The organism is Arsenophonus endosymbiont of Apis mellifera, from assembly GCF_903968575.1.
In the GTDB taxonomy this organism is placed as follows: domain Bacteria; phylum Pseudomonadota; class Gammaproteobacteria; order Enterobacterales; family Enterobacteriaceae; genus Arsenophonus; species Arsenophonus apicola.
The window spans coordinates 1-57,671 of sequence record NZ_CAJCFU010000029.1; the positions used below are offsets into that span (position 1 = coordinate 1).

Here is a 57,671-nt window from a genome sequence, read left to right on the forward strand (position 1 = left end):
TCCGTTACTTTCCTTTAAATCAGCCCCAAAGTCGCGACACACTTCACCTGCATACTGATGAAATGCTTTGTAGTGCAAGCCACTGAGTACTTTCTTTCGGTACTTAGTCACAAAGACAAGGTGAACATGTAAAAGAAACGCTGCATGTCTTGAACGGTTGATTTTATATTTTTGCATTGAAATTAACCGGATATACGGTAAGATAGTGAGATAATTTACTACACACTGAGTAATAATGCTAATTCTAAAAGCCTACAAATTCAGACTCGAACCAACCGAAAAACAGTCGCAACGTTTGCGGCAGTTGTGCGGATGCGCTCGTTTTATCTGGAATTACGGGCTAGCAGAGACGCAACGCATTATTGAATCCGGCGGTAAACTACCGTCAGCGTTTGAACTAAATCGGATGCTCACAGAATGGAAAAAAAAGCCGGAACATTCCTTTTTGCAAGAAGCCTACACGGATAATCTTCAGCAGAAACTCAAAGATCTGCACGGGGCATGGAAACGCTGCTTTGATAAAAAACTGGCAGCAAAAGCTCCTGTATTTAAAAGGAAAAATGACGGGCGTGATTCAGTTCGTTTTGTTAATTTTGATAAATATTGTCAGCTCGATAATGGCAGAGTGAGATTACCGTCAGGTTTGGTATGGGTAAAGTTCCGGCAGTCGCAAAAGCTGTACGGTAAGATTAAAAACGCAACCGTTAGCCAACATGCGGGACACTGGTATATATCGTTTCAGGTCGAACTGGAAATGGACATTCAGCCTCATTCGTCAGCAACAATGATTGGTTTGGATGCAGGTGTAACCAGACTCGCCACGCTGTCAGACGGCACAGTGTTTGAACCTGTAAACAGTTTTAAAACCAACCAAAAAAAGCTGGCGAAATTCCAGCGTCAGTTAAGCTGTAAAGTTAAATTCAGCAATAACTGGAAAAAACAGAAGCGAAAAATCCAACGTCTCCACTCGCATATAACCAATATCCGCAAAGACTACCTTCACAAAGTCACCAGTGAAATCAGCAAAAACCACGCGATGATCGTCATTGAGGACTTAAAGGTCAGTAACATGTCGAAATCGGCAAAAGGTACACAAGAGCAGCACGGACGGAATGTCAGGGCAAAATCAGGACTTAACCGTTCGATACTGGATCAGGGTTGGTATGAAATGCGCCGTCAGCTTGAGTACAAGCAGCTATGGCGCGGTGGTCAGGTATTAGCTGTGCCTCCGGCATATACAAGTCAACGGTGTGCATGTTGTGGTCATACAGCGAAAGAAAATCGTCAATCACAAAGTAGATTCGAGTGCCTTGAGTGCGGGTATACAGAGAACGCAGATATCAACGGAGCTCGTAACATTTTAGCGGCAGGACATGCCGTGTTAGCCTGTGAAGTGAACGGTGCAGTAATGCCGTCAGCAGCAGGAACCAGGCTTCTGAGCGATCAGATAGTCTCCGACTAACGGGAATCCCCCTCCTGAGTCACGAAGTGTGAAGGTGGGGGAGGATGTCAATTGTCATCTTTAAGAATAAAAGTAAAAATAGTTTTGATTGCTTCGACAGAATCGTCTAAAAGGCCGGACTCAACAATACTCACTTCAACTGAATCAGGAGATTCAATACGATTAGTCCGTTGAGTAATAACAACATTACTAACATCAGGCTGGAAACTATTTCCCATCATTTTAATTGCTAGTGGAATGGGTTTATTTTCATTATCTGACATAGTTGTTTCTGTTTGCTTATCACAAGCAGCTAATAATAAACAGCAAGAAAGAGCAATCGTTAATTTTAATCTATTCATTTTTAACCTTTATTTATGTGAAATTCACTATCGATTATAAATTAAATAACAATATTTAACATAGTATATTAATCTGAAATTTTGCTTCTTATGTAGAGTTTTTTAAATTATTTTGTTATTGATAGCCATGCCTAAGGAATATTGTTATTAATGATGATATTAATCAATCATATTTGTTTTAATTTGTAATAATAGATACGAACTCATCAGAAAAAGAATGTTGAGATATCTATAATTACAGTTACCATTAGCTGACAATCTGTATCATTTTCAATTTACTAGGTTAATTGTAGCGTTCATTTATCATTCACAGGTATAAAAATAGATTATTATTGACTAAAAGTTGATAATTATAACTCAATAAGTAATAAAACATTTTAGAATAACTTTATAATATATTGGAATAATACCTAACTGACAGAGTAATATTTCTATAATATAAAAACTAATATAAATATTTTATTTAAAATTATTATTAATAAATATTGTTATGTTTAAATTATTTTAATAAATTATTTATATTAATAAATTATGTTATTGCCAAATCTTATTAATGTTATTCAACATATAATCTTGCGATCGCTAACAAATAATCGTAATTATTAAATATGAGATAATATACCTCTTCTTACTGAAGAGGTATGTCTATTTAGTTAGATAACTAAGGAACGTTTTTTTTGATTTCTATCGTGGCATCAATGATAGTTGTAATTATTTCTTCAACCGGTGGGTTTAAACCTATAATGGTAGATATCTCTGTGCCTTTTATATCGTCATTTAATATATCAGTTGCAGCATAGCCACAATTAATGCTAAAAATAGAGATGATAATAGCTAAAGTTTTCAATAACCCTGTAATAAATTTATCCTCCAATGATAAGTGAAAATGACGATTAATTGTGCGCTATCTTTTTCAACATTGCAATAATATTTGTGAAATACTGTAAATTTTATTTATATAAGAGTATTTATTGTATTTTATATTCTTTTTTACTGTTTTATTTTGTTGTCAAATAACTTGTTTGCTGGTTTAAATATTATAGTAAAATTTATTTAAAGAAAATTGATTATTAAGATGAGAAATTATCATATGAAAATATTTTCACCCTTTATTTTTTTATCTTTACTTATTTCTGGCTGTAGTATTGTTCAACATGAACCAGAATCTATTAAGTCTATTGAAAAAATTACGCCTGGAGTTAGACAAAATTGTGGAATAGGTTGTCCATTAGGAGGAAGTAATACCACGATACAACGTGTAGTTTATACACTAAATAATAATAGTAATACTAAATTTGCCAACTGGGTTGCTTACTTAATAACGAAAGATAGTATAGGCAGTGGTAAGGATAGAAATTGGAAAAAAGATCCTGATTTAAGTAATGATGAAACTTTGTCTCCAGCAGATTATATTGGTGCCAATAAAGCTTTAAAAGTGGATAGAGGACATCAGGCGCCATTAGCTTCTTTGGCAGGTTTGGTGGACTGGCCGGCACTTAATTATTTATCTAATATTACCCCACAGGTTGCAGAACTTAATCAAGGCGTATGGGCGCGTTTAGAAGATCAGGAAAGAGCTTTAGCCAGAGCGGGTAATAAAGTATTTTCAGTAACAGGTCCTTTATATGAAAAAAATATTGGTAAGCTACCTAATAGCGACAAAAACCATTTTATCCCTAGTGGATACTGGAAAGTAACATATATAAATGAGAGTCCTGAAAAATCTTCTTATGCTGCATTTATTATGGAACAAAATACACCACAGAGTGGAAATTTTTGTCAATATCAAGTCACAGTAAAAGAAATTGAACAGAGAACGGGGTTAATTATTTGGAGTGGATTACCAGAAAATATTCAACAAGCAATAAAATCAAAACCAGGAAAATTAGTTGAAAAAATGGGTTGTAGTATAATTCAACCTAGATATTAATTGTAACTAAATCATAATTACATTTTGCTAAAATTAGTATTAATTAGTTAATAAATTTTAAGTTGATTTTAAATATAAATCCAATATCATTTTGATTTTATCACTAATAGTAATAATATATTATTTCGATACTTTAATAAATTAGAAAATATTTTTTTATTGATAATAATTAAATAAGCCTCAATATTTTATCATTGAATAAATAATATAAAATAAATAGGAATTATTATATGAAGAAAATTTATTTATTATTTTTCTTATTTTTATGGAACAGCTTATCTAATGCAATTGTAGTCGGTGATATTGTAACAATTCAACATAAATGGCCTGACAATACAGCATTCAATAAAATATCTTTTTTCCTACAAGTTGATAATGATGGCGGGTCTAGATCAAATTACTATTGGGCTAATCAATTTAATTTTATAAATGGAGATACGGGTTATATTGGATTACAAAATAGACAAAATGGCATTCATGCATTTCATTATTCAATTAAACAAGCTAAAGGGTGGCGAAGTGGTAACTGTCGCTATTTTTATGATACTGGCACAAGTGTACAGTGTGATATTGTTATTCAATGGAAAGCAGGGCATTTATATCGATTGGATGTTAGCAAAGAAGGAAATTTAGTTACTGGTTTTGTTACAGATTTAATGGATGGAACATCAACAACCATTGGTATTATTGAAGTACCAAATAATTATGGCAAATTAAATAATTCAAGAGGATTTGTAGACGAATATTCTCATGGTAATAATCAATTAAAGTCTTGTTATGATATCGGTGCTCAAGCTTCTATGTTTCGCAATCCTTTAGGTGATAATCGCATTCTAGCTAAACAACTTACTTACACTAGTGGTAATTGTAATAATATATTTGTCGTTCATGCAGCATGTAATGATGGAGAATGTATTAACACCATTAGTAATCTTAATGGCTCTATTCCTCCTAACATTCATAAAGTTGCTATAAGAAATAGTCAAAATATTTTGCTAGAACAAATAGCCACAGCTTTAAATTATAATGCTTTAATTGCGATAAGAACTTATGATGGAAGTTGGGCGCCTAAAATTTATTTTCCGGATGCAAGAAAACATAAATTTAAATCAATATATATTAAATCTGACGCTAGTTATACTTCCTTCCTCTATTTTGATAATAAACAGCTTAGAATAAATAAATCTGAAAAATTAATGTTTGTTTCTGATGGTAATCAGTGGATTAGACAATAATTTTTCATTGAAAAGCGTTTTTATTAATAAGCCACTGGTTAACGCTGGTGGTTTTTTATTAAACCTATTTTATATTGGTTAAGTTTTTATATAATTTTTTGTCTTGGTTTTTTTCTTTTATTTAATCTTAAAATAGTTTGTAATTAAAATATATCATCACATCCTATATCAATTAATTTTTATTAAACAGATAATGTTTTAATAGATTGAATTTTATAAATAAAAATTATTTTTAGCTAATAGCTTACACTAAAATATACATTTATTTCGTTATTAATATTTTATATGTATTCTTGATTACCTCAATCAAATGAGTATAATTCTCATTTGCGTTTGCAGAAATTCCTATTTCAGAAATAGCTTTTCTATATTTGATAGGGAATAAATATTGGTTTAGGAAAAATGCTAAACGTAAAGAGTTCGCATAAATAACTATATGATAAAACAATATATTTTCTATTATATAGGGTTCTGTTTTTTTATCATGACCCAATAATGGCAAGTTATTTCCAATTAATCATGGTATGAAATGGGTATTAACTGCTTTTTCGCTCAGTTCAGTTTTGCTTGATTTATAGAAAATAACTTTCTAGTGGTCATTATTTACAACACCAGTCTTTTATTTGAATAAAATATGAAAAATATCAAATATATGAAGGTACCATTTTGTAGCTCGTTATTGATGCTGACAATGAGTACTACAGCGCAAACAGCAACTGCTGAAATCAGTAATAAAAAGAACCAACAAGATACGATTGTCGTGCATGCAAAGTCGCAAAATGACTTTCAACCTGGCGGAGATTCACTTGTGCCCGCCTATTTAGATGGCCATATTGCACATGGTGGCCGTCTTGGTATGTTGGGCGAGCAACATGCGATGGATGTTCCATTTAATGTCATTGGTTATACGGAGAAAATGGTCAGCGATCAACAGGCAAAAACTGTTGCTGAGGTCGTCAATAACGATGCTGGAGTTCAGAGTGTACAAGGATTTGGTAATTTTGCCGAAACTTATCGTATTAGAGGCTTTAAGTTAGATGGTGATGATATGACACTCGGTGGATTGCCTGGGATTCTACCTCGTCAGATGGTGGATACCGCAATGATCGAGCGGGTGGAAATTTTCAAGGGTGCTAACGCATTAGTTAATGGTGCAGCTTCTTCTGGCGTCGGCGGTATTATTAACCTTGAGCCCAAACGAGCAGAAAATATACCCATTACCCGCTTAGGTTTAGACTACACTTCACTATCGCAAGTAGGTGGAACATTAGATGTTGGGCGCCGTTTTGGTGAAAATAATCAGTTTGGTACGCGTTTCAATTTAGTTCACCGCGAGGGAGAAACTGCAGTAAAAAATGATAAGCGCCGAACCACGTTGGCCAGTCTTGCTTTGGATTATCATGGCGATCGGGTTAGAAGTTCATTGGATTTCGGTTATCAAAAGAAAACTTTTCACGGTGGTACCATGGGAGTAAATATTAGTGGCGTCGATTTTATTCCACTAGTACCCAATAACAGACATAATTATAGTCAAAAGTGGGGCTATAGTAATATAGAAAATCAATTTGGTCTGGCACGAGCTGAATATGATCTAGCTGATAACTGGATAATATATGCTGGAGCAGGTGGTCAACATAGCCAAGAAATAGGTATCTATAGTTCACCAAAAATACTAAATCGTAAAGGTGATGCTACAGTAAGCCGGCTTGATACCAAACTTTTTACTGATGCATTTAGTGCAATGGCGGGAGTAAGGGGACAACTTGTAACTGGTTTTATCACTCATCGCTTGAATATGGGATATTCTGCACAGAATAAACGTAATAGAATGGCATGGCGAATGTCTACTAATGATCCTATTACCAATATTTATCACACTGGTGACGTTGCTATGCCGGATAATGCTATTTTTGGTGGCAATTATTCTGATCCTTTAACAACAGGGCGCACCTTTACTCAGGGTTGGTTATTAAGTGATACATTAAGTGCGTTTGATGATAAATTACAATTATTAATCGCTGCACGTCATCAGAAAGTGGAGATTCGCAATTATAATAATGTAACGGGTGCTGAAGAGCGTGATGCACGGTATAACAAGAGCCACTGGATGCCTACCTATGGTGTAGTTTACAAACCATGGCAACAGGTTGCTTTATATGCCAATCATACTGAAGCCTTACAACCGGGCAGCATAGCACCAAAGGGTGCATCAAATTATGGTCAAAGTACAGGTATTGTCTACTCCCAACAGAATGAGATAGGGATGAAAATGGATTTTGGCCGGATCGGTGGTACATTAGCATTATTTGAAATTAAAAAACCGTCTGCGCTTTTGGATAGTGTCACAAAACGTTATAGCCTTACTGGTCAACAACGTAATCGAGGTATGGAATTAAACATATTTGGTGAACCGGTATTAGGTTTGCGATTGAATACTAGCGCAACCTGGTTAGCTCCAGTGTTAACAAAGTCACAATATAGAGCCAATGATGGTCATGATGTGATTGGAGTACCGCGTTTTAACATGGTTATAGGCGCTGAATATGATATTCAATCAATAGACGGTTTAACGGCAATAATGCGGATAAATCATTCTGGCTCCCAATATGTAAATGTAGAAAATAGCAGAAAACTTGATAGCTATACCACTTTTGATTTGGCTATGCGTTACAATATGCAAGTTAATCATAATCAAAATGAGATGGTTTGGCGGGTTGGTATTGATAACTTAACTAATGAAAAATATTGGTCTGGAGTTGAAGATTATGGCACCTATATTTTCCAGGGTACACCGCGTATTTTTAAGGTTTCTGTCAGTTATGATTTTTGATTTACCTACAATTTTATTACCGAATGATACTGTATTTGCTTAAAACTTGAATTTGTTTAGTGTTAAAAGTTATTTCGTTAATGATATATGATCTAAAGCGGCTACAATGGTAGCCGTTTCTTTTGTCGTCTACTAACTCGTAAATTTACATTCCTAATGATAATTAGCTTCATATCTCGTAATTTTCTCTATGAGATGATAACAAACTGATTGTTTTGCAAAAATAATTAAGAACAAATTTATTCAATTTTATTTGTCAGCATAATTTACCAAAACCGAAAAAAAAATTAAAATGCATTTAAAATGCAACTTATTGAGAAATGATTATGTGCAAGCTTATTTGTTACAAAAAATTTGCTATCTGGAATAAGAATACTATTCCTTAAGCATTAATGGAACGTCATAATACGCAAGAAGGTACATGGGCCCAATTGACAATATATCGAGGCGGTCTACTGTTTGTGATATTTGATGAAAATGGTAATGAGCAGCAGTATCATTTTGATGTAAAGTGTAAAACAATTCAAATTCAGCCTCAAATGTGGCATAAAATAGAATCTGTTAGTGATGATATTGAGTGTCAACTCTCTTTTTATTGCCGTGAAGAAGTGTTTTTTTATAAAAAAAATGGTCTTACACTTCCACATTCAGAAGTTTGTGCTCTTTCCCTAATTACCAAGCCATGTAAAGTATTAGATTTGGGATCAGGCCGGGGCCGAAACAGTTTTTTTTTTGCATTACAAAGTTATGCAGTGACAGCAATGGATATCAATCCTCAACATATTAATGCCATTGAAATGGTAAAAAAATCAGTTGATTTAAAGCAGATAAAAACAGCAATCTATGACATTAATGATCATGCTTTAACAGAAAATTACGATATAATTATTTCAACTGTAGTCTTGATGTTTTTGCAGAGAAATAAAATCGCTAAGATTATTGAGGACATGCAAAATTATACTAATGATGGTGGTTACAATTTAATTGTTTGTGCAGTTGAAACAGATAATATTCCTAATGAAATTTTACCTTTTGATAGTTTCTTAGCACCTGGTGAATTAATAAATTATTATAAAGAATGGGAGATCATAAAATACAATGAAGAATCTGGGCATTTACATAAAACTGATAAATTTGGCAATCGCATTAAATTGAATTTCGCCACATTAATTGCTCGTAAACTGTGGTTAAAGAAAGTTTAATTGAACTAAGCAAAAAATATTTTTCTAATTATTTCTCTAATAGTTCTGATATAAACTATGTTCTGCAAAAAGCTTTTATATTAAACTTTATTTTTGTACTGAGGAGAATATGACAATGAAAAATTATTTTTTCGCACTAATTCTTTTTTTCTTACTGGCTGGTTGTGTCAGCTCAGATGATTATCAACAACAGTATTATAAAAAGAAGCGTGAAGAGTATCAAATGGGTGTCGGTGTAGTAAGAACCGACAGTCAACGAAGAGCTATCATGTCAGGTGAAAAGCCTGATTGGTCAGAATTACCAGAATCTCGAGTATCTAAAGAAAATTAAATAAATTATAAATAATTAATTTTAAATATTTCTCTTGTCTGTTGTGCATTGAAAATAATATTTTGATGCACAGTAAATAATATTTTACTGACTATATAAAATGTTTAATTATTATAACTTATTGTTGGTAATGTTTTATATTTAATTATAAAAATAATACACTCAACTAAATTTTTTATTAAGAGATAAAATTTTGCTGTTTTGCTATTATATTAAATTATTTTTTATATAAGTAATTTTTTTATTTAATATAATGTCATTAATTAAACAATATTAACCTCATTCATCAAAAAATTATTTTTTAATTTAAAAGTAAACACTTTTAATGATATTTAATTTTTTTTAAGTAAAATTTTTCAAATTAAAAATTACATGATTTTAGTTGGTTGTAAATTAATGCATTATATGAAAATAAAAAAGATCTCAATAAAAAAAATTATTTAATTTTACTTGATCAAATGTCGTTATTAATTTAATAATCTCAATGGTATTCTAATTACTTATATTTATTTTGTTAATGAAATATTTTTCTAACAGACGCTTTATTAAATTACATGATTAATTAAGAGATTTATAAGATGAAAAATAATTTCTTATTAATACTATTTATATTAATTGTTGTAACTGCATTTTCAAGTGTAAGTTCTAATCGTGAATCAATGCATGGATTTATATATACACCTAAAAGCCGTTCGGTTTTATGCTGGATAGAGCAGAATAATGATTGCGGTAGTGCTAGTAGCGACCCAATGTCGATTGAAGGTGCACGTGGTTTTCCGAAATGAGGCGCCAAAGATGGTAGAATAGCTAGCGGTGATAATTTTTGGTTTAGCCAATTAGATCAGCAAAATATCGATCGCTGGCAAAAAAATAATATTAAAGTAGGTAAGAATATATTTGAATGGTTTTTAACGCAGCCAAATCATACAGTTAGTTGGGAGTTTTATATTACCAAGCAAAACTGGGATCCAAATGCTCCATTAACACGCAATTCGTTTGAATCAAAACCATTTTGTTTACGATCTAATGATGGAAAAAGATTAACTGTTGATGAGGTGAAAATTGAATGCGATGTGCCAAAACGTAGTGGCTATCAAATTATTTTAGGTTTATGGACAATAGCTGATACGGATTCAGCGTTTTATCAAGTAATAGATGTGAATATATCAGATAAATAATAGTTAAATAGTTAGTAAAAAATTTTTTCAATTTGGATAAAAGATAAAAATTAGTGCTTATTCGTTAATATATTATCGGATGTAAAATATCTATTTTTTTCTTTACTGTTGGTATCATATGTGTTTTTTTAAAGAGGTTATATTAAATAAAAAGTGAATAAATATATTTTTGAGTAGTTATTGTATGTAACATACTTAGTATATAAATAATATTTTTTAAAAAAGCCTTAAATTTGGTAATTTATTGATTTTTTTGTCGTGTTATTATTCCTTTTTTAAAAAATAAATTTAAAGATACTCTTAATTAAATATTGATATTATTCAAAAATAAATATGGAGTAAATAAATTATGACCATTCAACGTGGTATACGTAATAATAATCCAGGGAATATAGACTATAACCCTATTAATAAATGGCAGGGTGCATTACCTCATGATCCATCAATTGAAAAACGATTTTGTCGGTTTGAATCTCCGGAATGTGGTATTCGCGCTATAATGGTATTACTAAGCACATATCAACAAAAGTATGGTTTAAAAACTATATCCGATTTAATTAATCGATGGGCGCCAAATAATGAAAATAATACAAACGCATATATTATAAGCGTATCCAATAGAATGAACTTATCACCTAAAACAGTTGTTAATGTAAAAGATAAAGCAACATTAAAAGCTATAATATTTTATGAAAATGGTCAACAGCCTTATAATGATGCTATATTTGATAAAGCGTATAAATTAATATAACTAAATGTTATTAATCCTATTGTATAACAAAATAAATTTTATTCTATAAATAAAAACTCGTTAACTTTAACATTATAGCTAGATATAATTTTTTGTTTTTTTCTAGTATGTTTTTTTAATAAAAATAATTACCGGTAACTAAAAGAAAATTATAGATTGAAAAAAGCTTTATAATTAACAAAAATACAGATAATACATTTTTTTGTTAATTATATTTAGTAAAATTCTTTAATCATCGAATAGGTTTCTTAGCTTTATTACTGCAAACTTTCAATTTTATTTTGAGCATTAACAAAATGTTAAGTTTGTGCTTACTATTTATTGCCAACACAAAAATATCCATCTTAATAACTTGCTAATTTTATACAGATAAAATTTCAACTATTGCTAACCAGGCTATAAACGTCAGGTTCGGCTTGGTGATTATAAAAAGCGACAGTGATATAACAAAATATAAAAATGAATAATATTGTAAGTTACGTAAAACTAATAGTGAGTTTGTTCTTTTTATAGATTAATTTTTAATAAGTTTGCGGTAACTATTATTTATCAAAGATAGTATGAATTGAAATGGTATAATTATAATAAAAGAGGATAAAATTTGCGCTAAATTTACTTTTAATAGATATAGTTGTAAAAATCATTTTTTAAGTGCTATCCCTTACTATGTGATTATGTAATTGACTTGAAATTTTAAACAATTTATAAAAACAGTTGTTATACTATTAATTAATAATTTTATTAACTTATGGTTAAAGTATAGATTAACTACAAGCCTATTGCGTTAATTGGATTACAATTGATTAAAAAAATTAACAATTACAATTAATTGTGAATTTATTATTAATTATATATAATTGTAATGTTGTACCTCTTTGTTATTAAGATTATTGCTATTATTTATGGTGATAATAAAAATAATAGTTTATGTAAATAAGCAGAGAGATTATAGTTTATTCTGCTAAATTATAAAAATGTAGCTATAAATAAGCTGCTAATGAAAACTAAGCGTATAGTCAAAAGTTTTGACCTAAATTATTTAGGTGTAAGAAGTCGAGTGTATGAGAAGTAATGCTGTTGTAAGGGTAGGTATCAAACACTTATATGGAGATGATATGCGAAAGTTGTTTATGATGTTATTGGTGCTAATGATAGTGGGTTGTTCGTCTAAAACCCCTATCGTTGATAGAGGTAATTATTATATCGATAAATCTTTTTCATCGATAAGCCAAGATGATCGAGTGAAATTTTTAATATTTCATTATACGGCAGTAAATGATGCTCGTTCATTACAGATTTTAACTCAAGCTAAAGTCAGTGCTCATTATCTTATTCCAGAAATACCGAAAACAAAAAGTGGAAAGCCAGTTATATTTAACCTTGTTCCAGAAGATAAAAGAGCATGGCATGCAGGTTTAAGTAATTGGAATGGTAGACTTAATCTTAATGATAGTTCTATTGGTATAGAAATAGTTAATAAAGGGTTTACTGAAGACATGCTTGGCAATAAGGTTTGGTATTCTTTTAATGAACAGCAAATTTCCGCTATCATTGTTTTAGCTCAAGATATCATAAAAAGATATAACATAACTCCAGATAATGTTTTAGCACATAGTGATATTGCACCATTGAGAAAGTATGATCCTGGTAAAAATTTTCCATGGAAACGTTTAGCTGAGCTTGGTATTGGAGCTTGGCCAGAAGAAATGACGGTTAAGAAATATTTGGCAGGTCGATCACCCTATGCACCAGCTAGTATATCGGTTATCCAAAAATATTTGCAGAAATATGGTTATGATAAAATTCCACAATCCGGTGAACTTGATGAGGAAACACGCAGAACAATTAGTGCATTTCAGCTACATTTCCGCCCAGCTAATATAAGTGGTAATGCGGATGCTGAAACAGAAGCTATTGCCCGCGCATTAGTTGAAAAATATAGAAATCAGAGTAGTTAGTGGTTAACAATGACTAACGGTTTGAGATAACATAATTGTATTTTATAAACTAAGCCCCTGACAATTGAATATTCATTGAAAGGGGTTTTTTATAGCCAATAGAGATATTAGCTGTTTTTATTCACTTAATATTATGTTGTTATTTAGTTGATTAGTGATTAAAAGTGTATTTATAATTGTTAATATTAATTTTGCCTTGAATTGTGTCAAAAATAGTTTCAATATTTTCTTATATTTACAAATTTTTTCAAAGTCTACATATTCCAAATATTAACTAACATAGATAATAAATTTTATGGATAAAATAATTATTCATAACAGTAATTTATTTTACATTTATTATAATGATAACGTATTTAAACTAACTTGAAGGTAGTAATAATGAAATTTGTAAAATATGCACTTTTATCAATGGCATTAATTTCATTTGGTAGTATGGCTGCTTCTACTCCAATGAATGCAAGTGGTCAAACTAATGCTGGACAGCAACAAGTCAAAACTAAACAAATATCTCATACTGGCAAAGTAAAAGCGAAAAAAGCTTCTCATATTAAATCTGGAGCTAAAAAGACAGCAGACAAAGCTATGACTAAAGCAAATTAATTTTGTCGTACTAGCTATAAATTAAAATAGCGGCCGCATATAATAGTGGTCGCTATTTTATATTTATTGGTATTAACAAATTAAAAGTTATTGATGATGATATTGACTAATGCTGTTATTTGGAAAAGTTATTGATGCATATAAGAAAATTTCTATCTCTGGAAATATAAAAGAATAATAAATTTATCTTACATGAAAATAATTATCATTTTGTTATTTAGAATCAAACAGCTATAAATAAAAAAACATTAGCTATTTTTTTATTATAATAGAATAAATATATATCTTAAATTATTATATAAAAATAATTTAATGAGAAAAATATAAACTATATTTTGATATGAAATTGATATCAGCTTTTATGCTAGATGTTGAATCAGCAAGTTTTTATAGGCCGGCTTCGTTTAATAAATCCAAATCAACGAGCAGTCAATAGCTCAGTGCGTTAGAAGATATTTTTTGGTTGTAAATTATTTGACAGACGTTCTAATAATTCGATATTAAAAATAAATGAGAATAGAAAAATTTTCCAGAGTGTAAATGTTATTATATTTTTATTATCGGTTAGAAAAGTTTGTATGATTTAGCAGAATATTATAAATGCTATCTTAGCAGGTTTAACAGAGTAGTTTGGTTATTGAGTGTAATATATTTTATAAGGATATCCCAGATAATTTTATCTGGGATTATATATTAAATATTATTAAAAATAATAGACTAAACCTAAACCTAAAACATTGTCAGTACTGATGCCATAATTTTCAGTAAATTTATTTTTATCTAATAAATTAATTTTATAATCTAACAGCGCAGCAAAATTCTTATTAAAATAGTAGAATGAGCCCAGCGATATGAATTTGTTTAAGTAATTATCGCCATATTCGCCAAGATCTTTTCCTTTCGCTTGAATATAAGCTAATGATGGTTTCAAACCATAATCGAATGTATATTGAGCGACAATTTCGAAAGTTTCTGTTTTAGGTGCAATATTGGTGTTAATTGAACCAAAAGGCGTCATGTTACGTGTTTCAATATAAGTTGATGCTAAATAGACGTTATTAGCATTATATTTGGCACCAATGCTCCAAGCTTCTGCACGTTTTCCATTAGCATAGTAATAAGCTATGTTATTATTGACATTATGTGAATTGCTGTAACTTCCACCAAAACTTAGGCCAAAATCAGTATTATAAATTATTGATAAACCGTAGCCATCACCGTTATTTTGCTTGGCTGTATTTACACCTGATTTATTATTAGTAGTATTTTTTCCTTGGTATTGTAATGCAATGTTTAATCCATCAACATAGCCAAATAAATTGTTGTTGCGATAGGTAAGTAGGTTTCTATTTCTACCATTCATATAATTGTCAGCCATTGAAATGCCATCATCCCAAAAAATAGGCAAAACATCAATCCAGCCGTCAATGTGATATAGTACACCATAGTTACGGCCATAATCTATCGAGCCTAAATATTTATGATTAATTCCAACATAGGCTAATCGATTTTTATCTATATGGTTATCCTCAGTTTTATTAGCCATTGTTTCCCATTCAAATTGACCAAATCCAGTGAGGTTAGCGGAAATTTCGGTGCTACCTTTGATTCCAACACGAACTCTTGAATCATCTCCACTACTTTTGCTCTTACCTATATGATTTCGTACATCAACTTTTCCATACAAATCTAACTTATTTCCATCTTGATTATATATTTCAGCGCCATTAGCAATATTATTTATGGAAAATACTAACGTTAACAATGCAATACGCCTTATTTTCATTCTATTCATCCTCTTCTCTTGTTTGTTTTGTTTTTGTTAATTTTAAACACTGTGGTTTGTTGTAAATATTTTATGTTTTTGTTTCATATAAAGACAATAAAAATATATATATTTATGATCAGGCGCAAAATTTGCAGCTAATTAGTATGATTTATTAAATAAAGAAACAACAAAATAACTTGTTAATATTATGATAGATTGGTTTTTACATTGGATTATTTTGCCTACGATTTTTTATTTTATATGAATTAATTTTATATACTCTTCTTTAATTACAATCTATTTTTTATTTATTATTAAAAAAGTTTTATCATGTATAAATTGACAAAAGGATAAATATGTCAGTTATTTTTTCAATGTTTTTTTGTTTTGTTTTTGCTTCTTTACAATAAAATATATTTCTATTTTTCATATTATTTGTTGGACAATATTTTGCTATAAAGTATCAATAATGAAACTTTGGTTATAATTTAAAATGGACTTTATTTTTATAACTCTAATATTATTTATAAATAAAGTTAATGAATTATTTATTTGTCGAAAGTTTTATAGATATTTAATTAGATAGATGGTTTTTTAAAATTTTCACATTGCTTATTTTATTAAAATATTTTTTTGTGTTGGGTTATGGTTCTAAATTAGTCTCAGATATTAATTTTAGGAGATGGTTTATGATAAAAATGAAGAATCTCATAATAATGGTTTTTCTTTTTGTAATTTCATTTGGTGTTTTATCTCAAGAGGTTATTACTGCCTCAGCAATTAGTCTTAATGAAGCCATTGAAAATTTAGAGAACAAAGCGAAAGAGAAAGATTCTACTATTGTGAAAATAACTTCTGCGGGAGGAAAAAATTACATAAGAGCAAGTGCAATTATAGAGAAAAATAAATAATTAGTTTTGTGTGCCTATTATTTACCCTTCGTTTCTTAGCATCCTCTATTATAGAGGATGCTATTTTTTATTTAATTTATTTTAATGACAATTATCACAGTAGACTTAGATATATAAGATAACAAAGTTAACCTATTATTAATATTTAAAAATCCCCATCATATTAATTAACTTAAATTTAACATATACAACTAAGCTATGGTGCTTACCGTGCAATTACTTGTAGTTACAGTTTAGTTAATGCTTTTAACTTATTTTTAATATATAAAATTTTATTCTGATATAGTGCAATTAAATACAATTGCACAGATTTTTCATTTAAACAAAATATTAAAATAAAATATATTATAAATTTTTTACTTTTTAAATATTCTTTTTTATTTTAAAGATGAAACTATTTCATAGAGTAACTTAATGATTTTTTTTGATTATCTTTAACAAATTATTTCTTCTTGTTTGGCAATTAATCACCTAAAAATTCGTTTATTATTAATATTGCATCAAAATTGACTATTATTATTCTTACTCTTTAACGAAAGGAATATTGATATGCTTTGGAAGAATACTTCCACCCAGTTTGGTCATATATCAATTTTAATTCACTGGTTGGTTGCGATTACTGTTTATGGAATGTTTGCGTTGGGGCTTTGGATGGTCTCTTTAAATTACTATGACGCTTGGTATCACAAAGCGCCAGAAATTCATAAGAGCATCGGTTTTATTTTGTTTTTGCTGATGATGTTTCGTGTTCTATGGCGCTTCATATCACCGCCGCCTAAACCATTAGATAGCTATAGCAACTTAGTAAAAATAAGTTCTACTCTCGTCCAAATTTCACTTTATTTACTTTTATTTGGCATATTTCTTAGCGGTTATTTAATTTCTACTGCGGATGGCCAGCCTATTTCAATATTTGGCTATTTCGAGATCCCGGCAATATGGTCAGATGAAGGCGTGCAGGCTGATAGTGCCGGTGTTGTACATCTTTATTTGGCATGGACACTAATTATTCTTTCTATTCTTCATGCGATTGCAGCATTAAAACATCATTTTATTGATCGTGATATTACCCTAAAACGCATACTTGGCATCCCTGCAAGAAAATAATTTATTGGAGATAGTTATGTTGAAAAAATTTTTTTTAGCTATAGTAACCGCAATTTTGCTATCGAGCATTAATACAGCAATAGCCGCTAATTATAAAATTGATAATGAAGGTCAACATGCTTTTGTTCAGTTTCGCATTCAACATTTAGGTTACAGTTGGATTTATGGTAGTTTTAAGAATTTTACTGGTAGTTTTACCTTTGATGAAAAAAATCCACAAAATGATCAAGTTAAGGTGGTGATCAATACTGCCAGCATTGATACTAACCATGCAGAACGCGATAAGCATTTGCGCAGTGCCGATTTTTTTAATGTAAAAAAATATCCGCAGGCAACTTTTATTTCAACTAAGGTTAGTCAAGTCAAGGGGGCTTATCATATCGATGGGCAACTGACACTAAATGGTGTAACAAAACCGTTAGTACTTAATGCTATCTTAATTGGTGAAGGTGACGATCCATGGGGAGGTTATCGTGTTGGTTTTGAGGCAACTGGAAAGATTAAATTGAAAGATTTTAACTTTAAAAAAGATCTTGGCCCTAAATCGCAAGAAGCTGAGCTGATTATTTCTCTTGAAGGTGTTAAATTACCATAAAATAAAAGTAATATTGAAAGAGCCTGTATAGGCTCTTTCGATTATGTTGGAAAAATAGCAGTATATTAAGCAAGCTATTTTAATTTATGGCTATTTAATGAATAGCAATTTGATTGTATTTAAATTTTATTTTTACTCTGTAACAACTAATAAGCAATCAAGTATTACTGTTAATTTTTGCCAGCAATAAGAAAATTTTTTTTTACAATTATTCTCTTTAAATTTTCATTATATTCAAGTTTATTATTTTTAATTTTGCTATGCTGATAATTAAAGCAGTGAGAAGGGCGTTATATATATGAGATTTAATCTATTAATTTTCTTCATCAGTTTTTTGTTATTGGGTTGTGAGCAACAATTAAAACTAAATGGTGAAAATAAGCAATTATTACGTTCTTCTATTACTGAAGTACGAGATTCTCTCTCTTTTGAAAAACAGCAACAATTTGACGAAGCTATTGATATTACTATGTTTAATAGTATTAATTTTGATGAATATCGCCAACTTGGTGAAAGAGCTGCTTCCAGAGCATTGGAAAAACGGATTTGTCGAACATTAGATGGTAAAACAGCAGAACAAGTTATTAATGATGCAAAAAAGATAAAAATAGATCGCCTAGCATTTGATGAAAATTTGCTTTTTTAATTAAATAACTTACGATTTTAATTATTATTTTCGTTTATTAACTTAGCGGCTTGATTCTATTATTTACCAACTTAAACAAAAACTAAACCATAAGTAACACGATAATTGGAAAAGCTATTTAGCTTCATTATAATCTGCTCGAGTTAATATTAATTTTTAATATTAAGCACGGTGCAGTATCTCGTTAGGCGAGGCTCCTATACAAACATAGGTTACTGATCTGACGACGTCGAGAGACGCCCAAGATCAGGACAGGATATATCGAGTCAAGGTGTATCCCCATGTAACTTCCTGCTGGTTGCAGGATACGTTGTATAGTGCTAAAACTGAGACGTTGAGATAGCTTAATATTCTCGCATCTGGTTTTGCCCCTATTTGAGAACTGTTTGCAGTATATAACAGTGATAGGGTTTCGAAAATGAAGTTAACATCCCTACAAAAAACGGCTCCCAGCGTGGTGTGTCCGGCCAATAGTCATGCAGAAAATTTCAATGAGCAACATCATAATAATTTTGATGAAGTAAAAGTTAGTGCTTATATGAGTCAATCTTATATCGCTGTTTCGATGAATGATTCTGTTGCTGCTATTAAAAATAATCTGGCTAATATAATTACCGGCGATCAGATCCCGACTTATCTTTATGTCATTGATAAAGATAAATATCTAAATGGCCTGTTATTGATGAAAACATTATTAACCTCATCAAATGAACTCCTTGTCTCAGATATTATGCGACGTGATTTTTTTTCTGTTTCACCGGAACAATCACGTGAAGAGGTTTTTGCCCTGCTTAATCATTGTGATATTGATTCTATTCCGGTTGTAGAGTTTTCTAAATTAAAAGGAGTATTACGCGCTCAAGATATCGCTGAATTAATTGAGGATGAGAATACCCAAGATGCCCACTTGCAAGGGGCAACATTACCTTTAGAAGAGCCTTATATGTCGACCAGCCCAATAACATTATGGCGTAAACGCGTTGTTTGGTTATTGATGTTGTTTGTGGCTGAAGCCTATACAGGTACAGTATTGAAAGCCTTTTCCGATCAGCTGGAATCTGCCATTTCATTAGCTTTTTTTATTCCTTTATTAATAGGCACAGGCGGTAACAGTGGTACTCAGATAACTTCTACTTTGGTTAGGGCAATGGCGCTAGGAGAAGTGAGTTTACGTAATTTAGGTGTTGTGCTTAAAAAAGAGATATCTACATCATTTTTAGTGGCATTAACAATAGGTTGTGTCGGCATATTTCGTGCTTGGATCCTGGACGTTGGCTATCAAGTTACCCTGGTTGTTCGTTTGACTATGATGGCAATTACTGTGTGGAGTGCGATCGTTTCTTCTATTATTCCAATGGTACTTAAACGATTGAATATTGATCCTGCAATTGTTTCTGCGCCTTTTATTGCTACGTTTATAGATGGCACAGGATTAATCATTTACTTTGAAATTGCTAAGATGATTATGACTGATTTAGCGTGATCAACAGGGGAGAGTGAATTGCTCTCCTATTGATTCTGCCAAATAAGATATTGACCACATTTTTTGCAAATATACTCCCCTTTCCCGTGTTGGATTTTGTTGTGCCGGCGTAGAGTCAATTGATGTGATAGGTCGCACTGGCAATGGTAATGAAAGATCTGCTTACGAATTGAGTTTAATGCAAACTGATGCGTTGTCTGTGGTGGGACTTCGAGGATCACTGCCATCATCCATTTCCATTCTTTACCATGAGGGGCTGTTTTGCCAAAACAGTGATAAACCAACAAGTGGGCTAACTCATGAGGAATAACTTGATTAACAAAAATCTCACCATTTTCAATTAGTAAAATGGGGTTAAGACGAATTTCCCATGCTTGTAGATGGGCACTACCGGCAATGGTTCCTCGCTGTCGGTAATTAATCAACGGTGCTGTAAAGTTTTTTCCCAATTTAGTACTCGCGGTAGCCAGTTTGTTGCGTAATACGTGCATGACAATCTGTTGTAAAGCGATCGGTATTCGCTGTGATTTCATATTATTAATCTAGTTAAATGGCAAAGAGTGAGCTCAGAATAAAAGAAATTAATTTATTATGGTCTTTATTAATTAAATGTTGGAAAAATTCAATAATTAATTGCTATTTTTGGCTAGCTCTAAAATAGCAAAAGGGAGAGTTATCTAACTGTCCCTTTGCTGTTTTAACAAGATAAAATCGACGACTAGTTAGTTAAACCTGCGGCTGCACGGAGTTCAGCAATTTTATCTGTTTTTTCCCATGGAAATTGAGAACGGCCAAAATGTCCATATGCTGCAGTTTGATGGTAAATAGGTTGTAATAAATTGAGCATTTTAACTAGACCATAAGGACGTAGGTCAAAAATTTCATGCACTAAATGAACCAGAGTTTCATTGGCTATTTTTTCTGTACCAAAAGTTTCGAGCATGATAGATGTAGGCTCAGCGATGCCAATTGCATATGAAATTTGAATTTCACAGCGATCAGCCAGTCCTGCGGCAACAATATTCTTTGCTACATAGCGCGCAGCATAGGCAGCAGAACGATCGACTTTAGAGGGATCTTTTCCAGAAAAAGCCCCACCACCATGGCGGGCCATGCCACCGTATGTATCGACGATAATTTTACGGCCGGTTAAGCCACAATCGCCCATTGGGCCGCCGATAACAAAACGCCCAGTTGGATTAATAAAATATTTGGTATTTTTATGTAGCCATTCTGTCGGTAATACTGGCTTAATAATTTCGTCTATTACAGCTTCTGATAAGGTCTCTTGTTTAATTTCCTCAGCATGCTGCGTAGATAAAACAATGGTATCAATGCCTACTATTTTATTATTTTCATATTGGAAAGTGATTTGGCTTTTAGCATCTGGACGTAACCAGGGCAAGGTACCATTTTTTCGCACTTCAGCTTGGCGTTCGACTAAGCGGTGGGCATAAGTAATTGGCGCTGGCATAAGAACATCGGTTTCGTTATTAGCATAACCAAACATGATCCCTTGATCACCAGCTCCTTGTTCTAAGGGATTTGCGCGATCGACGCCTTGATTAATATCAGGAGATTGTTTGCCAATTGCACTGATAACAGCACAGGAGTTGGCATCAAAGCCCATATCGGAGCTGGTATAGCCAATTTCGCGTATTGTACGCCGCGTAATTTCTTCAATATCTACCCAAGCGCTGGTCGTAATTTCACCGCCAACCATTACCATACCTGTTTTTACGTAGGTTTCACAGGCAACGCGTGCTTTTGGATCTTGCTCAAGAATTGCATCAAGAACCGCGTCTGAAATTTGGTCAGCGATTTTATCAGGATGACCTTCTGAGACTGATTCAGAAGTAAAAAGATGTGTGGTCATAGATGTTTTGTTACCTTAAAAATTCGTAGAAACTGAATTAGATGTATTACCATCCAGACGTCCATTTTAATGTTAATTTAGCACTATGGCTAGCGGTTTTTTATATTTGTTTATTGTTAAAAACGGATTTGCTAAATAGAGATAAATTTGTTGATGTTTTATTCAATTTGATTTTGCATTTTTCTTCTAATAAAGGTATAAACAGCGCGATAACTGATGAACCTTTTTTCTCATCAGGCGTTATGCGGTAGTATCGATATTGATGCTACTTCTCAATTTAAAATGGTTATGTTCTGAAATTGAATTTATAAAACCATGTTTTGAGGTGAATGGGTAATGTTCCATTATCAGCAAATAGCAAATTACCAATCATCACAGCTTAATGTCTGTGTACCCGCTTCTTTTTCCTTTCTCTATATTACGACTGCTAGTCGAAATTATAGGTCGTACTCGAGACAGACTAAAATCATTTATTGATAAGTTATTTTGCAACTTTAAATAACAGAATGATTATTGAATTGTCATTAATCCTTTTTTTAATTAGATAGAGTTATTGCTGTTTCCTGCAGTTTTAAAATTTGCACAGAATATTATCTTGTTAGATATGATAAAATAGGAAAGAAGTGAAACTCATACTCCATTTCAGGAGATAACTATGAAGAATAATATCGCGCGTAAAATGCAACAAACCTACAATATTGCATATTGGGGAGGTGGCTATTACCAAGTTAATGAACAAGGTAATATTAGTGTTTGTCCAAATCTTGACCAACCAGAAGCAAAGATTGATTTAGCCGCATTAGTTGAACAAGTACAGGAAGAACAACAACATTTACGTTTGCCGGCACTATTTTGTTTTCCGCAAATTTTGCAACATCGATTGCGCTCAATTAATGCTGCATTTGAACGGGCGCGTCGCGATTATGGCTACCAAGGTGACTACTTTCTTGTCTACCCAATTAAAGTAAATCAGCAGCGGCGAGTGATTGAAACTTTAGTGAGATCAGGTGAACCTTTAGGTTTAGAAGCCGGCTCCAAAGCAGAATTAATGGCTGTATTAGCCCATGCAGGTATGACGAAATCGGTGATTGTTTGTAATGGTTATAAAGATCGGGAATATATTCGTTTAGCGTTGATCGGCGAAAAACTTGGCCATAAGGTCTACTTAGTGATTGAAAAAATGACTGAAATTGATCTAGTTCTAGATGAAGCGAAAAGATTAGATGTTATTCCTCGTTTAGGAGTAAGAGCGCGTTTGGCATCACAAGGTTCGGGTAAATGGCAAGCAAGTGGCGGTGAAAAATCAAAATTTGGTTTGGCCGCTGCTCAGGTTTTACAGTTGGTTGATACATTAAGAAGTGTTGGGCGGTTGGAAAGTTTACAATTATTACATTTCCATTTAGGTTCTCAGATGTCTAATATCCGTGATATTGCGACAGGCGCGAGAGAGTCAGCTCGTTTTTATGTTGAGTTACATAAGTTAGGTGTCAAGATTGAGTGTTTTGATGTAGGTGGTGGTCTTGGCGTTGATTATGAAGGTACGCGTTCACAGTCGGATTGTTCTGTCAACTATGGTTTAAATGAATATGCCAATAATGTTATCTGGGCAATAGGGGAAGCCTGTGATGAACATGGGCTAGGGCATCCAACGGTGATCACGGAATCAGGTCGAGCGCTAACCGCTCATCATACCGTATTAGTTTCTAATGTCATTGGTGTTGAACGTAATGAATTTACTAAGATCACACCACCACCGAAAGATACCGAATTATCACTTATTTCTCTGTGGGAAACTTGGAATGAAATGCAACAGGGAAATAGCCGTTCATTACGTGAATGGCTGCATGATAGTCAACTTTCCTTATATGATGTGCATACCCAATATGCCCATGGCATGTTGAATTTAACAGAGCGTGCTTGGGCTGAAGAGCTCTATCTTAATATTTGTCGTCGTATTCAGCAGGATTTAGATCCCAGTAATCGCGCTCATCGTCCTATCATCGATGAGTTACAAGAGCGGATGGCTGATAAGCTATATGTGAACTTTTCACTATTTCAATCTATGCCGGATGCATGGGGTATTGACCAACTTTTCCCCGTACTGCCAATTCAAGGATTAAATGCGCCATTAGAGCGTCGAGCGGTGTTATTAGATATTACCTGTGATTCAGATGGTATTATTGACCATTATATCGATGGTGATGGTATTGCTGCTACTATGCCAATGCCTAATTATGATCCGGAAGAGCCGCCAATGATAGGATTTTTTATGGTAGGAGCTTATCAAGAAATATTAGGTAATATGCATAATTTGTTTGGCGATACAGCGGCGATTGATGTCTATATTGATAATTCAGGTGAAGTCAGGTATTTACAAAGTGAAGAGGGGGATTCAGTGGCGGATATGCTCCATTACGTCAAGTTAGATCCTAAAATGCTATTGACGCTTTTTCGTGATCAAGTCAATAGTAAAGATTTGACGAAAAGTTTAAAGGAGCAGTTTCTGGCTGAATTTGAAACAGGATTATATGGTTACACCTATCTGGAAGGTGAGACAATATAAGTTAGCCAAGGTTATTGAGCAATAATGGAATAATCTTATCTGGTGCGCTGTAAAAGCTTGTTCTTTAGCGCTAGCTGGATGCCAAGCAGAAGAGCAGTGATCTTAATAGTGAAGGTTATTCATTAATAAACAGTTTGAGATAAATTATATGATTAATAATACATTAAATAATCAGGAAGATAATTCTTTGGTTTCTAATGCCTTTGGTTTCATGCGTTTTCCACTCCATTTTTCACCTTATAATAGTGATGCACAGTGGGTTATCACCGGTGTCCCTTTCGATATGGCGACATCAGGCCGTGCTGGCAGCCGGCATGGGCCGGCTGCTATTCGGCAAGTATCAGCAAACCTGGCATGGGAAGGTAAACGTTGGCCATGGCAGTTTGATCTCAAAGAGCAGTTAAAAATAGTTGATTGTGGTGATCTCGTTTTTGCTTTTGGCGATGCACAAGATATGAGTGATAAGTTGCAAGCCCATATCGAAAAGTTATTGGCATCTGGCAAAAGATGTTTAACCTTTGGTGGCGATCACTTCGTTACTTTACCTTTATTACGTGCTCATGCTAAGCATTTTGGTAAAATGGCGTTGGTTCATTTTGACGCACATACCGATACCTATAGCAATGGTAGTAAATTTGATCATGGTACTATGTTTTATCATGCGCCTAGTGAAGGGCTTATTGATGCGACTCACTCCATTCAGATTGGTATTCGGACTGAATATGATAAAGACAATGGTTTTACGGTATTGGATGCGGCTTATGTGAATGACGCCCGGCCGGAAGATATTATTGACCAGATAAAGTCCACAGTGGGTGAATTACCTATATATTTAACCTTTGATATTGATTGTCTAGATCCGGCTTTTGCGCCGGGTACCGGAACCCCCGTTGTTGGTGGATTAACCAGCGATCGTGCCTTAAAGTTATTGCGGGGCTTGCAGCCATTAAATATTGTTGGTATGGATATTGTGGAAGTGGCTCCGGCTTATGATCAATCACAAATTACTGCCTTAGCGGCAGCCACCATCGCATTAGATATGCTTTATATTCAGGCGACTAAAAAATCCTAACTGAACTACATAATTTTACAACAAAATGTGCCATTTTTGGCACATTTTTGTTTGTGCTTAAGTCAACTAATTATCTGTTAAATTGAAACAATATTATTTAAGTCATGCAATCAATCTAAATTTATTTTTTATTTATTAAACTTAGTTATTTGGTTATATTTTTTGTAATAAAATAGGTAAACCGTTACTCTTTTATAATAAAAGTAAAGTATAAATGCATCGCATATCAAATAATTTAATCTTAAATACTGCCTATCATCAACAAATGGCAGTCGAATCTGCTGATTCTGCTAGTTATCAGGTAAGTCAGCCAATAACTGGCATTCCAGCAACACATTTAAAAACTCTTTCTAATTATGCCATTCAAAAAAATCTCATTTATGGTATTAGACCGATTAGTCCCTTAGCGACATCTTTAATAGAAGCCGGTTATCCGACTAAGCCGCTTAGCATCAAAGGAAAGAGCGCCGATTGGGGGCCACAAGCCGGATTTATTTGTGTTGATCAAAATTTTAGCAAGCTTGTCGGACAGCCAGAGCGAGTGAAAAAGTATAATGCCTTGATCCGAAAAAACCTAGAAAATGGCGACGCAGTAAGTGTGCCTTTAACTATACCCCGTGACAGGATCAATGAATTGATCAAGTTAACTTGCCTCGAATTATCTCAACCGCATGGTGACAAAATGGTTTTGTTAGCGCGATCACCAACTGGACAGGAATATCAATTTGAAGCTATTTATCAATCTAATAGTAATAATTACTATCGAATAGAAATAGCTGGGAAACCTATTTATGTCTTGAGTCAACCGGAAATACACGAACCATTTGTCCCTGATTATGATTTATTATTAGTCGCTCCTCATATTGGTGATTATGGCACGCTTGATACCGTGGTACCGAGTGAACGTAATGATACCAAATTAGGAACTGCAAACCATCGTTTGCTGAAATTAGCCGATGATATTCATCGTGCTTTAGATCGCGATGAACAGCATAAACTTATTCATCATGGATCAGATGTGAATAATGAGTCATCGCAATTGACAGACAATTTTCCGGTAACGCTATTTTTGCCTAAAATAATCGGGAAATATAACACGATAGCTGTGTTGGATTCAGCAGAGGCACTTGCTGAATTTATTCAAGCTGCTAAAAATGAAGGTTATCATGTACCGATCAATGAACGTTGGCAAGGAATGCAGAATATTCGCCGAGCTTCTTATGAACAGACCCGTGGTAAGATTGCGCAGTATTATCGTAAATTGTCCTTATAAGATAACACTTGGCTGCTAGCAGTGATAAGTTATTATTTATGAGTGGGCAGCTCAAAATGACGTGCTAGTATTGGAGCAGTAAAATTTTTCTTAAGATAAAATCCACGTGGTAGGGTCATTATTGGTTGCCCGTATTTACCTATCCCTGCTGTTAATGCTTTATTGTTAGCGGCTTTGGGACGAATTTGTAAAACCTGGCCATGGTGGGCGGTGATGTTTTCCACCTGACCTAACACGATCATATCCATCAGCTCTTCCCAATCTTTTTTAAGTAGTTGCTCTTCAATTGAATTTGGACTCCACAATAGTGGCGAAGCAACTCTTCGTTTTGCTAATGGGATTTGGCGTTCACCTTCAATTGGTATCCATAAAACCCGTGACAGCTTGTGACGTACATGGCTAGAAAGCCAGGTCACTCCACTATTACCGGTTAAAGGTGCCACACAAACGAAGGTTGTTTCTAATGGTTCCCCATAGCGGTTAATAGGGATGGTCTTAAGTTCAATACCAAGATGGGCAAAATCTTGTTCTGCTTTGCTGCCGGCATTTGCACCTAAACAATATTCTAATAACTGACCTACCCAACCTTTGGCGCGTCTAAGATCGTGGGGGATAGCAATACCTGCATGGTAAGCCAGTTCAGCCATTGTATAGCCCGCGAGATTTTTAGCTTTATTAAGTAAACTTTGTTCATCATCAGGAAGCTGGGGAGAAAATCGCATAAATCAGACCTGTATAAAAAATGGACAATTAAATTTGTACACACAGTGAAAATTTTAACATAGATCGAATAAATAAGAACAATGCATTGATAATCAAATCATTTTATCTAAAGTCGGCAAATTTTTTTTCTGTTAGGAGTTTAATCGAAGAGGTAATAAACAGGATCTTAGCTATAGTTATCCACAATTTTACTGGATAACTCTAATAAAAGGCCTCTACTGGTTTAATTTACAGTCTTGACAGGCTGGTTTTTGCTAAAAAGACCAGTTAGCTTGCTTAACAAAACAGCGTATCATGTGGATAAAATAGATATTGTTGGATCTTTGTTCATCCCGTTTTGGTTGTGAGCTATCCGCGCTAGTTTGCTCTCTATTTAATCGATTAAATCCATTTATCTCTATGAAAAAAAACTATTAATTTTATATTTAGATATCTATCGATTAAAAAATTCATGAAATTATACCCTGTTTACTCTTGCTTTTTTCACATGGATATCCACAGAAAAGGTGAATAAATTAATAAATATAGCTCTCTATGTGGATAATTTTTCATTATTAATAGATAAATTAAATTATTTTTTAGTAAATAAAACGAAATGTAAGATTTAGTCATGCAATTTAATCGCATGATATGCCATTTTCTAAGCTTAAAATTAATTAAAATAAAAAAATTGCCAGGCTCTGCCAGCATACAGAGGCCGAGCCTGTCATTGTGAATGGTTATTGCAAAAATAGTGGTTGCTGCTCTTCATAGCGGCTAATTTCTGCTTCATGTTGTAAAGTCAGTCCAATACTATCTAAACCATTCATCAAGCAATAACGATGAAAATTATCAATAGTAAAAAAATAAGTTTTATCCTCAGTTATAACCGTTTGAGTCGTCAAATCAATAGTGAATTGACAACCTTCATGGTGTTCAACATAGTTAAATAGTTGATTAATTTCTGTTTCATTTAACTTAATGGGTAATAATTGGTTGTTAAAGGCATTGTTATAGAAAATATCGGCAAAACTCGGCGCAATAATGGCGCAAAAGCCATAATCTGTTAATGCCCAAGGCGCATGTTCGCGCGATGATCCACATCCGAAATTTTCCCGAGTTAATAAAATAGTAGCGCCTTGATAACGAGATTTGTTAAGCACAAAATCTGGATCAGGTTGTTGACCGTTATCATCCAGAAAACGCCAATCGTGGAAAAGGTGTTGACCAAAACCGACTCGAGTGACTTTTTGTAAAAATTGTTTTGGGATGATCACATCAGTATCAATATTGGCTATATCTAAAGTCGCCACTAAGCCAGTATGTTGGATAAATTTTTTCATTTACCAATTCCTATTTTGTTTGGTCATTGTTGATCTTACGCACATCGACAAAATGGCCGTAAATAGCGGCCGCTGCCGCCATAGCGGGACTGACTAAGTGGGTTCGACCACCACGCCCCTGACGCCCTTCAAAATTACGGTTACTGGTGGAGGCACAACGTTCACCAGGGGCAAGGCGATCACTATTCATTGCCAGACACATTGAACAACCTGGTAAACGCCATTCAAATCCGGCATCGATAAATATTTTGTCCAAACCTTCGTGCTCTGCTTGTGCTTTTACTGGCTCTGAACCGGGAACAACAATAGCTTGTACATTAATGGCCACTTTATTGCCTTTGGCAATAGCGGCAGCAGAACGCAAATCTTCAATACGTGAATTAGTGCAAGAACCGATAAACACTTTATCAATTTTAATGTCAGTCAATTTGCTGCCAGCTTGTAACCCCATATAATTCAATGCTTTTTCCGCGGATGCGCATTCAATCGCATCAGGTAATGAACTAGGTAAAGGTATAACATCATCAATGGCAATCACTTGCCCTGGATTGGTACCCCAAGTAACCTGAGGCGCAATTTCCGCTGCATCAATAATTTTAATGGCATCATAATTGGCATTCGGATCAGACTTTAGCGTTTTCCAATAGTTAACGGCTTGCTGCCATTGTTCTCCGGTTGGTGCAAATCGACGGCCTTTAATATAATTAAATGTTGTATCATCAGGTGCAATAATTCCCGCTTTAGCTCCCATTTCAATTGCCATATTACAGATAGTCATTCGGCCTTCCATGGTTAAGTTTTCAATTGCCTTACCGCAGAATTCAATAACATAACCCGTACCACCGGCACTACCGATTTTGCCAATCATTGCCAATACCATATCCTTTGCTGTGATGCCATTTGCTAATTCACCGATAACTTCAATTTTCATCGTTTTAGCGCGAGCTTGTTTCAAGGTTTGGGTAGCCAAGACATGCTCAACTTCCGATGTACCAATACCAAAAGCTAATGCACCAAATGCACCATGGTTTGCAGTATGGGAATCACCACAAACAATAGTCATGCCGGGTAAAGTTATGCCTTGTTCCGGCCCCATAACGTGGACAATACCTTGGAAAGGATGTTCTAAATCGTAAAGTGTGATAGCAAATTGTTGACAATTTTTTATCAAGGTTTGCATTTGAATGCCAGCCATCTCACCACTTGCATTAATATCTTTAGTTTGGGTAGAGACATTGTGATCCATGGTGGCAAAGGTTTTATTGGGTTGCCTGACTGAACGGTTATGAGCCCTCAAACCATCAAATGCTTGGGGAGAAGTAACTTCATGCAGTAGGTGGCGATCGATATAAATTAATGGTGTTTCATTTTCCGATGCATGGACAATGTGTGCATCGTACAATTTTTGATATAAAGTTCTCGCCATAATCTAAGCCTCTTGCATAATATAGCTAGCAATAATACTGCCCATTTCATCGGTACTGACAAATTGCTGATCTAATGCCAAATCCTGAGTTCGATAACCTTGTAATAAGGTTTTATTGACGGCATTTTCTATCGCATCGGCAATATGTGGTTGATGCAGGCTATAACGCAGCATGAGCGCTACTGATAAGATTTGCGCAATTGGATTAGCCACATTTTTACCGGCGATATCTGGTGCTGAGCCGCCAGCTGGTTCGTATAAGCCAAAATTTTGTTGATTTAAACTGGCAGAAGGTAACATTCCCATTGAACCGGTAATCATTGCACATTCATCGGAAATAATATCGCCAAAAATATTTGAGCAGAGCATAACATCAAATTGCGCCGGATCTTTGATCAACTGCATAGTGGCATTGTCGATATACATGTGGTTGATTTCGACATCGGGGTAAATTGTGGCAATATCATTAACCACCTCTCGCCACAAAATCGAACTTTGCAATACATTAGCTTTGTCTATTGATGTTACTTTATAGCTTCGCTTACGAGCCGCCTGAAAAGCGATATGCGCAATGCGTTCAATTTCATAGCGATGATAAATTTCGGTATCAAAGGCTTTTTCATCAATACCTGATCCGACACGTCCTTTAGGTTGACCGAAATAGATCCCTCCTGTTAATTCACGCACACAAAGAATATCAAAACCATTCGCTGCAGTGTCTGCCCGTAATGGACAAAAGTTATTTAAACTAGGATAAAGACGGGCCGGTCGTAGATTACTAAATAACTGAAAATGCTTACGTAAGGGTAACAATGCACCGCGTTCAGGCTGACTATCAGGAGGCAGGTGTTCCCATTGCGGTCCACCGACTGAACCAAAGAGTATTGCATCTGCTTGTTGGCAACCTGAAAGTGTTTCAGCTGGCAATGGTTGGCCATAGTGGTCAATAGCAATTCCACCAACATCATATTCATGGGTTACGATAGCCAAATTAAACTGTTGGCCGATAGCAGCTAACACCTTATAGGCTTGTGCCATAACTTCCGGGCCAATACCATCACCTGGTAAAACAGCAACATTATAATTACTAGCCATTTTATTGAGTTACCTCTGTATTGCAGTGATTTTTTTGTTTTTTGACTAATTCTGCTCGCCAGATATTATTTAACACGTGGATCATTGCCATGGCGGATGATCCAATAATATCGGTTTCTAATCCGATACCATGAAAACGTCGGCCAAAACATTCAGCCACGATATCAACTTGACCTAACGCTTCATTACCTTGACCTTTAGCGGATAACTGGTAGGAAATTAGTTGAATAGAATAATTTGCTATTTTATTAATTGCCTGATAAATCGCATCAACTGGGCCATTGCCTGTTGCTGCGTCAGATTTTTCCTGATCTCCACAGATTATTTTTATCGTGGCAGTGGCAACCAGATTTGAGCCTGATTGGATACTAAAATAGGCTAAACGGAAAAATTCAGGCTCTTGTTGTTGTTGATTAATAAAAGCTAAAGCTTCCAAGTCATAGTCGAAGATCTGACCTTTTTTATCTGCTAAGCGCAAAAATGCTGCATATAACTGTTCTAAATTGTAATCTGTATCTTGATATCCCATTTCGGTCATGCGATGCATTACCGCAGCTCGGCCTGAACGAGACGTCAGATTTAATTGTGTCTCTTTTAAACCAATTGCTGCTGGTGTCATAATTTCGTAAGTTTCTCGATTCTTAAGTACACCATCTTGATGGATACCTGAAGAATGTGAAAAAGCATTACTGCCGACGATCGCTTTATTAGCAGGAATAGGGGCATTGCATAACTTGCTGACTAATTGGCTGGTACGATAAATTTCTTTATGATTAATGTTTGTCGTGACGGCTAACGTTTTTTGGCGCACTTTAATTGCCATAATAATTTCTTCTAAGGCACAGTTGCCAGCGCGTTCTCCTAAACCATTAATCGTTCCTTCTACTTGTCGAGCTCCGGCTTGAATTGCAGTGAGAGAATTGGCTACCGACATACCTAAATCATCATGACAGTGGACAGAAATAATGGCTTTATCGATGTTTGGTACCCGATTAAAAAGATCTTTAATAATATTGCCAAATTGACAAGGGATAGTATAACCAACAGTATCAGGGATATTAATCGTTGTGGCACCTGCATCGATCGCCATTTCCACGATCCGGCATAAATCATCAGCATCAGTGCGGCCGGCATCTTCACAGGAAAATTCTATATCATCTGTATAGCGCTTGGCATGCTTAATTGAGTGGTTAGCGAGGGCTAAAATATCATTAAAAGAACGCTTTAATTTATGTTCAATATGCAATGACGACGTTGCTAAAAAAAGATGTAACCGGAAACTATTAGCAACTTTTAATGCTTCAGCGGCAATATCAATGTCGTTATCAACACAACGTGCCAAACCACATATACGGCTATTTTTAATTTCTTTGGCGATGGCTTGAACAGATTTAAAATCTCCTGGTGAAGAGACAGGAAAGCCAGCCTCAATAACATCAACGCCTAAACGTTCCAGAGCATAAGCAATTTGTAGTTTTTCTTTGATGCTTAAACTTGCTTGTAAAGCTTGTTCGCCATCACGTAATGTTGTATCAAAGATAATAATATTATTGCTCATACTGTTTGTTCCTATATCGGATTCTTGGTTGTGATCGGTTTTTTTGTTAGTAAGTTTATAGAAAGAGCTATTTAGTAAGATTGCGAGCATAAAAAAACCCGCGCTTCTGCGCGGGTTTTTTTATGTGGGTAGATATTAATAACTTCGTTCACCCATAAGCATACCGCGCACAGAAAATGCGAGAAGTAGCAGGCTTAGTAGGTGAATAAAAAAAGACATAAAATATTGACCTTATTAATATCAAAAATATCATCATATTTTTTATAAATACCTTATCTTTATCATTATGTCAATATTAAAATAAAAATTGATTTTGTTAATATAAAGAATGTTTTTACTAGGATACATGGCTAATTTTTATATTTTTAACACTGTTTTTATCTATTCTTTTAATTCAAAAAACTGATAAAATTTAGCTAAAAATTAATTTAGTTGCATTTAATTTATTTCAATAATGTTTCTTAATTGTAAAATGTAAAATTAGTTTAATAAAAATATATTAGGAAGTGTTTGTTATAAAAATGAGTAAAGGAAATATTGAATAAGCAATAATTTATTCTGTGATGAATCTGATAATTTGTAATGAATAATAAGAATTGAATAATTTTATTATGAATTCTACCATGCTTTGTTTTATCATCTAATTGAAGGATTAATAGATGGATATTTAATTTTATTATTTATTGATTATGTGAATATTGAAGGATAATAATTTTATAATTAGGGCTTTGGTAGAAATGATTTTTAAACTGATCCGTTAATGTTAAGGCATGGAAGCTAAAATCATTTAAAAAGTTAAATGGTTCGCTTAATTTATTTTAATGAATTTAAGAATAAAACAATATACCTAAGTTAATAATTAATTAGGTTAATTTTTTATTTTTATTTATTAAATATACATATATATCAAGTAGGGTAAAATAATGACTGACTACAACACAGTTTCAGCAACGAAAAAAGAGCCAAGCGATATTCATTTGCGAAATGTTGATTCAAATTTATTAACGGTTTTTGATGTAGTTATGCAGATGCAGAATGTTACCCGTGCAGCACAGATTTTAGGAATGTCACAGCCTGCTGTTAGTAATGCAGTATCGCGTTTGAAAGTGATGTTCAATGATGAGCTTTTTGTTCGTTATGGCCGAGGTATTCAGCCGACTTCACGTGCTAAGCAACTATTTGGTCCCGTTAGACAGGCATTACAACTAGTACATAACGAATTACCGGGTGCAGGATTTGAGCCAGAGCAGAGTGAACGGGTATTTAAATTATCAATATGTAGTCCACTAGATATTCGTTTAGCGGCTAGTATCGTTGCACGAGTTAAGCAAAATGCACCAAATATTGACGTAATTATTCAATCATACCTTGATGATAATATTGCCCATCAATTGAAATATCAAGAAACAGAATTTGTTATCAGCTATAACGAATTTGATAAACCTGAATATCATCACCATCCATTATTTAATGATGAATTAGTTTTAGCAGTGTCTAATAATCATCCCAATATTAAAAATACAATCTCTGATGATATATTACAGGGTGAAAAACATGCGGTTGTCTCCATGGATAATATGGGTTCTTTTAGTAAACCTTATTATCATAATAGCGATCTTTTTCATTCTATTATTTACCAAGGAACAGATTTAAATAGCGTATTAAATATTGTTTCTCAAACTCATTTTGTCGCTATTGCACCAAAATGGCTTGTTGAATATTATTCAAGTCAGTTAAATTTAAGATCAGTTGAATTACCCTGGGAAAAAACGACACGTCCCTGTTATTTGATTTGGCATGAATCTACAACTCGAGACAAAGGACATAAGTGGATGAAAACGCAATTAGGGCAACTGAGTAACTAATCAATAGCGCACTTTTTCGTATAATCAGCAAAGAAAGTGGACAGGAACAGATAATAAAGTTTGCATTAAAGATAGCTTGTAAATTATTCTATTACAATTATCAAATTGATATATAAAATATTTTTCTTTTATAAAAGCACTTTTATGCCAAGTCATTGTTACGTTAGTATGGATTTGGCGTGAACGTGTTTTTTAATTCCATTAAAGCCTCTTTTTTTATCTAACAATTATGTATAATGCCACTATTAGCTAACAACTGTACGCTGAAATTATTTTTTATAACTTTAGCCTACATGACCTGTTGCCATTAAATAATTATATTTGGTAAATAAAAGTTCACTAAGGGAAGATATTTTGACTAGTGAGAATTTGCATTCTTATCATTTAGTTAACCAGTTTCAACAAAAGATTAATTCGCCGACTTTGGCTAACCGAGTTGCTTTTAGGCAATGGTCAGCAACTCATCAAAGCCAATTAACGTGGCAAGAAATTGGACAAAAAACAGAATCTATTTCTTTAGCATTACTTGAATTAGGTGTGAATATACAAGAAAATGTCGCTATTTTCGCCGATAATAGTATGAATTGGTCTTTAACTGATCTGGCTATTTTACAAATCCGCGCCGTGACAGTGCCTCTCTATTCAACCAGTAATGTCAATCAGGCTGCTTATATCTTAAATGATGCTAATATTCGCATCCTATTTGTTGGCGATCAGCTTCAATATGATATAGCTAAATCGCTATTTAAATTATGCCCTAAATTGACTAACATCATTGTTTTTAATGAAGATATTGATATTTCTGCTTGCCCAAAAGCTTATCCTCTATCGGTATTAATGCAGAACTCTTCATCCCAATTTTTGACCCAATTGAAACAACGAATTGCACAACATCAATTAAGTGATTTATTTACATTAATTTATACTTCCGGCACAACAGGTGAACCGAAAGGGGTGATGCTTGATTATGCCAATATGGCAGCTCAACTTTATTTACATGATGAGCGTTTAACATTAACTGAGTCAGATATTTCACTCTGTTTTTTACCGCTTTCTCATGTTTTTGAGCGAGCGTGGAGTTTTTATGTTATGCATATTGGCGCACAAAACATCTATTTAACCGATGCCCACAGTGTTAGAGAAGCTATGGTTGCGGTAAAACCTACAGTAATGTGCGCAGTGCCCCGTTTCTATGAAAAAGTTTATGCTGCCATAAATCAGAAAGTTTCCAAAGCATCTTGGCTACGTAGACAGCTTTTCAATTGGGCGCTTCGTCAAGGTAAACGTCAAGTAGCTCTGGTTCAACAAGGAAAAAAAGGCGGTTGGTTACATCGTTTTTTTTATCGTAATGCAGATAAATGGGTATTAACTAAATTAAAAATGATTTTAGGTGGCCGATTGTGTTTTTTACCTGCCGCAGGGGCTCATCTTGATGATGAGGTTATTCGTTTCTTTTTAGCTGCCGGGATTAATATCAAATATGGCTATGGTATGACTGAAACCTGTGCAACGATTTCTTGTTGGGAAGAGAAAAATTATTGCTTAGGCTCGATTGGTACACCATTATCTGATATTCAGGTGCGTATTGGGCAGGAAAATGAGATCCAGGTTAAAGGGCCCATTGTGATGAGGGGCTATTTCAATAAACCAACTGAAACAGCACAGGCTTTCACCCACGATGGTTGGTTCAAAACGGGAGATGCGGGTAGGCTTGATGCAGTCGGCAACTTGTTTATTACCGAACGGTTAAAGGATTTAATGAAAACCTCTAATGGTAAATATATTGCTCCACAACTGATTGAAGGTGCATTATGTCAAGATCGTTTTATTGAACATATTGCAGTAATCGCAGATGCGCGTAAATTTGTTTCCGCACTGATTGTTCCTTGTTTTGATTCACTGGAAGAGTATGCTCATTCAATTAATTTGAAATATCACTGTCGATTAGAACTATTACGTAATAGTCGCATTGTTGAACTTTTTGATTTACGTCTGAAAGAAATGCAAAAGAATTTTGCTAATTTTCATCAAGTAAAACGTTTTACTCTGTTACCTATTGGTTTTTCTATGGAAAATGGTGAGTTAACCCCAACCTTAAAATTAAGGAGTAAAGTCATCGCTCAACGATATCAGCGTGAAATTGAATCCATGTATCAAGACTAAATTCTGCGAGTTTTTTCATGGTGGAAAAAGCAAATTTTGCGGTGAAAATATCTCTTCAGCAAGTTAAAATAGAACAACTTTTATTGTCTCAAGTTTTTGGGACTTTTTCTGTTTGCAAAAGGGGTCATCAACGTGAAATTGGATGAAATTGCCCGTCTGGCCGGCGTTTCCCGTACAACCGCCAGTTATGTTATCAATGGCAAAGCTAAACAGTATCGAGTCAGTGATAAGACGGTTGAAAGAGTGATGTCTGTTGTTAAGGAACATAACTATTATCCAAATGCGGTCGCTGCTGGACTGCGAGCTGGCCGTACCCATTCAATTGGCCTGGTGATCCCGGATTTAGAAAATAGCAGTTATACTCGGATTGCCAATTATCTTGAACGTAAAGCACGTCAATGCGGTTATCAGTTACTTATTGCCTGCTCTGAAGATCAACCAGATAACGAAACTCAGTGTATAGAGCACTTATTGAAGCGTCAGGTGGATGCAATCATTGTTTCAACCGCTTTAGCACCGGAACATCCGTTTTATCAACGCTGGGCTAATCGTTCATTACCCATTATTGCTTTAGATCGCGCATTAGAACCGCAGCATTTTATTAGTGTGGTTGGCGATGATTTACAAGATGCCAAAATGTTAGCAACTGAATTACATAAATTTCCGGTAAAAAAAGTTCTCTATTTAGGGGCATTACCTGAGCTTTCTGTTAGCTTATTACGTGAACAGGGATTTAGAGAATCTTGGCAAGATAAATCCAATTCAGTCAAGTATTTATATGCTAGCAGTTATGAACGTCATGCTGCTGAAGAAATTTTTGCGCAGTGGCTAGATCATAATGAAATGCCGGAAGCATTTTTTACAACATCATTTTCTCTGTTACAGGGAGTAATGGACGTGATGTTAAAGCGTGATGGACGATTAGCAAGTGATATTGTGATTGCAACTTTTGGTGATAATGAATTGTTAGATTTTTTTACCTGTCCAGTATTATCGGTTGTGCAACGTCACCAAGTTATTGCTGATAAAGTAATAGAGCTGGTATTAGCGAGCTTAAGTGAAAATGAGAAGCCTGGCATTGGTATAACACGTATCCAGCGTGATTTATGTCGAAGAGGTAGCTTAAGCCGTACAATTTAACTTAAGTTGAAAATATCTAATAAAATTTTAAAAATGCACTATTCAAATTGTGTATTTTTAAAAAATTTATAAATAAATAACCACAAATGGTAATAATTCAGACAATTCTTAATAAAATTGTTTCGAATATTAAGATTTACACATAAAATAGTCACCGACAGATATAGAATATTTTTCTATTTAACGTATAGATTTTATACGATTAGCGATATAAAAAATTACTGTATATTTATCAGTATGTGTAATATACTGATAAATAATGTAAATTTTAAAATTTTGCGGCAAATAATTTTTGGGAAGTTTGATTAATTGTTATTTATATGGATAAAGTGTTATCTGAAGGTTGATTTAAAATAAAGCATTGGTTGTGTATTTTAGTTTTTATTTCTTTTTTTGCGAAATAAATAAGTTTCGACAGTGAATATAAGTATAAAAAATCAATTTATGCAATTTTATCATAATGTTAATTGTTTTTAATTTTTTACTCGTCAGAAAACCCACCCAATCATTTTCCAACATTATTCTGTAAATAAAACTAAAGCACAGTGGCTCTTGCTTGACAAGATTTTCATACCCTTCGTAAACTCTATAGTAAGTGGGAAATTGTGGTGTAATGTGGTGATTTTTGTAATATAAGGGTTGAAGAGATATGTTTCGTGGCGCAACACTCGTCAATCTCGACAGCAAAGGGCGATTAACCGTGCCCACGCGCTATCGCGGTATGCTGAACGAGGAGTCGGAAGGGCAGATGGTGTTTACTATCGACCTTCATCAGCCATGCCTATTACTTTATACATTACCTGAATGGGAAATTATCGAAAAAAAACTGTCACAACTTTCTACGATGAATCCGGTTGAACGCCGTGTTCAGCGTTTATTACTTGGACACGCTAGTGAATGCCAGATGGATAGTGCAGGTCGTCTTTTGCTCGCTAATACCCTGCGTCAACAGGCAGGGCTCAAAAAGGCAGTCATGCTGGTTGGCCAAATTAATAAATTTGAGTTATGGGATGAGCAGACTTGGTATCAGCAAATACAGGCAGATATTGAAGCTGAGCAGAGCGCAAATGAACCATTATCAACGCGGCTACAGGATCTATCTCTTTAATATGGCAGACAGTCGATTTAAACATATCAGTGTGCTTCTTGATGAAGCAGTCAATGGATTGAATATAAAAGCAAATGGCATTTATGTTGACGGTACATTTGGCCGGGGAGGGCACTCTCAATTAATTCTCTCTCGGTTAGGTAGTGAAGGGCGTTTGATAGCGTTAGATCGTGATCCCGATGCAGTGGCAGCCGCTGAAAAAATGATTACTGATAACAGATTTTCAATTAAACATGGTTCTTTTTCTCAGTTGCAAACATTTATTGTAGAAGAGGGATTAGTGGGCAAGATTGATGGCGTATTGCTTGATTTAGGTGTTTCATCACCGCAATTAGATGATCCAGAGCGAGGTTTTTCTTTTATGCGTGATGGACCATTAGATATGCGAATGGATCCGACAACAGGTCAATCTGCTGCACAATGGTTGATGAAGGCGGAAGAATCAGATATAGCCTGGGTATTGAAAACTTATGGTGAAGAAAGATTTGCCAAAAGAATTGCAAAAGCGATTGTGGCTCGCAACCATCATTCAGCAGAGGAACCATTAACACGGACAAAACAACTGGCAGAATTGATAGCGCAAGTTAGTCCCTTTAAGGAAAAACATAAGCATCCAGCAACACGATCGTTCCAGGCAATTCGCATATATATCAATAGCGAATTGGAAGAAATAGCAAAAGCGCTAGAGGATTCATTAAATATATTGGCACCACAGGGACGGCTATCGATAATTAGTTTTCACTCATTGGAAGATAGGCTGGTTAAGCGTTTTATCCGAGAGCATAGCAGAGGACCAAAAGTCCCAGTCGGATTACCATTAACCGATGTGCAATTAAAAGCGATTGGTAAACCGATATTGAAGGTACTAGGCAAAATGAAACCGACAGCAAGAGAAGTTATCGAAAACCCACGAGCAAGAAGCTCAGTTGTGCGTTTTGCTGAAATGTTGGAACGATAATGACAGCGGAAAAATATAGCTTAATTAGGATCATTGCTTATGATATTTTTCGGCACGGAGCTGTCCCATTGATTCTATTGATAGTGATTATTGTATCAGCAATTTCAATTGTTACCGTCAGTCACCAAACACGGTTATTAACGGCACAAAAGGATTTGATGACAGAAGAAAAAGAATCTTTAGATATAGAATGGCGCAATTTGATTTTGGAAGAGAACTCATTAGGAAATCATAGTCGAGTTGAGCGCCTTTCGGTAGAAAAGCTACAAATGATCCATGTAGATCCGACGCAAGAACATATTGTGATTGCAAAATAGCTTTAGTAGATAGGTAAACAACATGAAGCCTGCGCGCTCAGTGAAGTATAGACGACGGTACGAAGAAAAAGTCAGCTATGTCAGCTGGCGCTTCTTGCTATTGTGCGCGGGTATAGGATTAGCATTAATTGGTCTGATTGTTCGTGTTACTTATTTGCAAGTTATTAATCAGGAAGAGCTGGTTAGAGAAGGTGATATGCGTTCGCTTCGCGTTCAGAAAGTGACGGCTGCACGCGGCATGATAAGTGATCGTGAGGGACGCCAACTGGCAGTAAGTGTTCCGGTTTATGCTATTTGGGCTGATCCGAAAATAATTTATGAAAATGGTGGATTAACCAATGATGAACGTTGGCAAGCATTAGCGGATGAGTTAAGGATACCGCTAGAACAAGTCAACCATAAACTTAGTCTTAACGCTAACAGTCGGTTTGTCTATTTAGCTCGTCAAGTGAATCCATCGGTTGGTGAATATATTGGCAAATTAAAAATAGCAGGTATTTATCTGCGTAAAGAGTCGCGTCGTTATTATCCTTCGGGTCCAGTAGCTGCTCATTTAATTGGGGTGACAGATATTGATGGGCAGGGAATTGAAGGGATTGAAAAAAGCTTTAACTATCTGCTAACGGGAGCGCCAGGCGAAAGGATAGTACGTAAAGATCGTTATGGGCGCGTTATCGAAGATATTTCTTCCATTGATAAACAAGTTGCTCACGACTTGGTATTAAGTATTGATGAACGCATACAGTCGTTGGTTTATCGAGAATTAACGCACAGTGTAATGGAAAATAAAGCTGAGTCAGGTACTGCTATTTTGGTAGATGTTCACACGGGTGAGGTTTTGGCGATGGCCAATAGTCCATCCTATAACCCGAATAATCTTGCTGGTACCCCAACTGAAGTTATGCGTAACCGAGCGATCACCGATGTATTTGAACCCGGCTCAACGGTCAAACCAATGGTGATTGTCAGTGCTTTAAATAATGGAATTATTAAAGCCAATAGTGTGTTAAATACTCAACCCTATATGATAAGTGGTCATGAAATTAAAGATGTAGCAAGGTATAGTGAATTATCAGTTACCGGTATTTTACAAAAATCAAGTAATGTGGGTGTTTCAAAGTTAGCATTAGCCATGCCTGCGGATGAGCTGGTGGATGTTTATGCCCGCTTTGGCTTAGGTAAACCAACAAATTTAGGATTAATTGGGGAAAGTAGTGGCATCTTTCCTAATAAAAAAACGCGGTGGTCTGAATTTGAAAGGGCCACCTTTTCTTTTGGTTATGGGTTAATGGTCACTCCATTACAGTTAGCGCGAGTTTATGCAACAATTGGTAGTTTTGGTATTTTTCGTCCGCTATCAATTACAAAAGTTGATCCGCCGGTATCAGGTGCTCGTATTTTTCCTGAGGGGATTATGCGGACAGTGGTTCACATGATGGAAAGTGTCGCATTGCCTGGTGGTGGTGGTGTCCGCGCCGCAGTGAAGGGTTATCGAATAGCAATTAAGACTGGTACAGCAAAAAAAGTTGGCAATGATGGTCACTATATTAATCAATATATTGCTTATACGGCTGGAGTGGCACCAGCAAGTAACCCTCGCTATGCCCTGGTTGTGATTATCAATGAGCCCACAGCCGGTAAATATTACGGAGGTGCTGTTTCTGCACCCGTATTTGGAACCATTATGGGCGGCGTTTTACGTTTAATGAATGTAGAGCCTGATGCATTGACCTCAGATGATAATGAATTAGTAATCAACAAGATAAAAGAGGATACAGGTGGCAGATCGTAATCTACGCGATTTACTTGCACCACTGGGTGTTAACGCGCCAGATAAGGTGCTACGAGAAATGACGCTTGATAGCCGTAAGGTAGCGGCAGGAGACCTATTTTTAGCAGTTAAAGGCCATCAAACAGATGGACGGCAATATATTTCTCAAGCGATAGCGCAAGGTGTCGCCGCAATCATTGCTGAAGCACAAGGAGAAACAGAAGCTGGAACGATTCGATATCTGCATGGTGTTCCAGTCATTTATATTAATGAACTGAATAAGCAATTATCACTGTTAGCAGGCGAATTTTATCAACATCCAGCCACAAAGTTGCGATTGATTGGTGTAACAGGAACCAATGGTAAAACAACCACAACTCAGCTTATTGCTCAGTGGGCAAAAGGGCTGGGCGAAGTCAGTGCTGTAATGGGCACGGTGGGTAACGGAATGTTAGGACAGATTGTACCTAGTGAAAACACCACCGGCTCAGCGGTTGATATTCAGGCTGAATTGCAGTTGTTGGTTGATAAGCAGGCTACTTTAGTTGCGATGGAAGTCTCCTCACATGGTTTAGTGCAAAGTCGTGTTGCCGCTATTCCTTTTACCGCTGCTGTATTTACTAATTTAAGTCGTGATCACCTTGATTATCATGGTGATATGCAAAATTATGCAGCGGCAAAATGGTTATTATTTTCAACCCATAAATCTGATAAACAGATTATCAATGTGGATGATGATACGGGTTTGCAGTGGCTTGAAAGATTGCCACAGGCATGTGCTGTTTCGATGGAGAAGCGTATACCTACTGATTGGCAAGGGTCTTGGGTATTAGTAGAACAGGTTGAGTATCATGATAGTGGGGCGACTATTCATTTTAATTCAACTTGGGGAAAAGGATCGCTAGAAAGCCCATTAATGGGGGCTTTTAATGTCAATAATGTCATGCTGGCCATGGCGACACTGTTAATGATGGGATATCCATTTAATGCGGTAATAAAATCATCGCATGCCTTACAACCAGTTTGTGGGCGAATGGAAGTCTTCACTTCACCAGGACGGCCAACTGTTGTGGTCGATTATGCTCATACTCCTGATGCGCTCGAAAAAGCATTAAGTGCGCTCCGTCTTCATTGTCGTGGCAGACTTTGGTGTGTATTTGGTTGTGGTGGTGATCGCGACAAGGGTAAACGTGCATTGATGGGGAGTGTGGCTGAACAGTATGCTGATATTGTGGTAGTAACCGATGATAATCCACGTAGTGAAGAGCCAAAAGCCATCATTAATGATATTTTAAGCGGTTTTCTTGACGCTGGGCGGGCAATGCCGATTGTCGGGCGAGTGGAAGCAGTTACTAGTGCCATTATGCAGGCAAATGCTGATGATGTCATATTAATCGCCGGTAAAGGGCATGAAGATTATCAAATTATTGGTGATCGTCGGCTCGATTATTCCGATCGCTTGACGGTAGCACGGTTATTGGGGGTGATGGCATGATCCCTATTTCATTGAAGCATTTGGCTACTGTGACACAAGGTGCCCTGCAGCAAATAAATGATCGACAGGCAGCCAGTTTGTGGCTTAATGCGGTAACAACAAATAGTCGTCAGCGACCCATTGATGGTCTGTTTATTGCTTTAAAGGGTGAGCATTTTGATGGTCATCATTTTGCTAAAGAGGCTACTGAGGCGGGTGCTAGCGCATTATTAGTTGAGCGGCCATTACCTATTCATTGTCCGCAAGTTGTTGTTGAAGATACGCGCTTAGCAATGGGAAAGTTAGCCGCTTGGGTTCGATCGCATAGTAAAGCTAAGGTTATTGGGCTAACGGGTTCTTCTGGCAAAACCTCGGTTAAAGAGATGGTGGCCGCCATTCTCTCTCAATGCGGCGGGACACTTTTTACTGAAGGTAATTTGAATAATGATATTGGTGTGCCCTTAACGTTATTTCGTTTGACGGCAGAGCACCAGTATGCAGTGATTGAAATGGGAGCCAATCATATTGGTGAAATTGCCTATACAACTAATATGGTTAGACCGGATAGCGTATTAGTCAATAATTTATTTGCTGCCCATCTTGAAGGTTTTGGTTCACTTGCCGGTGTTGCTATAGCAAAGGGCGAGATTTTTCAGGGATTAGCAGAACAAGGAACAGCGGTTATTAATTTGGCTAGCCATGATTGGAAAAATTGGCAATCGTATTTTAAGCAACAACAAACCATTTGGCGTTTTTCGCTAACAAAACAGCAACAGGCTGATTTTTATGCGGAAAATATTACCACCAAATCAACAGGTAGCGAATTTGAGCTGCATACACCAACTGGTGTGATCTCAATATTTTTACCCTTGCCAGGTACACATAATATTGCCAATGCATTAGCGGCGAGCGCGTTAGCAATGTCAGTGGGGGCAACGCTTAAGCAGGTTAGTCTTGGTTTGGCACATGTTCGGCCAGTAACAGGGCGTTTATATCCGATTCATCTAGCGCCCGGTAAACTTATTTTAGATGACACTTACAATGCTAATACCGGCTCTATGATTGCTGCCGCCGATGTTTTATCCCAAATGCCCGGCTACCGTATTTTGGTTGTTGGTGATATGGGGGAATTAGGCGATAAGACTGAAAAATGTCATCAGGAGGTCGGTGAGGCGACTCGCCAAATGAAACTTGATCGAGTGTTAAGTGTCGGTCAACAAAGTGTCATTATTAGCCAGCACAGCGGTTGTGGTGAGCATTTTGCTACTAAAAAAGAGTTAATTGCGAAACTGATCCCATTAATAAAAGAACACGAAACCGTATCAGTTTTAGTTAAAGGTTCGCGCAGTACAGCAATGGAAGAAGTTGTACACGCCTTACAGGAGTGCTTTTTATGTTAGTCTGGTTAGCCGAATATTTAGTTAAATATTTTTCTGGCTTTAATCTTTTCTCCTATTTGACATTTCGGGCTATTACCAGTTTGTTAACGGCTTTGGTGATTGCGTTATGGATGGGACCTCATTTGATTTCCTTTTTGCAAAAATTGCAAATAGGTCAAGTTGTACGTGATGAAGGTCCCGAATCGCATTTTAGTAAACGCGGCACACCTACCATGGGAGGTGTGTTGATTTTATCTTCTATTGTAATTTCAGTCATGTTATGGGCGCGATTAAATAATCCCTATGTTTGGTGCGTATTAGTCGTTTTGTTGGGATATGGTGTTATTGGCTTTATTGATGATTATCGTAAAGTGGTGCGTAAAAATTCCCGAGGATTGATCGCTCGTTGGAAATATTTCTGGCAATCCGTGTTGGCTTTGGGTGTCGCATTTGCTTTATATAGCATCGGTAAGGATACGGCAGTCACTCAATTGGTTGTACCCTTTTTTAAAGATGTCATGCCACAACTTGGCCTGTTTTATATTTTACTGACTTATTTTGTGATTGTCGGCACAAGTAATGCAGTTAATTTAACTGATGGATTAGACGGTTTAGCTATTATGCCAACGGTTTTTATTTCGGCCGGCTTTGCACTAGTGGCTTGGGCTACGGGTAATTTTAATTTTGCTAACTATTTAAAAATTCCTTATATCAACCATGCAGGTGAATTAGTCGTGGTTTGTACGACAATTGTGGGTGCCGGTTTGGGATTTTTATGGTTTAACACCTATCCTGCGCAAGTTTTTATGGGGGATGTTGGCTCGTTGGCATTAGGTGGTGCATTGGGGACAATAGCAGTTTTACTAAGGCAAGAATTTTTATTATTGATTATGGGTGGTGTGTTTGTCGTTGAAACTTTATCGGTAATTTTACAAGTAGGATCATTTAAACTGCGTGGGCAACGCATTTTTCGCATGGCACCGATCCATCATCATTACGAATTAAAAGGCTGGCCTGAACCCCGAGTTATTGTGCGTTTTTGGATCATCTCATTAATGTTGGTATTGATTGGGTTAGTAACATTAAAGGTACGTTAATAAAATGGCTAATTATCAGGGCAAAAAAGTCGTTATAATCGGGTTAGGCCAGACAGGTCTATCTTGTGTCGACTTTTTTCTCTCTCGCCAGGTTGTGCCACGCGTCATTGATACCCGAATAACACCGCCAGGTAAAGATAAATTGCCTGCCGAAGTCGACTGCCACTGTGGCAGTTGGAATAGTGAATGGCTAATGGCAGCTGATTTGATTGTTGCTAGTCCGGGTATTTCGCTTGCTACCCCAGAATTAAAAATAGCAGCAGATAAGGGTATTGAAATTATTGGTGATATTGAGCTTTTTTGTCGTGAAACGCATAAACCTATCATTGCTATCACTGGCTCTAATGGTAAAAGTACGGTTACAGCATTGGTTGGTGAAATGGCAAAAGCAGCTAATTGGCGAGTGGCAGTTGGTGGTAACATCGGGACACCGGCGCTGGCATTATTAGCCAAAGATTATGATCTATATGTATTAGAGCTTTCTAGTTTTCAACTGGAAACAACATCCAGTTTACAGGCTGCGGTAGCAACTATATTAAATGTGACAGAAGATCATATGGATAGGTATCCGTTCGGTGTTCAACAATACCGTGCGGCCAAGTTACGAATTTATACTGGTGCTAAAGTTTGTATTATTAATGAACAAGATCCACAAACCTGGCCATCACTCGGACGTGATGCTCGTTGTATAAGTTTTGGCATTAATAGCGGCGATTATCAATTAAATACCCGTTGCCAAGAATTACATATAAAAGGGCAGCCTATTATTAATACCGCTGAAATACGGTTAGTAGGGCAGCATAACTATCTTAATGGAGCGGCTGCACTGGCTTTAGCGGATGCAGTAAAGATTCCGCGTAAAGCTAGTTTAGCGGCATTAACTCAATATGCCGGCTTACCTCATCGTTGCCAATTAGTTCATCAGCATCAAGGTATTCAATGGGTAAATGATTCTAAAGCAACCAACGTTGGCAGTACTGAAGCCGCTTTAAAAGGTTTACAAGTCGCTGGTACGCTTTATTTATTATTGGGTGGAGAGGGAAAATCGGCAGATTTTTCACCATTAAAACCCTATATCGCAGCAAAAAATATTAAATTATGCTGTTTTGGCCGTGATGGTTATCAATTAGCACAGTTAAAACCAAATAGTTTGCTACTAGATACAATGGAACAATGCCTACGCGCCATCGCAGCTGAATTGAAAGACGGTGATATGGTGCTACTTTCACCGGCTTGTGCCAGCTTCGATCAATTTCGTAACTTTGAGCAACGGGGTGAACGATTTAGCCAATTAGCGAAGGAGTTAGGTCAATGATGAAATTTAACTTCAAACAGCTGAAAAATTGGGCTAACGGTGAGCCTGATAATGATGTTCTAGACACGATCCTTTATGATCGTACTTTGGTTTGGCTAACAATAGGTCTAGCTATAATTGGTTTTATTATGGTGACATCTGCTTCAATGCCGGTTGGACAGCGTCTAACGCAAGATCCTTTTTTCTTTGCCAAACGCGATGTTATCTATCTAGCTTTATCATTTGTTTTAGCTTTATCAGTCTTAAATATGCCAATGATCTGGTGGGAAAAATATAACTTTTTATTATTAATCATCGTCTTAATGCTGTTATTAGTGGTACTGGTTGCCGGAAGTTCAGTTAATGGGGCATCTCGCTGGATTAATACTGGTATTGTCCGTATACAGCCAGCTGAGATCGCTAAACTAGCCTTATTCTGCTATGTGTCCAGTTATTTAGTCAGAAAAACCGATGAGGTACGAACACGTTTTTTGGGCTTTATTAAGCCGATGTGCATTCTAATATTGATGGCTATTCTGCTGCTATTGCAACCGGATTTAGGTACAGTAATTGTATTGGTTGTGACAACTTTAGCATTGCTATTCCTTGCGGGGGCGAGATTAGCGCCGTTTATTATTGGTATTGTTATTTGTGCGGTAGGTGTTATTGGCTTAATTTATTTTGAACCTTATCGCTTGCGTCGAATAACCTCTTTCCTCAATCCATGGGCAGATCCTTTTGGTAGCGGCTATCAATTAACACAATCTTTGATGGCATTTGGTCGTGGTGAATTATGGGGCCAAGGTTTAGGTAATTCTATTCAAAAATTAGAATATTTGCCTGAAGCCCATACTGATTTTATTTTCTCGGTTTTAGCGGAAGAACTCGGTTATATCGGTGTTGTATTAGTGCTATTAATGTTATTTTTCGTTGCTTTTCGCAGTATGATGATTGGCAAACGGGCGTTAGATGCAAAGCAACATTTTTCGGGTTATTTAGCTTGTTCAATTGGTATCTGGTTCACTTTCCAAGCGCTGGTTAATGTTGGCGCGGCAGCAGGAATGTTACCAACTAAAGGATTGACATTACCGCTAATTAGCTATGGTGGCTCTAGTCTATTAATTATGTTTATTGCCATTGCTATCTTGTTACGTATCGACTTTGAAACACGCCTTAAGAGAGCGCAAGCATTTGTAAGGAGAACGAAATGAGCCAACCAAAACGCCTCATGGTGATGGCAGGGGGTACCGGAGGACATGTTTTTCCGGGACTAGCGGTGGCTGATTATCTAAAGCAACAAGGCTGGGATATACGCTGGTTAGGCACTGCTGACCGAATGGAGGCAGATTTAGTTCCTAAGCACGGCATTGAGATTGAATTTATAAACATTTCAGGTTTACGTGGTAAAGGTTTTAAAGCATTGCTGCTAGCGCCGTTTAAAATTATTAAAGCTATAAAGCAGGCAAAAGTGATTATGCAGCGTTATCAACCTGATGTCGTATTAGGTATGGGGGGATATGTTTCTAGCCCGGGCGGTGTTGCTGCTTGGCTATGTAATATTCCAATTGTACTGCATGAGCAAAATGGGGTAGCAGGCTTAACCAATCGTTGGTTAGCGAAAATTGCCAAGCGTGTTTTACAGGCATTTCCAAGTGCGTTCCCTAATGCTACGGTCGTAGGAAACCCAGTTCGTGAAGCGGTATTAGCATTACCTGAGCCTGAAGAACGTTTAATTGATCGTGATGGTGCTATTCGAATACTAGTGATAGGTGGTAGTCAAGGAGCAAAAATTTTAAACCAGACATTACCCGAAGTGGCTGCTCAATTAGATGGAAAAGTGACCATTTGGCATCAAGCGGGTAAAGGTGCTCAACAAATGACGGAAACTTTATATAAAAATTTATGTGGTAAATCAGATAATTATAAAGTAACTGAATTTATTGATGATATGGCTGCGGCTTATGCTTGGGCTGATATCATCATTTGCCGCGCAGGTGCTTTAACGGTTAGTGAAGTTGCTGTTGCCGGCTTACCGGCAATTTTTGTTCCTTTCCAGCATAAAGATCGGCAGCAGTACTGGAATGCATTACCGTTAGAGAAGGCGGGTGCCGCGAAAATTGTTGAGCAGGCGCAGTTTTCAACCGATGCGTTGGTAACGCTATTAAATCAATGGTCGCGCCCACAGTTATTAGACATGGCCAAAAAAGCTCGAGCGGCATCGATTACTGATGCAACGAAACGTGTAGCGGCAACCTTAATTGAAGTTGCTAAATGAAATCGATTTTACATTGAAGAATGTTGAAATCAGCGATAGAAAATAGTGAAGAGAATATAGTGAATACACAACAATTAGCCAAATTAAGAGCAACAGTGCCCGAAATGCGTCGGGTTAAGCATATCCATTTTGTTGGCATTGGTGGTGCTGGCATGGGTGGTATTGCTGAAGTATTGGCTAACGAGGGTTATGAAATTAGCGGTTCTGATTTGTTGCCTAACACGGTTACTGAGCAATTAATAGAGCTTGGGGCAAAAATTTATTTTAATCACCGGCCAGAAAATGTAGCAAATGCTTGCGTTGTTGTCGTCTCTACCGCAATAGCAGCGGATAATCCAGAAATTATTGCAGCACGGGAAGCTCGTATTCCAGTCATTCGACGCGCTGAAATGTTGGCGGAATTGATGCGTTTTCGTCATGGAATTGCTATCGCAGGAACTCATGGCAAAACGACTACCACCGCGATGATTGCCAGTATTTATGCCCAGGCAGGGTTAGATCCGACGTTTATCAATGGTGGACTGGTGAAAGCGGCAGGGGTACATGCGCGCTTAGGTACTAGCCGCTATTTGATTGCAGAAGCCGATGAGAGTGATGCCTCTTTCTTACATTTGCAACCGCTAGTCGCTGTTATAACAAATATTGAAGCAGATCACATGGAAACTTATGATGGTGATTTTGAAAAATTAAAACAGACTTTCATCAGTTTCCTCCATAATCTGCCATTTTATGGTCGGGTAGTATTATGTATTGATGATCCGGTGGTGCGTTCGCTGCTACCGCAAATAGGTCGTTATATAACTACTTACGGCTTTAGTGATGACGCAGATGTCCGCATTACATCTTATAGGCAACGAGGCAATCAAGGTTTCTTTACGGTAGCGCGCGAAAATCGAGCAGATTTAGCTTTCATCTTGAATGCACCAGGGCGTCATAATGCATTAAATGCGACTGCGGCTATTGCGGTAGCAACCGAAGAAGGTATTGATGATAGAGCTATTTTAACGGCATTAAAAAAATTTCAAGGAACGGGGCGCCGTTTTGATTTGTTAGGCAATTTTCCTTTAACTGATGTTAATGGTAAAAAAGGTAGCGTTATGCTGGTGGATGATTATGGTCATCATCCAACAGAAGTTGATGCTACTATTAAAGCAGCAAAAGAAGGATGGCCAGATAAACGTATCGTGATGGTTTTTCAACCTCACAGATATACGCGTACGCGTGATTTGTATGATGATTTTGCCAATATTTTAGAACAGGTAGATGTATTGGTCATGTTAGATGTCTATCCGGCAGGAGAGGAACCTATCCTTGGTGCTGATAGTCGATCATTATGTCGGACAATTCGCAATCGAGGCAAATTAGATCCTATTTTTGTCGCAGAGCATGACCAAATTAGTGAAACATTAGCAAAAATTATAGAAGATAACGACCTGATACTTATACAGGGAGCTGGGAATATCGGCAAAATAGCACGTAATTTGGCTGATACAAATTTACGGCCACTATCAACCAGTGAGGAAAAGTATCATGGCTGATAAAGTTGCCGTGCTTTTGGGCGGAAATTCGGCCGAAAGAGAGGTGTCACTGCAATCGGGTGAAGCAGTAGTGAATGGCCTACGTGATGCTGGAATAGATGCGTATCCAGTTGATATTAAAGATTTTGCTGTCATCAAATTAAAAGAAGCCGGTTATAATAAAGTTTTTATTGCCTTACATGGTCGCGGTGGTGAAGATGGGACGGTGCAAGGGGTGTTAGAATTTTTAGGCTTACCCTATACCGGCAGTGGTGTTCTAGCTTCATCACTTTCAATGGATAAGTTACGTACTAAACAGTTATGGGCGGGTATAGGTTTGCCGATTGCACCCTATATTGCACTAGACAAACAACAGTTAGCCATCTTGTCAGATGAAATGCTTTTTGAGTCAGTTTGTCATTTGGGTTTACCGCTTATTGTAAAACCAAGCCTTGAAGGTTCAAGCGTTGGTATGAGTAAAGTAACCACTTTGTCTGAATTAAGAATAGCGCTAGAGTTTGCTTTTCGTTATGACAAACAGGTGCTGATTGAGAAATTGCTAAATGGGCCCGAATATACGGTGGCAATTGTCGGCGAGCAGGTACTGCCTTCAATTCGTATTCAACCAGTAGGCGTTTTTTATGATTATGATGCAAAATATCTCTCTAATGAGACACAATATTTCTGTCCTAGTGGGTTAAAAGCTGAAGAAGAAGAGCAATTGAATGAATTAGCGTTAGCAGCTTATAAGGCGGTTGGTTGTACTGGTTGGGGGCGTGTTGATGTCATGAGAGATAATAATGGTATTTTTTATTTACTAGAAATTAATACCTCACCGGGAATGACCGGTCATAGTTTGGTACCCATGGCTGCGAAACAAGCCGGAATGACTTTTTCACAGCTAGTTAAAAAGATTTTGGAATTGGCGGACTGATATGCCGCAGGCATCACTGAACGTTCGGAATAAAGAGTCTAAAGAGCATCGGAACGATGGTGGCCGAAGTAATGGTTCTTATTTGGCAGGCGTTATTTTCTTCTTGATAGTATTGGGTACTATTATATGGAGTGGGTGGATGGTGTTAAATTGGATGAAAGATGTCAATCGATTACCGATTTCCAAGCTGGTGATCACTGGCGAACGCCATTACACCCGTGATGATAATGTTAGAAAAGCAATATTGGCACTGGGTATGCCGGGTACATTTATGACTATAGATGTGAATGCGATCCAGAATCAAATAAAAACCATGCCGTGGATAAGACAAGTTACGGTACGTAAACAATGGCCGGATGAACTAAAAATTCATCTAGTAGAATATAAACCTTATGCCAAATGGAATGATACTTTTTTTATCAATGCAGAAGGCTCAGTTTTTAGCTTACCAGCATTACTAAATGTTAAAGGTAATTTCCTGATGTTATATGGTCCACAAGCTAGCCAGCATGAGGTATTAGAGATGTATCGAGTAATGCAACAGCAACTGGCGCCACATAATTTTAGTATTAAATCAGTATCGATGACGGCACGACGCGCGTGGCAATTAGTTTTAGCCAATGATATTCGATTGAATATTGGTAAACAGGATATTAAAGAGCGATTAAACCGTTTTGTTGAACTTTATCCACTATTAAAACAAGTGACAGATAAACGTATTGGATATATAGATTTGCGATATGGTAGCGGTGCAGCAGTAGGTTGGTTACCACTTTTAGCCGAATCTACCACACACTGAGTTGAAAGAGTTTGAGACTGCTGATTGATCAGATACAGGCAAATTAACGATGATTAAAACGACGGACAGAAAATTAGTAGTTGGTCTTGAAATTGGAACTTCCAAGGTTTCTGCGCTAGTTGGTGAAATTCTGCCTGATGGAATGGTAAATATTATTGGTGTCGGCAATTGTCCATCTCGAGGGATGGATAAAGGTGGCGTAAATGATTTGGAATCTGTCGTTAAATGTGTGCAGCGAGCTATTGATCAAGCTGAATTGATGGCTGATTGCCAAATATCATCGGTATATCTGGCGCTTTCTGGTAAGCATGTTAGTTGCCAGAATGAAATAGGTATGGTGCCTATTTCTGAGGATGAAGTTACTCAAGATGACGTAGATAGCGTTGTTCATACAGCTAAATCTGTCCGGGTTCGTGATGAACATAGAATTTTACACGTTATTCCACAAGAGTATGCTATTGATTATCAAGAAGGTATTAAAAATCCGGTCGGACTTTCAGGTGTACGTATGCAAGCCAAGGTACATCTGATTACTTGCCATAATGATATGGCCAAAAATATTGTCAAAGCAGTTGAACGCTGTGGTTTAAAAGTAGATCAATTGATATTTGCTGGTTTAGCATCAAGTTATTCCGTTTTAACGGAAGATGAGCGTGAATTGGGGGTATGTGTCGTCGATATTGGTGGTGGAACCATGGATATAGCTGTTTATACTGGTGGTGCACTGCGTCATACCAAGGTTATCCCCTATGCAGGTAATGTCGTCACTAGTGATATTGCGTATGCATTTGGTACTCCCCCCAGCGATGCGGAAACAATAAAAGTTCGCCATGGTTGCGCATTAGGTACTATTGTTAGTAAAGACGAAAATGTTGAGGTACCCAGTGTAGGTGGTCGGCCGCCAAGAAGTTTACAACGTCAAACATTAGCGGAAGTTATCGAGCCACGTTACACAGAGTTGCTAAACTTAGTAAATGACGAGATTTTGAAATTGCAAGAACAATTACGTCAGCAAGGTGTTAAACATCATCTGGCGGCGGGTATTGTCTTAACAGGAGGCGGTGCTCAAATTGATGGTCTAGTCGAATGTGCCCAAAGAGTATTTCATACTCAGGTACGCATCGGTAAGCCATTAAATATAACTGGTTTAACGGACTATGCACAGGAGCCTTATTACTCCACAGCTGTCGGGCTCCTGCATTACGGCAAACAGACTCATCTTGGGAATGAAGCCGAAATGGATAAGCGTACATCAGTGAGTAGTTGGTTTCATAAAATCACTAGCTGGCTGAGAAAAGAATTTTAATTTTGTAAGAAGCAAATCTTCGCTTCTATATAAGGCACAAAACGGAGAGAGATTATGTTTGAACCAATGGAATTAACCAATGACGCGGTGATTAAAGTCATCGGCGTTGGCGGTGGCGGTGGCAATGCCGTTGAACACATGGTGCGTGAACGCATCGAAGGTGTTGAATTCTTTGCTGTTAATACGGATGCTCAGGCATTACGTAAAACAGCAGTAGGACAAACTATTCAGATCGGCAATGGTATTACAAAAGGCTTGGGAGCAGGAGCAAATCCTGAAGTTGGCCGTAATGCCGCTGAAGAAGATCGTGAAGCCTTGCGCAATGCGCTTGATGGGGCAGATATGGTCTTTATTGCTGCTGGTATGGGTGGTGGTACGGGCACCGGTGCAGCCCCTGTTGTGGCCGAAGTTGCTAAAGAGCTTGGTATCCTGACGGTAGCGGTTGTGACCAAACCTTTTAATTTTGAAGGTAAAAAACGCATGGCATTTGCTGAAACAGGGATCTCAGAGCTGTCTAAGCATGTTGATTCGTTGATTACTATTCCGAATGATAAATTATTAAAAGTGCTAGGACGTGGTATTTCTTTGCTTGATGCATTCGGTGCGGCAAATGATGTGCTAAAAGGTGCGGTTCAAGGTATTGCTGAGCTTATTACTCGTCCTGGTTTAATGAATGTGGATTTTGCGGATGTTCGTACCGTCATGTCTGAAATGGGTTATGCCATGATGGGCTCTGGCGTGGCACGCGGTGAAGATCGCGCTGAAGAAGCGGCAGAAATGGCAATTTCTAGTCCTTTATTGGAAGATATCGATTTATCAGGCGCTCGTGGTGTATTAGTTAATATTACTGCAGGTTTTGATTTACGGCTTGATGAATTTGAAACAGTGGGTAATACCATTCGTGCCTTTGCTTCGGATAATGCAACGGTTGTTATCGGTACTTCACTGGATCCTGAAATGAATGATGAGTTACGTGTGACCGTGGTTGCCACAGGAATTGGTATGGATAAGCGGCCAGAAATCACATTGGTGACTAATAAAACAGCCCAAAAATCATCGCTAGAGCAGCGTTATCAACAGATGCAAGGCACAATGCCAGGTATGACTCCGTTAACGGAGGAAAAAACTGCGGCTAAAGTGGTGAATGAACAAAATATGCCGTCAAACAAGGAGCCGGACTATCTCGATATTCCAGCTTTTTTAAGAAAACAGGCTGATTAGTTAACAATTGATTGGTTTCTCTGCTTTTTGTGCTAGAATATCTTGCTAATCCTGGAGTGAGGGTTAGCAAGACAGTTAACGATGTGAGAAAAAACGATGATCAAACAAAGGACACTAAAACGTATTGTTCAAGCGACGGGCGTCGGTTTACATACTGGCAAGAAAGTCACTTTAGCATTGCGTCCAGCACCGGCAAATACCGGGGTCATCTACCGCCGTACAGATTTAAATCCACCGGTTGATTTCCCGGCTGAGGCAAAATCAGTACGTGATACCATGCTATGTACCTGCTTGGTCAATGAAGATGATGTACGTATTTCAACGGTAGAACATCTGAATGCTGCATTAGCAGGGCTAGGAATTGACAATATTATCATTGAGGTAGATGCACCAGAAATCCCGATAATGGATGGTAGTGCTGCACCTTTTGTATTTTTATTGTTAGATGCAGGTATTGAAGAGTTAAACAGTGCCAAGAAATTTCTTCGTATTAAAGAAAATGTCCGAGTTACAGATGGTGATAAATGGGCTGAGCTAGCGCCTTATAACGGATTTAGCTTAGATTTCACTATCGATTTCAATCATCCTGCTATTAATAGTAGTACTCAACGTTATAAACTAGATTTTTCGGCAAAATCTTTTGTTAGAGATATTAGTCGTGCGCGTACCTTTGGCTTCATGCGCGATATTGAATACTTACAATCTAAAGGGTTATGTTTAGGTGGTAGCTTTGATTGTGCGATTGTTGTTGATGATTATCGCGTATTAAATGAAGATGGCTTGCGTTTTGAGGATGAATTTGTGCGTCATAAAATGCTAGATGCTATTGGTGATTTATTTATGTGTGGTCATAATATCATTGGTGCTTTTACCGCGTATAAATCAGGCCATGCATTGAATAATAAATTATTGCAAGCTGTTTTAGCAGCTGAATCTGCTTGGGATATGGTAACGTTCGAAGATGAATCTGAAATGCCTGTTGCATTTAAAACACCTTCGACAATAATAATCTGAGATATATTATTTTAAGCAGGATATTCTATCAATGATACATCAATGGACTATTGTCTCTCTTACATTACTTTCGTTGATGTTTTTTACTCAAAATTAATCTTTATTGCTAGTTGCTTTGGTACTCTCTCCGGCCAATGCAGCTAGCTGCTCTAATTTTTCCTTTAGTTTTTTTGGACTTCTTTTTGCCAGGTTACGAATTGTCTTTGCACTCTCTTTGCTTAGTTTACTTATTATCTGTTTTGATGGTTTTATAGCTATTTGCTGAATTGATAAGCAATTTTCTGAATTTTTAGATGATAATGATGGATTAATCATTATGTTGATTGAAGATAAAGATGGTAAAATAGTGTTACGTAATGTTGAAAGTAGCGTAGGAAGTTCATAGCTTAATCGTGTTTTTCGGCTAGCATTGGTAACTTCTAGAATGAGAATATGTTGACGATAATTAGCGACTCGACACCAAGCTTTTAATTCAACAGGAAGTAGGCTGATAACAGTATTATTGAGTTTAATTAATGCCTGTGCGCGCTGTTGAATAGTTTGTAAGGTATTTGAATCAAAGTTGTTTTCTTTTAACAAAATATTTAGAGATTGGGGATAACTATCGCGCATTTTTTTACTCCAAGTCTTATATTATATGATATTCAATGAATATATTAGATCTTTGGCGACATTTTGGTAAACGATATTTTTGGCCGCATTTGCTATTAGGTATTGTAACGGCCAGTATTGGCATACCCACAACTTTGGCAAAAGTGACTGAAAATATGTCATATACTAGCCAATTATTACCACATTAT

At 36.2% G+C, this 57,671-nt stretch carries 49 protein-coding genes, 2 pseudogenes and 1 riboswitch (1 of these 52 running past the window's edge); of the genes and pseudogenes, 39 read left to right on the plus strand and 12 right to left on the minus strand.

Going from position 1 to position 57,671, the window contains the following annotated elements; translation table 11 throughout:
- The coding region (locus H1X92_RS02485; RefSeq protein WP_180558337.1) for a transposase at positions 1 to 177 on the minus strand (177 nt) is incomplete at its 3' end.
- A 58-nt stretch (positions 178 to 235) separates the two neighbouring features.
- Here H1X92_RS02485 and H1X92_RS02490 point away from each other — a divergent pair.
- Positions 236 to 1,462, plus strand: coding sequence for an RNA-guided endonuclease InsQ/TnpB family protein (locus tag H1X92_RS02490; RefSeq protein WP_180558336.1), 1,227 nt, complete (start codon positions 236 to 238; stop codon positions 1,460 to 1,462).
- Between the two features lie 47 nt (positions 1,463 to 1,509).
- Here the strand turns inward: H1X92_RS02490 and H1X92_RS02495 are convergent, their stop codons facing one another.
- A complete protein-coding gene (locus tag H1X92_RS02495) occupies positions 1,510 to 1,803 on the minus strand; it encodes a hypothetical protein (RefSeq protein ID WP_180558693.1) in 294 nt (97 codons plus the stop codon).
- 661 nt (positions 1,804 to 2,464) lie between these two features.
- Complete coding sequence (locus H1X92_RS02500) at positions 2,465 to 2,650, minus strand: hypothetical protein (RefSeq protein ID WP_180558694.1); 186 nt, start codon at positions 2,648 to 2,650, stop codon at positions 2,465 to 2,467.
- Between the two features lie 243 nt (positions 2,651 to 2,893).
- Between H1X92_RS02500 and H1X92_RS02505 the strand changes: the two genes are divergently transcribed.
- The 10 genes and pseudogenes from H1X92_RS02505 to H1X92_RS02545 all read left to right on the plus strand — a co-directional run bounded on the left by H1X92_RS02505 (position 2,894) and on the right by H1X92_RS02545 (position 13,821).
- Positions 2,894 to 3,733: a DNA/RNA non-specific endonuclease gene (locus tag H1X92_RS02505; protein ID WP_180558695.1), complete on the plus strand. Its 840-nt coding sequence runs from the start codon at positions 2,894 to 2,896 to the stop codon at positions 3,731 to 3,733.
- Positions 3,734 to 3,963: 230 nt separating this feature from the next.
- The gene (locus H1X92_RS02510; RefSeq protein WP_180558696.1) at positions 3,964 to 4,968 is read left to right on the plus strand and encodes a DUF3472 domain-containing protein; all 1,005 of its coding nucleotides are present in this window, start codon (positions 3,964 to 3,966) and stop codon (positions 4,966 to 4,968) included.
- Positions 4,969 to 5,602: 634 nt separating this feature from the next.
- Positions 5,603 to 7,798, plus strand: a complete 2,196-nt coding sequence (locus H1X92_RS02515; RefSeq protein WP_180558697.1) for a TonB-dependent receptor — start codon at positions 5,603 to 5,605, stop codon at positions 7,796 to 7,798.
- 326 nt (positions 7,799 to 8,124) lie between these two features.
- Positions 8,125 to 9,000: pseudogene (tehB, locus tag H1X92_RS02520) on the plus strand (SAM-dependent methyltransferase TehB).
- A gap of 109 nt (positions 9,001 to 9,109) precedes the next feature.
- Positions 9,110 to 9,331 carry a hypothetical protein gene (locus H1X92_RS02525; RefSeq protein ID WP_180558698.1) on the plus strand — a complete coding sequence of 74 codons (222 nt, stop codon included), beginning with the start codon at positions 9,110 to 9,112 and terminating at the stop codon, positions 9,329 to 9,331.
- A gap of 659 nt (positions 9,332 to 9,990) precedes the next feature.
- A complete protein-coding gene (locus tag H1X92_RS16025) occupies positions 9,991 to 10,116 on the plus strand; it encodes a hypothetical protein (RefSeq protein WP_255498974.1) in 126 nt (41 codons plus the stop codon).
- A gap of 15 nt (positions 10,117 to 10,131) precedes the next feature.
- Positions 10,132 to 10,509: pseudogene (locus H1X92_RS15730) on the plus strand (lytic polysaccharide monooxygenase); the annotation flags it as partial.
- 349 nt (positions 10,510 to 10,858) lie between these two features.
- Entirely contained in the window at positions 10,859 to 11,260 is a 402-nt protein-coding gene (locus tag H1X92_RS02535; protein ID WP_180558699.1) for a structural protein, read from the plus strand.
- 1,115 nt (positions 11,261 to 12,375) lie between these two features.
- Complete coding sequence (locus tag H1X92_RS02540) at positions 12,376 to 13,218, plus strand: N-acetylmuramoyl-L-alanine amidase (protein WP_180558700.1); 843 nt, start codon at positions 12,376 to 12,378, stop codon at positions 13,216 to 13,218.
- A 381-nt stretch (positions 13,219 to 13,599) separates the two neighbouring features.
- Positions 13,600 to 13,821, plus strand: a complete 222-nt coding sequence (locus H1X92_RS02545; protein WP_180558701.1) for a hypothetical protein — start codon at positions 13,600 to 13,602, stop codon at positions 13,819 to 13,821.
- A gap of 703 nt (positions 13,822 to 14,524) precedes the next feature.
- Here H1X92_RS02545 and H1X92_RS02550 read toward each other — a convergent pair.
- Positions 14,525 to 15,607, minus strand: a complete 1,083-nt coding sequence (locus H1X92_RS02550; RefSeq protein WP_233458119.1) for a porin — start codon at positions 15,605 to 15,607, stop codon at positions 14,525 to 14,527.
- Positions 15,608 to 16,278: 671 nt separating this feature from the next.
- On the opposite strand from H1X92_RS02550, the gene H1X92_RS02555 reads away from it, so the two are divergent.
- The 5 genes from H1X92_RS02555 (at position 16,279) to H1X92_RS02575 (ending at position 20,331) form a co-directional block, all read left to right on the plus strand.
- Positions 16,279 to 16,500, plus strand: coding sequence for a DUF1471 domain-containing protein (locus tag H1X92_RS02555; protein WP_180558703.1), 222 nt, complete (start codon positions 16,279 to 16,281; stop codon positions 16,498 to 16,500).
- Positions 16,501 to 17,049: 549 nt separating this feature from the next.
- Complete coding sequence (locus H1X92_RS02560; RefSeq protein WP_180558704.1) at positions 17,050 to 17,607, plus strand: cytochrome b; 558 nt, start codon at positions 17,050 to 17,052, stop codon at positions 17,605 to 17,607.
- Positions 17,608 to 17,623: 16 nt separating this feature from the next.
- Positions 17,624 to 18,202, plus strand: a complete 579-nt coding sequence (locus H1X92_RS02565; protein WP_180558705.1) for a YceI family protein — start codon at positions 17,624 to 17,626, stop codon at positions 18,200 to 18,202.
- 298 nt (positions 18,203 to 18,500) lie between these two features.
- Positions 18,501 to 18,848 (plus strand): DUF6694 family lipoprotein, encoded by a 348-nt coding sequence (locus H1X92_RS02570; RefSeq protein ID WP_180558706.1) that lies wholly within the window; start codon positions 18,501 to 18,503, stop codon positions 18,846 to 18,848.
- A gap of 173 nt (positions 18,849 to 19,021) precedes the next feature.
- Positions 19,022 to 19,194, plus strand: a riboswitch (M-box (ykoK) riboswitch).
- 72 nt (positions 19,195 to 19,266) lie between these two features.
- Positions 19,267 to 20,331: a magnesium transporter gene (locus H1X92_RS02575; protein WP_180558707.1), complete on the plus strand. Its 1,065-nt coding sequence runs from the start codon at positions 19,267 to 19,269 to the stop codon at positions 20,329 to 20,331.
- 26 nt (positions 20,332 to 20,357) lie between these two features.
- On the opposite strand, the gene H1X92_RS02580 is transcribed toward H1X92_RS02575, so the two are convergent.
- Together H1X92_RS02580 and metK are read right to left on the minus strand one after the other, a co-directional pair.
- A complete protein-coding gene (locus H1X92_RS02580; protein ID WP_180558708.1) occupies positions 20,358 to 20,864 on the minus strand; it encodes a SprT family zinc-dependent metalloprotease in 507 nt (168 codons plus the stop codon).
- Between the two features lie 185 nt (positions 20,865 to 21,049).
- On the minus strand, positions 21,050 to 22,207 hold the full coding sequence (metK, locus tag H1X92_RS02585; protein ID WP_180558709.1) for a methionine adenosyltransferase: 1,158 nt from the start codon (positions 22,205 to 22,207) through the stop codon (positions 21,050 to 21,052).
- 655 nt (positions 22,208 to 22,862) lie between these two features.
- Between metK and speA the strand changes: the two genes are divergently transcribed.
- From speA to H1X92_RS02600, 3 genes are all read left to right on the plus strand, one after another.
- The gene (gene speA / locus H1X92_RS02590; RefSeq protein WP_180558710.1) at positions 22,863 to 24,770 is read left to right on the plus strand and encodes a biosynthetic arginine decarboxylase; all 1,908 of its coding nucleotides are present in this window, start codon (positions 22,863 to 22,865) and stop codon (positions 24,768 to 24,770) included.
- 148 nt (positions 24,771 to 24,918) lie between these two features.
- The gene (speB, locus tag H1X92_RS02595) at positions 24,919 to 25,842 is read left to right on the plus strand and encodes an agmatinase (protein ID WP_180558711.1); all 924 of its coding nucleotides are present in this window, start codon (positions 24,919 to 24,921) and stop codon (positions 25,840 to 25,842) included.
- Between the two features lie 214 nt (positions 25,843 to 26,056).
- Positions 26,057 to 27,115 carry an anthrax toxin-like adenylyl cyclase domain-containing protein gene (locus H1X92_RS02600; RefSeq protein WP_180558712.1) on the plus strand — a complete coding sequence of 353 codons (1,059 nt, stop codon included), beginning with the start codon at positions 26,057 to 26,059 and terminating at the stop codon, positions 27,113 to 27,115.
- Between the two features lie 32 nt (positions 27,116 to 27,147).
- Here H1X92_RS02600 and mutH read toward each other — a convergent pair whose 3' ends face one another.
- The 5 genes from mutH to leuA form a co-directional block, all read right to left on the minus strand.
- Positions 27,148 to 27,837 (minus strand): DNA mismatch repair endonuclease MutH, encoded by a 690-nt coding sequence (mutH, locus tag H1X92_RS02605; protein ID WP_180558713.1) that lies wholly within the window; start codon positions 27,835 to 27,837, stop codon positions 27,148 to 27,150.
- A 720-nt stretch (positions 27,838 to 28,557) separates the two neighbouring features.
- On the minus strand, positions 28,558 to 29,160 hold the full coding sequence (gene leuD, locus H1X92_RS02610) for a 3-isopropylmalate dehydratase small subunit (protein WP_180558714.1): 603 nt from the start codon (positions 29,158 to 29,160) through the stop codon (positions 28,558 to 28,560).
- A gap of 10 nt (positions 29,161 to 29,170) precedes the next feature.
- Positions 29,171 to 30,586, minus strand: coding sequence for a 3-isopropylmalate dehydratase large subunit (gene leuC / locus H1X92_RS02615; RefSeq protein WP_180558715.1), 1,416 nt, complete (start codon positions 30,584 to 30,586; stop codon positions 29,171 to 29,173).
- 3 nt (positions 30,587 to 30,589) lie between these two features.
- Positions 30,590 to 31,681, minus strand: a complete 1,092-nt coding sequence (gene leuB / locus H1X92_RS02620; protein ID WP_180558716.1) for a 3-isopropylmalate dehydrogenase — start codon at positions 31,679 to 31,681, stop codon at positions 30,590 to 30,592.
- A gap of 1 nt (position 31,682) precedes the next feature.
- On the minus strand, positions 31,683 to 33,239 hold the full coding sequence (gene leuA, locus H1X92_RS02625; protein WP_180558717.1) for a 2-isopropylmalate synthase: 1,557 nt from the start codon (positions 33,237 to 33,239) through the stop codon (positions 31,683 to 31,685).
- A 923-nt stretch (positions 33,240 to 34,162) separates the two neighbouring features.
- On the opposite strand from leuA, the gene leuO reads away from it, so the two are divergent.
- The 19 genes from leuO (at position 34,163) to lpxC (ending at position 56,871) form a co-directional block, all read left to right on the plus strand.
- Entirely contained in the window at positions 34,163 to 35,104 is a 942-nt protein-coding gene (gene leuO, locus H1X92_RS02635; protein WP_180558718.1) for a transcriptional regulator LeuO, read from the plus strand.
- A gap of 351 nt (positions 35,105 to 35,455) precedes the next feature.
- On the plus strand, positions 35,456 to 37,267 hold the full coding sequence (locus H1X92_RS02640; protein ID WP_180558837.1) for an AMP-dependent synthetase/ligase: 1,812 nt from the start codon (positions 35,456 to 35,458) through the stop codon (positions 37,265 to 37,267).
- Positions 37,268 to 37,399: 132 nt separating this feature from the next.
- Positions 37,400 to 38,407, plus strand: coding sequence for a catabolite repressor/activator (cra, locus tag H1X92_RS02645; protein WP_180558719.1), 1,008 nt, complete (start codon positions 37,400 to 37,402; stop codon positions 38,405 to 38,407).
- 649 nt (positions 38,408 to 39,056) lie between these two features.
- Positions 39,057 to 39,515 (plus strand): division/cell wall cluster transcriptional repressor MraZ, encoded by a 459-nt coding sequence (mraZ, locus tag H1X92_RS02650; protein WP_180558720.1) that lies wholly within the window; start codon positions 39,057 to 39,059, stop codon positions 39,513 to 39,515.
- 1 nt (position 39,516) lies between these two features.
- Positions 39,517 to 40,473: a 16S rRNA (cytosine(1402)-N(4))-methyltransferase RsmH gene (gene rsmH / locus H1X92_RS02655; protein WP_180558838.1), complete on the plus strand. Its 957-nt coding sequence runs from the start codon at positions 39,517 to 39,519 to the stop codon at positions 40,471 to 40,473.
- On the plus strand, positions 40,473 to 40,790 hold the full coding sequence (ftsL, locus tag H1X92_RS02660) for a cell division protein FtsL (protein WP_180558721.1): 318 nt from the start codon (positions 40,473 to 40,475) through the stop codon (positions 40,788 to 40,790). The genes rsmH and ftsL overlap by 1 nt, the downstream gene beginning before the upstream one ends.
- A 22-nt stretch (positions 40,791 to 40,812) precedes the next feature.
- Positions 40,813 to 42,582 (plus strand): peptidoglycan glycosyltransferase FtsI, encoded by a 1,770-nt coding sequence (ftsI, locus tag H1X92_RS02665; RefSeq protein WP_180558722.1) that lies wholly within the window; start codon positions 40,813 to 40,815, stop codon positions 42,580 to 42,582.
- Complete coding sequence (murE, locus tag H1X92_RS02670; RefSeq protein WP_180558723.1) at positions 42,569 to 44,056, plus strand: UDP-N-acetylmuramoyl-L-alanyl-D-glutamate--2,6-diaminopimelate ligase; 1,488 nt, start codon at positions 42,569 to 42,571, stop codon at positions 44,054 to 44,056. The genes ftsI and murE overlap by 14 nt, the downstream gene beginning before the upstream one ends.
- The gene (gene murF / locus H1X92_RS02675; RefSeq protein WP_180558724.1) at positions 44,053 to 45,435 is read left to right on the plus strand and encodes a UDP-N-acetylmuramoyl-tripeptide--D-alanyl-D-alanine ligase; all 1,383 of its coding nucleotides are present in this window, start codon (positions 44,053 to 44,055) and stop codon (positions 45,433 to 45,435) included. The genes murE and murF overlap by 4 nt, the downstream gene beginning before the upstream one ends.
- On the plus strand, positions 45,429 to 46,511 hold the full coding sequence (gene mraY, locus H1X92_RS02680; protein ID WP_180558725.1) for a phospho-N-acetylmuramoyl-pentapeptide-transferase: 1,083 nt from the start codon (positions 45,429 to 45,431) through the stop codon (positions 46,509 to 46,511). The genes murF and mraY overlap by 7 nt, the downstream gene beginning before the upstream one ends.
- A gap of 4 nt (positions 46,512 to 46,515) precedes the next feature.
- Positions 46,516 to 47,826, plus strand: coding sequence for a UDP-N-acetylmuramoyl-L-alanine--D-glutamate ligase (gene murD / locus H1X92_RS02685; protein ID WP_180558726.1), 1,311 nt, complete (start codon positions 46,516 to 46,518; stop codon positions 47,824 to 47,826).
- Positions 47,823 to 49,016: a cell division protein FtsW gene (gene ftsW / locus H1X92_RS02690; protein WP_180558727.1), complete on the plus strand. Its 1,194-nt coding sequence runs from the start codon at positions 47,823 to 47,825 to the stop codon at positions 49,014 to 49,016. The genes murD and ftsW overlap by 4 nt, the downstream gene beginning before the upstream one ends.
- Entirely contained in the window at positions 49,013 to 50,080 is a 1,068-nt protein-coding gene (gene murG, locus H1X92_RS02695; protein ID WP_180558728.1) for an undecaprenyldiphospho-muramoylpentapeptide beta-N-acetylglucosaminyltransferase, read from the plus strand. The genes ftsW and murG overlap by 4 nt, the downstream gene beginning before the upstream one ends.
- 59 nt (positions 50,081 to 50,139) lie before the next feature.
- Positions 50,140 to 51,618 (plus strand): UDP-N-acetylmuramate--L-alanine ligase, encoded by a 1,479-nt coding sequence (gene murC, locus H1X92_RS02700; RefSeq protein ID WP_180558729.1) that lies wholly within the window; start codon positions 50,140 to 50,142, stop codon positions 51,616 to 51,618.
- Positions 51,611 to 52,531, plus strand: a complete 921-nt coding sequence (locus H1X92_RS02705; RefSeq protein WP_180558730.1) for a D-alanine--D-alanine ligase — start codon at positions 51,611 to 51,613, stop codon at positions 52,529 to 52,531. Before murC ends, H1X92_RS02705 begins: the two co-directional genes overlap by 8 nt.
- A gap of 1 nt (position 52,532) precedes the next feature.
- On the plus strand, positions 52,533 to 53,330 hold the full coding sequence (gene ftsQ, locus H1X92_RS02710) for a cell division protein FtsQ (protein ID WP_180558731.1): 798 nt from the start codon (positions 52,533 to 52,535) through the stop codon (positions 53,328 to 53,330).
- 49 nt (positions 53,331 to 53,379) lie between these two features.
- Complete coding sequence (gene ftsA, locus H1X92_RS02715; RefSeq protein WP_180558732.1) at positions 53,380 to 54,636, plus strand: cell division protein FtsA; 1,257 nt, start codon at positions 53,380 to 53,382, stop codon at positions 54,634 to 54,636.
- Positions 54,637 to 54,690: 54 nt separating this feature from the next.
- Entirely contained in the window at positions 54,691 to 55,857 is a 1,167-nt protein-coding gene (gene ftsZ / locus H1X92_RS02720) for a cell division protein FtsZ (RefSeq protein WP_180558733.1), read from the plus strand.
- A gap of 96 nt (positions 55,858 to 55,953) precedes the next feature.
- Complete coding sequence (lpxC, locus tag H1X92_RS02725) at positions 55,954 to 56,871, plus strand: UDP-3-O-acyl-N-acetylglucosamine deacetylase (RefSeq protein WP_180558734.1); 918 nt, start codon at positions 55,954 to 55,956, stop codon at positions 56,869 to 56,871.
- Between the two features lie 93 nt (positions 56,872 to 56,964).
- Here lpxC and H1X92_RS02730 read toward each other — a convergent pair whose 3' ends face one another.
- Positions 56,965 to 57,483: a DUF721 domain-containing protein gene (locus H1X92_RS02730; protein ID WP_180558735.1), complete on the minus strand. Its 519-nt coding sequence runs from the start codon at positions 57,481 to 57,483 to the stop codon at positions 56,965 to 56,967.
- A gap of 35 nt (positions 57,484 to 57,518) precedes the next feature.
- Between H1X92_RS02730 and secM the strand changes: the two genes are divergently transcribed.
- Positions 57,519 to 57,671, plus strand: partial view of a secA translation cis-regulator SecM gene (gene secM, locus H1X92_RS02735; protein ID WP_180558736.1) — the 5' end (the start) only. 351 nt of this gene lie beyond the right edge of the window; 153 of the gene's 504 nt are visible here — the first part of the coding sequence; its start codon is at positions 57,519 to 57,521; the stop codon falls past the right edge of the window.

Excerpts from the sequence above, each read along its gene's own strand:
- H1X92_RS02515 (WP_180558697.1), top strand. The coding sequence starts at position 5,603 with ATGAAAAATATCAAATATATGAAGGTACCATTTTGTAGCTCGTTATTG.
- ftsW (WP_180558727.1), top strand. The coding sequence starts at position 47,823 with ATGATGAAATTTAACTTCAAACAGCTGAAAAATTGGGCTAACGGTGAG.
- leuB (WP_180558716.1), bottom strand. The coding sequence starts at position 31,681 with ATGGCTAGTAATTATAATGTTGCTGTTTTACCAGGTGATGGTATTGGC.
- ftsI (WP_180558722.1), top strand. The coding sequence starts at position 40,813 with ATGAAGCCTGCGCGCTCAGTGAAGTATAGACGACGGTACGAAGAAAAA.
- H1X92_RS02505 (WP_180558695.1), top strand. The coding sequence starts at position 2,894 with ATGAAAATATTTTCACCCTTTATTTTTTTATCTTTACTTATTTCTGGC.
- H1X92_RS02545 (WP_180558701.1), top strand. The coding sequence starts at position 13,600 with ATGAAATTTGTAAAATATGCACTTTTATCAATGGCATTAATTTCATTT.
- H1X92_RS02565 (WP_180558705.1), top strand. The coding sequence starts at position 17,624 with ATGTTGAAAAAATTTTTTTTAGCTATAGTAACCGCAATTTTGCTATCG.
- murD (WP_180558726.1), top strand. The coding sequence starts at position 46,516 with ATGGCTAATTATCAGGGCAAAAAAGTCGTTATAATCGGGTTAGGCCAG.
- H1X92_RS02580 (WP_180558708.1), bottom strand. The coding sequence starts at position 20,864 with ATGAAATCACAGCGAATACCGATCGCTTTACAACAGATTGTCATGCAC.
- mraZ (WP_180558720.1), top strand. The coding sequence starts at position 39,057 with ATGTTTCGTGGCGCAACACTCGTCAATCTCGACAGCAAAGGGCGATTA.
- ftsQ (WP_180558731.1), top strand. The coding sequence starts at position 52,533 with ATGCCGCAGGCATCACTGAACGTTCGGAATAAAGAGTCTAAAGAGCAT.
- H1X92_RS02510 (WP_180558696.1), top strand. The coding sequence starts at position 3,964 with ATGAAGAAAATTTATTTATTATTTTTCTTATTTTTATGGAACAGCTTA.
- H1X92_RS16025 (WP_255498974.1), top strand. The coding sequence starts at position 9,991 with ATGCATGGATTTATATATACACCTAAAAGCCGTTCGGTTTTATGCTGG.
- H1X92_RS02705 (WP_180558730.1), top strand. The coding sequence starts at position 51,611 with ATGGCTGATAAAGTTGCCGTGCTTTTGGGCGGAAATTCGGCCGAAAGA.
- murG (WP_180558728.1), top strand. The coding sequence starts at position 49,013 with ATGAGCCAACCAAAACGCCTCATGGTGATGGCAGGGGGTACCGGAGGA.
- H1X92_RS02525 (WP_180558698.1), top strand. The coding sequence starts at position 9,110 with ATGACAATGAAAAATTATTTTTTCGCACTAATTCTTTTTTTCTTACTG.
- H1X92_RS02575 (WP_180558707.1), top strand. The coding sequence starts at position 19,267 with ATGAAGTTAACATCCCTACAAAAAACGGCTCCCAGCGTGGTGTGTCCG.
- lpxC (WP_180558734.1), top strand. The coding sequence starts at position 55,954 with ATGATCAAACAAAGGACACTAAAACGTATTGTTCAAGCGACGGGCGTC.
- leuO (WP_180558718.1), top strand. The coding sequence starts at position 34,163 with ATGACTGACTACAACACAGTTTCAGCAACGAAAAAAGAGCCAAGCGAT.
- ftsZ (WP_180558733.1), top strand. The coding sequence starts at position 54,691 with ATGTTTGAACCAATGGAATTAACCAATGACGCGGTGATTAAAGTCATC.
- H1X92_RS02535 (WP_180558699.1), top strand. The coding sequence starts at position 10,859 with ATGACCATTCAACGTGGTATACGTAATAATAATCCAGGGAATATAGAC.
- H1X92_RS02730 (WP_180558735.1), bottom strand. The coding sequence starts at position 57,483 with ATGCGCGATAGTTATCCCCAATCTCTAAATATTTTGTTAAAAGAAAAC.
- H1X92_RS02550 (WP_233458119.1), bottom strand. The coding sequence starts at position 15,607 with ATGAAAATAAGGCGTATTGCATTGTTAACGTTAGTATTTTCCATAAAT.
- speB (WP_180558711.1), top strand. The coding sequence starts at position 24,919 with ATGATTAATAATACATTAAATAATCAGGAAGATAATTCTTTGGTTTCT.
- H1X92_RS02570 (WP_180558706.1), top strand. The coding sequence starts at position 18,501 with ATGAGATTTAATCTATTAATTTTCTTCATCAGTTTTTTGTTATTGGGT.
- mraY (WP_180558725.1), top strand. The coding sequence starts at position 45,429 with ATGTTAGTCTGGTTAGCCGAATATTTAGTTAAATATTTTTCTGGCTTT.
- mutH (WP_180558713.1), bottom strand. The coding sequence starts at position 27,837 with ATGCGATTTTCTCCCCAGCTTCCTGATGATGAACAAAGTTTACTTAAT.
- metK (WP_180558709.1), bottom strand. The coding sequence starts at position 22,207 with ATGACCACACATCTTTTTACTTCTGAATCAGTCTCAGAAGGTCATCCT.
- H1X92_RS02600 (WP_180558712.1), top strand. The coding sequence starts at position 26,057 with ATGCATCGCATATCAAATAATTTAATCTTAAATACTGCCTATCATCAA.
- H1X92_RS02555 (WP_180558703.1), top strand. The coding sequence starts at position 16,279 with ATGATAAAAATGAAGAATCTCATAATAATGGTTTTTCTTTTTGTAATT.
- ftsA (WP_180558732.1), top strand. The coding sequence starts at position 53,380 with ATGATTAAAACGACGGACAGAAAATTAGTAGTTGGTCTTGAAATTGGA.
- H1X92_RS02560 (WP_180558704.1), top strand. The coding sequence starts at position 17,050 with ATGCTTTGGAAGAATACTTCCACCCAGTTTGGTCATATATCAATTTTA.
- leuC (WP_180558715.1), bottom strand. The coding sequence starts at position 30,586 with ATGGCGAGAACTTTATATCAAAAATTGTACGATGCACACATTGTCCAT.
- rsmH (WP_180558838.1), top strand. The coding sequence starts at position 39,517 with ATGGCAGACAGTCGATTTAAACATATCAGTGTGCTTCTTGATGAAGCA.
- leuD (WP_180558714.1), bottom strand. The coding sequence starts at position 29,160 with ATGAAAAAATTTATCCAACATACTGGCTTAGTGGCGACTTTAGATATA.
- H1X92_RS02490 (WP_180558336.1), top strand. The coding sequence starts at position 236 with ATGCTAATTCTAAAAGCCTACAAATTCAGACTCGAACCAACCGAAAAA.
- H1X92_RS02540 (WP_180558700.1), top strand. The coding sequence starts at position 12,376 with ATGCGAAAGTTGTTTATGATGTTATTGGTGCTAATGATAGTGGGTTGT.
- speA (WP_180558710.1), top strand. The coding sequence starts at position 22,863 with ATGAAGAATAATATCGCGCGTAAAATGCAACAAACCTACAATATTGCA.
- leuA (WP_180558717.1), bottom strand. The coding sequence starts at position 33,239 with ATGAGCAATAATATTATTATCTTTGATACAACATTACGTGATGGCGAA.
- murF (WP_180558724.1), top strand. The coding sequence starts at position 44,053 with ATGATCCCTATTTCATTGAAGCATTTGGCTACTGTGACACAAGGTGCC.
- ftsL (WP_180558721.1), top strand. The coding sequence starts at position 40,473 with ATGACAGCGGAAAAATATAGCTTAATTAGGATCATTGCTTATGATATT.
- H1X92_RS02495 (WP_180558693.1), bottom strand. The coding sequence starts at position 1,803 with ATGAATAGATTAAAATTAACGATTGCTCTTTCTTGCTGTTTATTATTA.